The organism is Burkholderia sp. BCC1047, from assembly GCF_902833155.1.
GTDB lineage: Bacteria > Pseudomonadota > Gammaproteobacteria > Burkholderiales > Burkholderiaceae > Burkholderia > Burkholderia sola.
On sequence record NZ_CADFEH010000032.1, the window covers coordinates 1 to 56,586 of the forward strand.

A 56,586-nucleotide genomic window follows, 5' to 3' on the forward strand; every position below is an offset into this window, starting at 1 on the left:
CTTGGCGAGTTGGCAGCATCACTACAACTGGCATCGAGCTCATAGCGCCATCGGCGGCATTGCGCCGATGGCGAGACTTCCTGCGTCGAGAAACAACCTCTTGACGCTTCACAGCTAGCCGTTCCTTTCACTCGGAGCGGCAATAACCCGTCATACCGCCTCTGGCCGTCGAAATGCGCACGGACCCGCGCGGAGCAGGGTTGCAAGAGTCTACGGAGGAGCCGAAAAAGAAAAAGCCCCGCAAGTCCAAGAACTTGCGGGGCTTTGTCACCGCTTTTGGCGGAGACGGAGGGATTCGAACCCTCGATCCAGGTTTTGGCCCAGATGCTCCCTTAGCAGGGGAGTGCCTTCGACCTCTCGGCCACGTCTCCCAAACTTTCGCTCGCACCAGGGAGGCAGTGCGACGAGAACGAAATAATATAGGGTTTCGAACCGCGCGTCAATTTCCGTGACGCATTTTCTTCAATGCATCACGAAAAATTCACGACGCCTGGTCGAGTTCGAACACCTTGTGCAGCGCGCGGACGGCCAGCTCCATGTACTTTTCGTCGATCAGCACCGAAATCTTGATTTCGGACGTCGAGATCATCTGGATGTTGATGCCCTCTTCCGACAGCGTGCGGAACATCTTGCTCGCGACGCCCACGTGCGAACGCATGCCGACGCCGACGACCGACACCTTCGACACCTTCGGGTCGCCCTGCACGCGCTCGGCGCTCACATGGCCCTGCACCTGGTTGGTGAGGATGTCCATCGCCTTCTGGTAGTCGCCGCGACCGACCGTGAACGTGAAGTCGGTTTTGCCTTCGACGCTCTGGTTCTGGATGATCATGTCGACGTCGACGTTCGCATCGGCCACCGGGCCGAGGATCTGATATGCGATGCCCGGCTTGTCGGGCACGCCCATCACCGCAATGCGTGCTTCGTCGCGCTGGAACGCGATGCCGGAAATGACTGCCTTTTCCATGGTCTCGTCTTCTTCAAAAGTAATCAGGGTGCCCGAGCGCATTTCTTCGTCGAGCGCAATCAGCGGATCGGTCAGGCTCGACAGCACACGCGTCTTCACCTGGTATTTGCCGGCGAATTCGACCGAGCGGATCTGCAGGACCTTCGAGCCGAGGCTGGCCATTTCCAGCATCTCCTCGAACGTCACGCGATCGAGGCGGCGCGCCTCTTCGACGACGCGCGGATCGGTCGTGTAGACGCCGTCGACGTCGGTATAGATCAGGCACTCTTCGGCGCCCAGCGCAGCGGCCACCGCCACCGCCGACGTGTCCGAGCCGCCGCGGCCCAGCGTCGTGATGTGACCGTCCGGATCGACGCCCTGGAAGCCCGTGATGATCACGACCTTGCGGGCGTTCAGGTCGGCCTTCACGCGCTCGTCGTCGATCGAGTGAATGCGTGCCTTCGTAAACGCGCTGTCCGTCTTGATCGGCACTTGCCAGCCGGCATAGCTCACGGCCTCGACGCCGATTTCCTGCAGCGCGATCGACAGCAGGCCGACGCTGACCTGCTCGCCGGTCGACGCGATCATGTCGAGCTCACGCGGGCTCGGCTGGCTCGAAATCTCTTTCGCAAGACCGAGCAGACGGTTGGTTTCGCCGGACATCGCCGAAGGCACGACCACCATCTGGTGCCCGGCCTGATGCCATTTTGCGACGCGTTTCGCGACGTTCTTGATGCGCTCGACCGAGCCCATCGAAGTGCCGCCGTATTTGTGTACGATGAGTGCCATTGTCGTTCTGAACTGGAGGAGAAGCCGCACGGGCGCGCTGGGCAGGCCGCGTTGCCGTTCGGTCACGCGGCTTGTGGCTGTGGACGGACGACGAGGGGGACGGCTGGGACGCAACACGCAAGCGTGACGGATTTTGCCCGGAAGGCCGATCAGGCCGCGCAAACCGGGTACGTCACGCGGAAAACCTGCACAAAACGCTCAAAAATCGAGCCGAGCAAACGACCGAGCGTACCCGATAGACGCCCACTTGACAAGCCGCGCGCCGTGTCACCGGCCGTTCCGGCGCTGTTTACCAAATGGTGAAAATGGGCGCGCCATCGCGCCGCCGGCAGCCCGCCGCCGCTATGCGATCAGCAGGTCGGGACGCCATTCGAGCCGGCGCCATGCGGCGGCGCCCAACGTCGCGTCGGCAAGCTCGCCGATGTCGCGATTGACGCCCAGCCGCGGCACGTAGATCAGCCGGTCACCCGAAAACAGCAGCGGCACGTCGCGCTGCCAGGCCGGCACGCCGCGCTCCTGGAACAGGTTCTTCAGCGTCCGGCCGGGCCCGCCCGGCGACGTGCGCATCCGTTCGCCACCGGCCCGCGCGCGCGCCACCAGCCGCGCACCGCGCAGCAGCGCCTCCGGCACCGCATCGGCGCTGCCCGCATCGGCCGGCGCGAACACGAACGTGCCGCGCCATCCCGGCAGGCGCCACACTTCCTGCCCGTCCCACGCGAGTGCCACCTCCGGTTGCGACGTGCCCGTGCCGTGGTCGGCCGACTCGCTGCTGTCGCCCGCTTCCCAGTAGACGACATCGCGATAGAGCCGCAGGCACTGCCCCGCGTGATCGACGCGCAGCGCATGCGCGTCGTGGGCCGCGCGCAGTTGCCGCATCATGTTGGCGAGCCGGGCCGCCGACGCGCCCGGCAAACCGAGCCGGCGCATCCAGAAGCGCAGCAGGTTCGCGCCGCGCGTGTCGTCGAAGCCGATCAGCGCGTCGCGCGACAGCGCCTGACCGTCATCGCGCGCGGCGACGGCAAAATCCAGCTCGGCCAGATCGTCGAGCAGCCGCTGAGCGGCCGCCGCATGCTGGGCCGCGCGACCGAGCGCGTCGCGAAAGCCCGGGAAATGCACGGCCAGCGCCGGCAGCACGTCGACGCGCAGCGCATTGCGCGCATAGCGCGTATCGCCGTTCGATTCGTCGTCGATCCACGCGAGCGCGTGCTGCTCCGCATAGCGCTCAAGTTGTGCGCGCAACAGTCTCAGCAACGGACGCACGCGCTCGATGCTCACGCCGTCGGGACGATAACGCGGGGCCATCGCGGCGAGCCCCGCGATTCCCGCCCCGCGCAACAGTTGCAGCAGCACCGTCTCGGCCTGATCGTCCGCATGTTGCGCGAGCCACAGCGCCGCCACGCCGTGGCGTTCGCCCATCTCGTCGAGCGCCGCGTAGCGACGCTCGCGCGCCGTCGCCTCAATACCGAGCCCGCTGTCGCGCGGCACGTCGACGCGCATCGATTCGAATGCGACACCGAGCCGCGCCGCCTGCCCTTCGGCATGCGCGACCCACGCATCGGCGTTCGCGCTCAGGCCGTGATGCACGTGCAGCGCGACGCAGCGCGACGCGCCCGCGACGCGCACGGCCGCATCGAGCAGCACGGTCGAATCGAGGCCGCCGCTGTACGCGATCGCGATGCGCGCATCCGGCGGCAGGCCGGAAAGCGCAACGCCGACCGCGTCGAGTACGACGCGGTCGGCGGAGAATTCGGTGGGCGGGATCACGAGCGGGACGCGCGCGCAGCGGCGCGCGCATTGAATACACGGCCGGTCATGCGCCCGGCGTGGTTTCCTTGAACTTGCCGTAGGCCATCAGGCGCTCGAAGCGGCGCTCGCGCAGCGCATCGATGCTCATGCCCTGGAACTGGCGCAGCGAATCGGCCAGCGCACGGCGCAGCAGCGCGGCCATGCCCTTCGGATCGCGATGCGCGCCGCCGAGCGGCTCGTTGATGATCTTGTCGATCAGGCCGAGCGCCTTCAGGCGGTGCGCGGTCAGGCCCAGCGCTTCCGCGGCTTCCGGCGCCTTCGCGGCGCTCTTCCACAGGATCGACGCGCAGCCTTCCGGCGAGATCACCGAGTAGGTCGAGAACTGCAGCATCATCACGGTATCGGCCACGGCGATCGCGAGCGCGCCGCCCGAACCGCCCTCGCCGATCACCGTCGTGATGATCGGCGTCTTCAGCTCGGCCATCACGTACAGGTTGCGGCCGATCGCCTCCGACTGGCCGCGCTCTTCCGCGCCGATGCCCGGGTACGCACCCGGCGTGTCGACGAACGTGAAGATCGGCAGCCCGAACTTCTCGGCCAGACGCATCAGGCGTTCGGCCTTCCGATAGCCTTCCGGACGCGGCATCCCGAAGTTGCGCGCGGCGCGCTCCTTCGTGTCGCGACCCTTCTGGTGACCGATCACCATGCACGGATGGCCGCCGAAGCGCGCGAGACCGCCGACGATCGACAGGTCGTCCGCGAACGCGCGATCGCCATGCAGCTCGTGAAAATCGGTAAACAGTTCCGCGACGTAATCGAGCGTGTACGGCCGCTGCGGATGCCGCGCGATCTGCGAAACCTGCCACGGCGACAGGTTCGCGTAGAGGTCTTTCGTCAGTTGCTGGCTTTTCTTCGACAGCCGCTCGATTTCTTCCGAAATATCGACAGCCGAGTCGTCCTGCACGAATCGCAGCTCTTCGATCTTGGCCTCGAGTTCGGCGATCGGCTGTTCGAAATCCAGAAATGTGGTCTTCATGTGTTCGAATCCTTGGGTCTTGCGGCAGCGCGTATTCTACCCGCGCGGGCGATGCTCAAAACCGGCTCTCAACTATTGATGTTTAAAACCCGATAGCCGACACTCAGGCGTCGGCGTCGGGCGCATCGAGGCTGCGCCACATGTACCAGGTCGCGACGGTGCGCCACGGCTCCCAGTTGGCCGCAACCTCGCGCGCCTCGCTGCGCGTGACGGGTTCTCCGCTGAAGTAATTGACGCTGATCGCTCGGATCAGGCCCGGGTCGTCGAGCGGCAGCACGTCCGGCCGCGACAGGTTGAAGATCAGGAACATCTCGGCCGTCCAGCGGCTGATGCCGCGGATCTGCGTGAGTTCCGCGATCACGTCCTCGTCGTCCATCGACATCCATTTGTCGACGTGCAGCGCCCCCGACACGAAATGCTGCGCGAGATCGAGGATGTATTCCGTCTTGCGCTTGGACAACCCGCACGCGATCAGCTTGTCCGCGCCGAGCCGGATCACCGGTTGCGGCGCGAGCTTCGGACAGGCGTCCTCGATGCGCGCCCACAGCGACTGGGCGGACGGCACCGAAATCTGCTGGCCGACGACCGAGCGCGCGAGCGTGACGAACGGGTCGCCGCGCTTCACGAGATGCGCGGGACCGAACTTCGGAATCAGTTTCTTCAGGATCCGGTCACGCTTGACGAGATCCGCGCACGCCTTGTCCCAATAGGCGGGACGCACGACGACCTCCTCGCCGTCCGCTTCGGACGCCCGTGTCTTGCGGGCCGCGTCGGCGGCCGGCAGCGCGGCTGCCGGCTGCGCATGACCGTTCAGCGCGCCGTTCGGCACGGCGCGTGTCGCGTCCGCCTTCGTCGCCGGGACGCGCTTGGCTGCCGGACGCGCGGCGACCGGAGTCGCGCGCCTGACCGGCGCTTTTCTGGCCGTTGCCATCTTGCCTCCTACCTGACGGATCGGTCAGTGGAACGCGCCGCGCTCATACGCGACGCCATTCGGTCGATCCGCCCGGTTTGTCTTCAAGTGCGATGCCGGCTTCGAGCAGTTCCGCCCGGATCCGGTCCGCTTCGGCATAGTCCTTCGCTTGCTTCGCCGCGACGCGCGCGGCGATCTTCGCTTCGATCTCGTCGGCCGCGAGCCCGCCCGCCTGCGCGGCGCCGGACGCCTGCTGCAGGAACGCGCGCGGTTCGCGGCCCAGCAGGCCGAGCAGGCCCGCCAGCTGTTTCAGTTGCCGCGCGAGCGACGCATCGCGCGTGCGGTTGACTTCGCCCGCCAGCTCGAACAGCGTCGCCACCGCGACCGGCGTGTTGAAATCGTCGTTCATCGCGGCCGCGAAACGCTGCGCATGCGGCTCGCTCCAGTCGAGCGGGAGCGTGTCGGGCTCGACATCCTTCAGCGCGGTGTACAGACGCGTGAGCGACGCGCGCGCGTCGTCGAGATGCACGTCGCTGTAATTGAGCGGCGAACGGTAGTGCGTGCGCACGATGAAGAAGCGCATGACTTCCGCGTCGTAACGCTCGAGCACTTCGCGGATCGTGAAGAAGTTGCCGAGCGATTTCGACATCTTCTCGTTGTCGACCTGCACGAAGCCGTTGTGCATCCAGTAATTGACGAACGTCTCGCCGGTCGCGCCTTCGCTCTGCGCGATCTCGTTCTCGTGGTGCGGGAATTGCAGGTCCTGCCCGCCGCCGTGGATGTCGAAATGATTGCCGAGCAGCGAGCAGCCCATCGCCGAGCACTCGATGTGCCAGCCCGGACGCCCCATCCCGTACTTCGACGCCCACGACGCGCCTTCGGGCTCGTCCGCCTTCGCGCGCTTCCACAGCACAAAGTCGAGCGGATCCTGCTTCGCATCGTTCGCGGCGACGCGTTCGCCCGCGCGGAGATCGTCGAGCGACTTGCCCGACAGCTTCCCGTAGTTCGCGAACTTGCGCACCGAGTAATTGACGTCGCCGTCGGTCGCCTGGTACGCGTAGCCGTTCGCCTCGAGCGTCTCGATCATGCCGAGCATCTGCGGGATGAACTGCGTCGCGCGCGGCTCGATGTCGGGCCGCTGGATGCCGAGCGCGGCTTCATCCTCGTGCATCGCGCCGATGAAGCGCTCGGTCAGCGACTTGATCGTCTCGCCGTTCTCGACCGCACGGCGGATGATCTTGTCCTCGATGTCGGTGATGTTGCGCACGTACGTGACCCGATAGCCGATCGCACGCAGCCAGCGCTGGACGAGGTCGAACACGACCAGCATGCGCGCATGGCCCACGTGACAATAGTCGTAGACGGTGATCCCGCATACGTACATCCGCACTTCGCCGGGCTGGCGCGGCACGAAAACTTGCTTGTCACGCGCGAGCGTGTTGTAGATGCGCAGTGATTCCATAGAGATGAACCGTGAGCCGAAGGAAACCGCCCTGGCGAAGCTCGCCCAGCATGTGAAACGGACGGACCATCTGCCGCGGCGCCAGGCCGCGCGTCCTCGATATCACATGGGGCGGTCAGGCTGCAAGCACAGCGGTGACGGCCACGAGAGGCTAAGAAAGACTGTCTGCCGCTCGCCGGAACGCGCAGACGTTTTGTTAGAATGGGTCGGAGTATAACATTCCGATTTACGCCTATGAAACCTCATCGCGGCCGCGCGCCGAGCGCTGCGACCCTCGTTGCGACCACCGTCATGGGCGTCGCGCTGACGCTTTTCGCGGCGCCCGCGGCGCATGCGCAAAAGGCCCCGGCGGTCGCCGACGGCACCCCCGAAGTCGACGCATCGATCGCCGGCAAGCAGTGGAAGCAGGCGCTCGCGCAGCTCGACGCGCGCATCGCGTCGAACCCGCGCGACGTGCAGGCGCAGTTCAAGCGCGGCACCGTGCTGGCCCGCCTGAACCGCGACGACGACGCGATCCAGCAGTTCGTCGCGATCACGCAGGCGTACCCCGAACTGCCCGAGCCGTACAACAATCTCGCGGCGCTCTACGCGAAGCACGGCCGCTACGACGAAGCGCGCACCGCGCTCGTCACCGCGACGCAATCGAACCCGAGCTACTCGCTCGCGTACGAGAACCTCGGCGATCTGTACCTGCGCCTCGCGGCCGAATCGTACAAGCGCGCGCAATCGCTCGGCCGCACGAGCGGCGCGACCGCGCAGCGCCTCGCCGATCTGCAGAAAATCGTGTCGCCGTCGAAAGCCGCGCCGAACGCCCGCGCGACGTCGCCGGCCACGCGCGACTACACCGACCGCGCCGCCGCGAACGTGAGCACCACCACGCTGCCGATGTCGCCGACGTTCCAGTTCAGCGGTCCGTCGGGCGCACTGGCGGCACCGTACGTCGCGCCGTCGAAATAAGCGGCGCGGCCTTCCTTCCCTCCCAACCTGAGGATCGCAATGAAACGTCTGTTGCTGGCGCTTGGCGGCGCCGCCCTTCTCGCGACCGCGCCCGCGTTCGCGCAAACGGCCACCGCGCACCCCGTCGTGCAGCTGAAGACCTCGCAGGGCGACATCCGCGTCGAGCTCTATCCGGAGAAGGCGCCGAAATCCGTCGCCAACTTCCTCGATTACGTGAAGGCCGGCCAGTACAACGGCACGATCTTCCATCGCGTGATCAAGGGCTTCATGATTCAGGGCGGCGGCTACAAGACCAACTTCGAGGAAAAGCCGACCCGCGCGCCGATCCCGCTGGAAAGCCGCAATGGTCTGAAGAACCTGACGGGCACGATCGCGATGGCGCGCACGAGCGATCCGAATTCGGCCACCGCGCAGTTCTTCATCAACACGGTCGACAACGGCGGCCTCGACTACCCGAACCCGGACGGCAACGGCTATGCGGTGTTCGGCAAGGTCGTGTCGGGCCTCGACGTCGTGAAGAAGATCGAAGGCGTGGCGACGACCTCGCGCGGGCCGATGCAGGACGTGCCGGCGCAACCGGTCGTGATCGAATCGGCGAGCATCGTCTCCAAGTAAGCACCTGCCGGCACGTCCGGCGCCACACGCGGCCGCGTCGCACGACCGGCCGCGTGCCATTTAAACCGCCTCACCGAAGGAATTCATCATGGTTGAACTGCATACGAACCACGGCGTGATCAAGCTCGAACTCGACGCCGCGAAGGCACCGAAGACGGTCGAGAACTTCCTGAACTACGTGAAGAAGGGCCATTACGACGGCACCGTGTTCCATCGCGTGATCAACGGCTTCATGATCCAGGGCGGCGGCTTCGAGCCGGGCCTGAAGCAGAAGCCGACCGACGCGCCGATCGACAACGAGGCGAACAACGGCCTGAAGAACGACAACTACACGGTCGCGATGGCGCGCACGAACGATCCGCACTCGGCGACCGCCCAGTTCTTCATCAACGTGAACGACAACGACTTCCTGAACCACTCGTCGCCGACGCCGCAGGGCTGGGGCTACGCTGTGTTCGGCAAGGTCGTCGAAGGCCAGGACGTGGTCGACAAGATCAAGGGCGTCAAGACGGGCAACGCCGGCTTCCATCAGGACGTGCCGACCGACGACGTCGTGATCGAAAAGGCCGTGGTGGTCTGACGCACCAGCCGTTACGGAGGCACTTCGATGTTGCAGGAGAGTCCGCCGCGAAGCGTCTCCGCGGGCGTGCCGGGCGAGCGCGAATACGCGCAAGCCGCACGCCCGTTCCTGTTTCTGTCCGATCTGCACCTGAGCGAGGCGATTCCGAAGACGGTCGCCGCGTTCGAGCATTTCGTGAAATACACCGCCGACAGCGCCGACTCGGTGTTCATCCTCGGCGACCTGTTCGAATACTGGATCGGCGACGACATCCTCGACGACGATCCGTTCGCCGCGCGCATGGCCGCGCTGATGCATACGTTTTCGGAGCGCGGGATCGCGCTCTACGTGATGCACGGCAACCGCGATTTCCTGCTCGGCCGGCGCTTCATGAAGGCCGCCGGCGCGATGCTGTTGCCCGATCCGGCGCTGATCATGGCGTTCGGCCAGCGCATCGTGCTTGCGCACGGCGACGCACAGTGCACGGCCGACCGCGGCTACCAGGTGTTCCGTCGCTTCGCGCGCAACCGCGTCGCGCAATGGCTGTTTCTCGCGTGGCCGTTCCGCTGGCGCCGCGCGCTCGCGCAGCGCATGCGCTCGACCAGCGAAGCGGGCCGGATGCGCCCTGCTTCGGCCGCCTACGACGTCACGCGGGAAGGCGTGGCCGCGCTGTTCCGGAAAAGCCGCGCGAGCGTGATCATTCACGGCCACACGCACCGCCCCGCGCGCCACGCGGAACCGGGCGGGATCCGCTGGGTGCTGCCCGACTGGGATCTCGATCACGGCATGCCGCGCGGCGGCTATCTGCGCGTCGACTCGGAAGGCATCCACGCGATGCCGCTCGACTGACGCCGCCGCTGCCGTCGCACCGACCAGCAGCGATCAGTGCGCGTCGCGTTCGTTACATCTGGCGTTCGACCGTCTTGCCTTCCAGCACCGCCGACAGCCTGCGCAGGTCGAGGCGCGCCGCGTCGGCGCCCTGCAGCGTTTCCAGATGCGTGCCGAGCCGCTCGAGCGCCGCGACGATTTCGTCGACGCGGCGGCTTTCCTTCGCCGCGTGATCGATCAACCCGTGAATCGCGAGCGACATCGGATCGTCCGCGTTCGGCGTGATCCCGTACGCGCAGAACGCCGCGCGCTCGGGCTGCGGCTTCGGCTGCGCCGGCATCACGATGCGCGCCGGATTGCCGACCGCGGTGCCGCCCGCCGGCACCGGCTTGACGACCACCGCGTTCGAGCCGATCTTCGCGCCCGCGCCGACCGTGAAACCGCCGAGCACCTTCGCGCCGGCGCCGACGATCACGCCGGCTTCCAGCGTCGGGTGACGCTTCGCGCCGCGCGTGAGCGACGTGCCGCCCAGCGTCACGCCCTGATAGATCGTGCAGTCGTCGCCGATGATCGCCGTCTCGCCGATCACGACGCCCATGCCGTGATCGATGAACACGCGCCGGCCGATCGTCGCGCCGGGATGGATCTCGATCCCCGTCAGGAACCGGCCGGCCTGCGACGCGAACCGCGCGAGCCAGTAGCGTTTCGCGCGCCAGCAGGCGTGCGCGAAACGGTGCAGCACGAGCGCATGCAGCCCCGGATAACAGGTCAGCACTTCCCACGCACTGCGAGCGGCGGGATCCCGCTCGCGAATCGTTGCAACGTCTTCGCGCAGTCTCGTGAACATGATGTGATCTGGGAAAGGGCCGGCGCGCATCGCCGGCAATGCCGGCCGTTATCGCGCCGGGTCATTTGCTTATGACGTCCGGCGATTGTAGGGCCAGTCGCGCCCGGCCGCACGCGGTCGCGCGTTCACCCCGCCGTCGGCGCGGGTATTCGGCCGGGACGCTTGTTGCGGCGGGGTTTCCGGAGGCGATCGGTCGGGAGAAACAGCCGGTTCGACGTCTCCGGCTGGCCGACGCACGGCCAGCCCGGCCGCATGCGCATCCAGCGGACCGCCCCCGCGCCCGGCAATCGGAGCGCCGGCCGCCTACGCGTCGCCGTCCGGCTTGCCCGACTTCAGCAGGATGTGCTTCGCGACGCCGCGCAGGATGTTGACCTCCTCGCGCTCGAGGCCCGTGCGCGCGAACAGGCGCCGCAGCCGCGGCATCAGCTTCTTCGGATTGCGCGGATCGAGGAAGTCGAGCGCGATCAACGCGTTCTCGAGGTGCACGTACATGCGCTCGATCTCGTCGCTCTGCGCGAGCGTGCCGGCTTCGGCCGGCGGCTGCGCCGACGGCTCGCTCGCCTGCTCGAGAAACGCGACGCGCAACTCGTAAGCGAGCACCTGCACGGCCTGCGCGAGATTCAGCGAACTGTAGGCCGGGTTGGCCGGAATATGCGCGAGCGCGCTGCACTGGTCGACATGCTCGTTCGCGAGACCGGTGCGCTCGTTGCCGAACACGAGCGCGATGTCACCCACGCCGACCTGCGCGCTCGCCTGCGCGGCGGCCGCGCGCGGCGCGAGGCGCGGCGGTCCGTATTCGCGCGTGCGCGCGGTCAGCGCGATCGACCAGTGCACGCCGGACAGCGCTTCGCCGAGCGTCGGCACGACGTGCGCGGACGCGAGGACGTCGTCCGCGCCGCTGGCCATCGCGATCGCCTCGGGATCGCTCTGCACGTGCGGCACGCGCGGCGCGACCAGCACGAGACGCGAGAAGCCCATCGTCTTCAGCGCGCGGGCCGCCGCCCCGACGTTGCCGGGATGGCTCGGCTCGACGAGCACGAAGCGGGTGGACGTGAAGCCGCCGGACGGCGGCGCGGACGAGGCCGCGCCCGATTCGGACGGCGCGGCGGTGTTCTGCGGGGTTTCCACTACGATACGACTCGGTTCATCAGAATGGCCGTATGGTATCGCCATCGCCCGCGCAAACCCACTCGTCCGGACGGCCAGTGGGGGTTTCCCCGCATGCCGGCCGCCTGAAACCGCCGAAAATCGGGTAAAATCATGCCCTTACGCGTTGCGCTCGGCGCAGCGCGGGTCGTACCCCGCTCTTTGTCAATTCGCGTCTCACCTCGCCCCGGCACGCTTGCGCCGTTCCGGGCGGTTGTCCCACTTCGTGGCGGCCCGTGCCGCCGGCTACAGGATCCAGGCTCATGCATCCCATGCTCAACATTGCTGTCAAGGCTGCGCGCCGCGCCGGACAGATCATCAATCGCGCGTCCCTCGATCTCGACCTGATCGAGATCCGCAAGAAGCAGCAGAACGACTTCGTCACCGAAGTGGACAAGGCCGCCGAAGACGCGATCATCGAGACGCTGAAGACCGCCTACCCCGACCACGCGATCCTCGCGGAGGAATCGGGCGAATCGGAGAACGAATCCGAATTCAAGTGGATCATCGATCCGCTCGACGGCACGACCAACTTCATCCACGGCTTCCCGTACTACTGCGTATCGATCGCGCTCGAGCACAAGGGCGTCGTCACGCAGGCCGTCGTCTACGATCCGAACAAGAACGACCTGTTCACGGCCACCCGCGGCCGCGGCGCGTACCTGAACGATCGCCGCATCCGCGTGGGCCGCCGCGACCGCCTGTCGGACGCGCTGGTCGGCACGGGCTTCCCGTTCCGCGAGAAGGACGGCCTCGACGCGTACGCGCGCCTCTTCACCGAAATGACGCAGGCCTGCACGGGCCTGCGCCGCCCGGGCGCAGCGGCACTCGATCTCGCGAACGTCGCGGCCGGCCGCCTCGACGCGTTCTTCGAGCAAGGCATCAACGTGTGGGACATGGCGGCGGGCAGCCTGCTGATCACCGAGGCCGGCGGCCTCGTCGGCAACTACACGGGCGACGCCGATTTCCTGCATCGCCATGAAATCGTCGCCGCGAACCCGAAGATCTACGCACAGATGATTCCGATCCTGAACCGCTACAGCCGCATGCATCCGGCAGCGGAGTAAGCCCGGGCCGCGCCCGCGTGGCGCGGCTTTCGCGCAAGCCGCTCGCGCGACATCGTCGTGATGACGCGCCGAGCGCCCGACACGCGGGACAATCTTCCGTGCACGCGGGCTGCTTCGTGCGCCTATCCTGAAGTTGCTCGAGTGGCGCGTTCGAGCCGGCGTACTGCCGCTCGCACCGCGTGTCCCGCAACGACGGCGTAGGGTTTGCGTCCGGCATGCCCGCGCGGCGAACGACGCCGCCGGCGTGCCGGCCCCGCCTGTATCAACATCGCCACGGCGCCGTGGCAATCGCATCCGAGTCATCATGTTACGGCTAAGCGAAATTAAACTCCCCCTCGACCATCCCGAGAGCGCGCTCGAGGCCGCAATTCGCGCGCGCCTCGCGGAGCTTGGCGTGGCGCCAGACGGGCTGCTCCGTTATACCGTGTTCCGCCGCGCGCACGACGCGCGCAAGCGCGCGGACATCAAGCTCACGTATATCGTCGATATCGAAGTCAGCGACGAAGCGGCCGCGCTCGAGCGCATCGCCGGCAAGCCGCATTGCGGCGTGACGCCCGACATGGCGTACCACTTCGTCACGAAGGCGCCCGAACACGCCGATTTCCTGCGCCCGGTCGTCATCGGCATGGGGCCGTGCGGGCTGTTCGCGGGGCTGATCCTCGCGCAGATGGGGTTCCGTCCGATCATCCTCGAACGCGGCAAGGCCGTGCGCGAGCGCACCAAGGACACCTTCGGCCTGTGGCGCAAGAGCGTGCTCAATCCCGAATCCAACGTGCAGTTCGGCGAAGGCGGCGCGGGCACGTTTTCCGACGGCAAGCTGTACAGCCAGATCAAGGATCCGAACCACTATGGCCGCAAGGTGCTGGACGAATTCGTCAAGGCCGGCGCACCGGAGGACATCCTGTATCTGAGCCGCCCGCACATCGGCACGTTCCGCCTCGTCAGCATGGTGGAAAAAATGCGCGCGTCGATCCACGAGCTCGGCGGCGAAGTGCGTTTCGAAACCCGCGTCGACGACATCGAAATCGACCAGGGCAAGGTGCGCGCGCTCAAGCTGTCGAACGGGGAAACGCTGCGGTGCGACCGCGTGGTGCTGGCCGTGGGCCACAGCGCGCGCGACACGTTCCAGATGCTGCACGACCGCGGCGTCTACATCGAAGCCAAGCCGTTCTCGCTGGGTTTCCGTATCGAGCATCCGCAGGGGCTGATCGATCGCAGCCGCTTCGGCAAGTTCGCGGGCCACAAGCAGCTCGGCGCGGCCGACTACAAGGTGGTTCACCACGCAAGCAACGGGCGCGCGGTCTACAGCTTCTGCATGTGTCCGGGCGGCACGGTGGTCGCCGCGACGTCGGAGCCCGGCCGCGTGGTCACCAACGGGATGAGCCAGTATTCGCGCGCCGAGCGCAATGCAAACGCGGGCATCGTCGTCGGCATCACGCCGGACGACTATCCGGGCGGCCCGCTCGCCGGCATCGCGTTCCAGCGCAAATGGGAAGAACGCGCGTTCGAACTCGGCGGCGGCGATTACCGCGCGCCGGGCCAGCTGGTCGGCGATTTCATCGCGGGCCGGCCGTCGACGTCGCTGGGCTCCGTGGAGCCGTCGTACAAACCGGGCGTGAATCCGACCGATCTCAGCACCGCGCTGCCCGATTACGTGATCGAAGCGATCCGCGAAGCGCTGCCGGAGATCGACAAGAAGATCGCCGGCTTCGCGATGCACGACGCCGTGCTCACCGGCGTGGAGACGCGCACGTCGTCGCCGATCCGGATTCGACGCAAGGACGACTACCAGAGCATGAACGTCGAAGGCCTGTATCCGGCCGGCGAGGGCGCCGGGTATGCGGGCGGCATCTATTCGGCCGCGATCGACGGCATCGAGGTCGCGCAAGCGGTGGCGCTCAGCCTGACGTCGGGGCACGCGTCCTGATCCGCGGCGCGGGGCCGGTACGCGCAGACTCGCAAGCCGGGTGCCGCCGGCCCCGCACCGCTCGTGGCAACGCTTGCGATCGGGAATGACGAAAGGCGCGCGCGGCTGCCGGCCATGCGCCCTTTCTTCGGCGCCTCACGGCAGGCGATCGTGAGCCGGCGCTCGAGGTCGGTTGCCGCTGCACGGCGCCGCCGGCAATCGACCAAACGGCCAACTTCGCACGTTCGCGTCGAAGCCACTGGTAAACTCGGGCAACCCAAGCAACAACTTCATGCCTGACCTATGACCACGCTGTCGCCCGAAGCCTTCGCAGGCCATACTCCGATGATGCAGCAGTATCTGCGCATCAAGGCCGATCATCCGGACACGCTCGTCTTCTACCGGATGGGCGACTTCTACGAGCTGTTCTTCGAGGATGCGGAAAAAGCGGCACGCCTGCTCGACCTGACCCTCACGCAGCGCGGTGCGTCGGCCGGCACGCCGATCAAGATGGCCGGCGTCCCGCATCACGCGGTCGAGCAATATCTGGCGAAGCTCGTGAAGATGGGCGAATCGGTCGCGATCTGCGAGCAGATCGGCGATCCGGCCACGTCGAAGGGCCCGGTCGAGCGCAAGGTCGTGCGCGTCGTCACGCCCGGCACGCTGACCGATGCCGCGCTGCTGTCCGACAAGAACGACGTCTACCTGCTCGCGATGTGCACCGGCCACAACAAGCGCGGCGTCGCGGTCAATATCGGCCTCGCGTGGCTGAACCTCGCGAGCGGCGCGTTGCGGCTCGCCGAGATCGAGCCCGAGCAGCTCGCCGCCGCGCTCGAACGCATCCGGCCAGCCGAAATCCTGACGCCGGACGGCGCGACCGACGCCCTTCCCGCCGGCGCGGGCGCAAGCAAGCGCGTGCCGGCCTGGCACTTCGACATCGCCTCGGGCACGCAGCGTCTGTGCGACCAGCTCGACGTCGCGAGCCTCGACGGTTTCGGCGCGCATTCGCTGACGAGCGCGTGCGGCGCGGCCGGCGCGCTGCTGCTCTACGCAGCGGCCACGCAAGGCCAGCAACTGCGGCACGTGCGCAGCCTGAAGGTCGAGAACGAAACCGAATACATCGGGCTCGATCCGGCCACGCGCCGCAATCTCGAACTGACCGAGACGCTGCGCGGCACCGAGTCGCCCACGCTGTATTCGCTGCTCGACACCTGCTGCACGACGATGGGCAGCCGTCTGCTGCGTCACTGGCTGCATCACCCGCCGCGCGCGTCGGTCGCCGCGCAGTCGCGCCAGCAGGCGATCGGCGCGCTGCTCGATGCACCGGCCAACGCAAGCCTCGATGCGCTGCGCAGCGCGCTGCGCCAGATCGCCGACGTCGAGCGGATCACCGGGCGGCTCGCGCTGCTGTCCGCGCGCCCGCGCGACCTGTCGAGCCTGCGCGACACGTTCGCCGCGCTGCCGGCGCTGCGCGAGCGCATCGGCGCGATCGTCGCGAACGCGGATGCGCTCGCGCGCGTCGACGCGGCGCTCGCGCCGCCGGCCGAATGCCTCGACCTGCTGACGAGCGCGATCGCCACCGAGCCGGCCGCGATGGTGCGCGACGGCGGCGTGATCGCGCGCGGCTACGATGCCGAGCTCGACGAGCTGCGCGACATTTCGGAGAACTGCGGGCAGTTCCTGATCGATCTGGAAGCGCGCGAGCGCGCACGCACGGGCATCGCGAACCTGCGCGTCGAATACAACAAGGTGCACGGCTTCTACATCGAGGTCACGCGCGGCCAGACCGACAAGGTGCCCGACGATTACCGCCGCCGCCAGACGCTGAAGAACGCCGAGCGCTACATCACGCCGGAACTGAAGACCTTCGAGGACAAGGCGCTGTCCGCGCAGGAACGCGCATTGGCGCGCGAGCGCGCGCTGTACGACTCGGTGCTGCAGGCGCTGCTGCCGTTCATCCCCGAATGCCAGCGCGTCGCGTCGGCCCTCGCCGAGCTCGACCTGCTGGCGGCCTTCGCCGAACGCGCACGCGCGCTCGACTGGGTCGCGCCGACCTTCACCGACGAGATCGGCATCGAAATCGAGCAGGGTCGCCATCCGGTCGTCGAAGCGCAGGTCGAGCAGTTCATCGCGAACGACTGCCGGTTCGGCGCCGAGCGCAAGCTGCTGCTGATCACCGGCCCGAACATGGGCGGTAAGTCGACGTTCATGCGACAGACTGCGCTGATTGCGCTGATGGCGTACGTCGGCAGCTACGTGCCGGCGAAGTCGGCGTGCTTCGGCCCGATCGACCGGATCTTCACGCGCATCGGCGCGGCCGACGATCTCGCGGGCGGCCGCTCGACCTTCATGGTCGAGATGACCGAAGCCGCGGCGATCCTCAACGACGCGACGCCGCAAAGCCTCGTGCTGATGGACGAGATTGGCCGCGGCACGTCGACCTTCGACGGCCTCGCGCTCGCGTGGGCCATCGCGCGCCACCTGCTCGCGCACAACGCGTGCTACACGCTGTTCGCGACGCACTACTTCGAGCTGACGCAACTGCCGGCCGAATTCCCGCAAGCGGCCAACGTCCACCTGTCGGCCGTCGAGCACGGCCACGGCATCGTGTTCCTGCACGCGGTCAACGAAGGCCCGGCGAACCAGAGCTACGGCCTTCAGGTCGCGCAGCTCGCGGGCGTCCCGGCGCCGGTGATCCGCGCCGCGCGCAAGCACCTCGCGTATCTCGAACAGCAGTCGGCATCCCAGCACACGCCGCAACTCGATCTTTTCAGCGCGCCGCCGGCGGCCGTCGACGATCTCGAATGCGCGGACGCGCCGGCGCTGCCCAACACGCCGCATCCGGCGCTCGAAAAACTGCGCGACATCGATCCGGACGATCTCAAGCCGCGCGAGGCGCTCGACCTGCTGTACGAACTGCGTACGCTGGTCCGGTCGCACGATGCCGACGGGCACGCGTAAGCGCATCGCGCGCGGCCTGCCGGCCCGCGCCGCCGCCGCGCTGGTCGCGGCGGTCCTTGCGCTGGCGCAGGCCGCTGCGCTGGCCGCGCCGCCCAAGCGCAGCGCGGCGCCCTACTCGTTCGCGGTCGTGTCGGGCGTCATCAACGTCCCGGCGGACGAACCGGCCGCACAGCGGCTGCTCGATGCGATCGCACGCGAGCGCAACCTCGCGTTCGTCGTCTACGCGGGCGATCTCAAAGGCTCGAAGGAAGCATGCCGCGACACGCTGTATGCGCAGCGCGGCGCGATCCTGGATTCGGCGCGCGTGCCGCTCGTGTTCATTCCCGGCCACGACGACTGGATCGCGTGCAGCACCGCGCCCGGCGGCGGCTACGACCCGGTCGAGCGGCTCGATTTCCTGCGGCAGACGCTGCTCGCCGACGCGGCGCTGCCCGATCCCGGCGCGCTGCAGATTACGCGGGAGAGCGAAGTCGCACGGTTCCGGCCGTATCGCGAAAACGCACGCTGGATGCGCGACGACATCGTCTACGTCGCACTCAATGCGCCGGCGCCGAACAACCATTATTTGACGGCGGGCGGGCGCAACGGCGAATTCGAGGATCGCATCGTCGCGAACGGCTTCTGGATCGACCACGCGGCCGAATATGCGAAGCGGCGCGAAGCGCGCGCGATGGTCGTGATTTTCGAAGGCGATCCGCAGTTCGAACGCTATGAACGCTCGGAGCGCTTCGCGTGGCTGCGTTTCAACCGGCCGCGCGTGCGCGACGGCTTCCGTGAGCTGAAACGAACGCTGGTGAAGGCGGCGGCGACGTTCCGCGGCCCGATCCTGGTGATGCACGCGAGCGGCGAACCGCTGGCGAACGGCTTTCTGATCGACCGTCCGCTGCATGGCGACGACGGTGAGCTGGTAGGAAACGTGACGCGCGTCGCGATCGGACCGCGCCATCCGGCGAATCAGTGGGTGAAGGTGAGCGTCTCGCCGGCGCGGCAGACGATCTTCAACGTGAGCCTGCAGGAGGTGCCGAAGAACCTGCCGGTGCCGCCCACGCTGCCGCTCGCGCCGCGCGACGACGTGCCGCTGCCGCAGATGCCGGAAATTCCCGCGCTGCCGGCGCTGCCCGACGCGTCGTCGGTCGCGCCGCCGCTGCAGGGCGACGGCGCCGCACCGGGCGGCGCGTCGTGGCCGGCACCATCCCCCGCATCGGGGCCGGCGCCGGGCCTGCCGGCAAGCTCAGTGCAGCGTACGCCCTGACGGCGCTTCGCCGTCTTCGTCGTCATCCTCGTCGACGATCTCGAGCCCTTCCGCGCCATGCGCGTGCTCGTGCTCGATTTCGTCTTCGGTGGCTTCGCGAACGTCCTTCACGGTCAGCGCGAAACGCAGCGCCATGCCCGCCAGCGGGTGATTGCCGTCGAGCACGACCTTGTCTTCGGCGATATCGGTGACCGTATAGATCAGCGAGTCGGCTTCCTCGTCACCGTCTTCCGGCGTGCCTTCGAACTGCATGCCCACTTCGAGCGGCTCGGGAAAACGGTCGCGCGGCTCGATCTTCACGAGCTCGGGATCGTAGTCGCCGAACGCGTCTTCCGGCTCGAGCTGGATCTGCGCCTGATAGCCCGCCTCGTGGCCGTCGAGCTGTTCCTCGATCTTGGGGAACGTGCCATCATAGCCGCCGTGCAGATAGACCATCGGCTCGTCGCTTTCCTCGATCAGATTGCCCTGTGCGTCAGACAGCTTGTAAGTGACCGACACGACGGTGTTTTTTGCGATTTTCATCCAATTCTCCCAAATACAAAACTCATTATACGATGCGCAACCGGTCTCAAGCCGAACCGCGGGATGCCGCTGCCGCCGCGCTCGGCGCGCCGCCTTCCGATCTTCCCACGCCGCTGCTCGGCGGCCTGACGCCGGCGCAATTCATGCGCGGCTATTGGCAAAAGAAGCCGCTGCTGATCCGCCAGGCGATCCCCGGCGTCGCGTCGCCGGTCACGCGCGATGCGTTGTTCGAGCTCGCCGCCGACTATGACGCCGAATCGCGATTGATCACCCATTTTCGTAACAAGTGGCAACTGTCGCACGGTCCGTTCGAACCCGACTCGCTGCCTGCCGTCACGCGCAAATCCTGGACCTTGCTCGTGCAGGGGCTCGACCTGCACGTCGACGCGGCCCGTGCTCTGCTTGACCGCTTCCGCTTCATCCCCGACGCGCGGCTGGACGACCTGATGATCTCGTATGCGACGGACGGCGGCGGTGTCGGCCCGCACTTCGATTCGTACGACGTCTTCCTGCTGCAGGTCGAAGGCCGGCGCCGCTGGCGGGTCGGCGCGCAGAAGGACCTGTCGCTGCAGCCGGACGTGCCGCTGAAGATCCTCGAGAACTTCGAGCCGAGCGACGAATGGGTGCTCGAGCCCGGCGACATGCTGTACCTGCCGCCGCACATCGCGCACGACGGCGTCGCCGAAGGCGAGTGCATGACCTGCTCGATCGGTTTTCGGGCCCCGTCCGCCGGCGAGCTGGGCGCGCAGTTCCTGTATTACCTCGCGGAGCGCGGCGGCCTGCGCGACGCGGGCGGCGACGACCTCTACCGCGATCCGAAGCAGCCGGCCGTCGATGCGCCCGCGCAACTGCCGCCGGCGATGGTCGACCGTGTGGCCGAGATCGTCGACGCGATCCGCTGGCGCAAGCGCGACGTCGCCGAATTCCTCGGCTGCTACCTGAGCGAGCCCAAATCGAACGTCGTTTTCGACCCGCCCGAGCGTCCGCTGTCCGAGGCCGCGTTCGTTACGCAGGCATCACGCCGTGGCGTGCGTCTCGACAGAAGGGCCGCATTGATGTATAACGCGCGCTCGTACTTCATTAATGGCGAGGAAGGTCCGCTCGAGCAAGCCGAGGAATGGCTGCCCGAACTGGCCAATCAACGCCAGATGGAGGCGAAACGGTTTGTAACACTATCCCGGGGTCCCTCGATGACAGCCTTGTTGCACGAGTGGTATCGTGCGGGCTGGATACGGGTCGGAAGCCGGAATTAGTGTGAGTCGCCCCGTATGCCCATGCAGATCAAATTCTGTATGGGAAAGACAACGTATTGACCCCGCATTTGTCGACGGTCGATAGGAAAGTGCATATAATTTCCGCCCAAGCCGTAGGGAAGATTCACGCTCTAAGAAGTGCATCTCCACCAGCGGCCCAGGTCGGTGTTGGAGCACATTACCGGTATTGTTTCGCGCTGTTGCTTACCTTTAACCATAAAAGGACGTGATCATGAAGAAATCCCTCCTCGTAGCTTCCCTGTTGGCTGCTGTTGCACTGGCTGCTTGCAACAAGAGCGCTGATCAAGCTGCATCGTCGGCTGCTAGCGACGCATCGGCTGCTGCTTCGTCGGCTGCTTCGGCAGTTGCTGGTGCTGCGAGCGACGCTTCGGCTGCTGCTTCGTCGGCTTCGGCTGCTGCGAGCGACGCTGCTGCTGCAGTGGCGTCGGCTGCTTCGGCAGCGACGGCTGCTCCGGCTTCGGGCGCAAGCCAGTAAGCCTTCAGCATCAGCTGAAAAAAAACCGGCCCGAGGGCCGGTTTTTTTACGTCTGCCGCTTTCGAATCGAGCGCCCGGCAGCCGCTTCGGGCCGCCGCAGCGGCCCTGCCCCGCTCATCCGAGCATCAGCCAGTCGAAGCCCGCGTCCTGCGAGGCCACGACCACGTCCTCCCCGTCCGTCCCGAGTACGCCGCCAAACGCCTGGCGGGCCAGTTCCGGCAGGTTGTTCTGCTGGCTCAGATGGGCCGCGACCAGATGCTGGAGACGGCTGCGCTCGAGCGACGCGAGGATGTCGGCCGCCGCGTCGTTGCTCAGGTGGCCGTGGTTGCCGCCGATCCGCGCCTTCAGCGACTGCGGATAGCGGCTCGCGGCCAGCATCGCGGTATCGTGGTTGGATTCGAGCACCAGCGCGTCACAGCCGCTCAGGACGGCCGTGATGTGCGGCGTAGCCCTCCCGACGTCCGTCAGCACGCCGAGCCGGCGGTTTCCGTCCATGAACACGAACTGGAGCGGTTCCCGCGCATCGTGCGGGACCGTATAGGGCATCACGGCCAGATCGCGTATCGCGGCCGTCTCGTCGCCCCACAGCACGTGGAGATCGACATCGGCCTCGTCCGCACCGACCGCGCGCGCGGTGCCCCAGCTCATGTAGAGCGGCAGCGACGCGCGGCGCGCGAGCGTCAGCGCGCTGCCGACGTGGTCGCTGTGTTCGTGGGTAATGAGGATCGCATCGAGATCGGCGATGCAGAGATTCAGTCGGCCGAGCCGGCGCTCGACCTCCTTGGCGGAAAAGCCGCAGTCGAGCAGCACGCGGGTGGTCGTCGTGCCGCTCGAGGCCTCGACGACCAGCGCATTGCCTTCGCTGCCGCTTCCGAGGCTGGCGAATCGCACGCGCTCAGTTCAGCTGCGCGTGCAGCAGCGAAATGATCCGCTGCGCGTCCGACGAGTTGTCGACCTGGCCGTTCGCGCCGATCACCGCCACCTGCGTGCCGCTGGCGCCTGCCGCGCGCACGTTGATCAGGTATTCCTTGCCGGGCTTGGCTGCCGACGGGCCGCCGTAGAACAGCTTGCCGAACAGGCCGTCACGCTTGAGCTCTTCCATCGAATTTGCATAGCGCACGGTGTAGACGCCCTTCTCGCGGTCGCGATTGTCGACCGTGAAGTTGGTCCGGTCGAGCGCCAGGCCCACGCGCAGCCACGCGCGATCGAACGACTCGGCCAGTTGCAGCGTCGCCGCGCCGCCGCTCGTGTCGCTGACCTGCGCCGGCGCCGTCGCCGGGCGCGCATCGGTCAGCAACTGCTTCGCCTGCGCGTCGGTCAGGCCGAACTTCTGCATCAGCTTCGACAGGAACACGGCTTCGAGCACCGGGTTGCGCGGACGCTCCTCCCAGCGCGACGACGTGCCGCCCTGCGGGCCGACCATCATTTCTTCCATCGCGCTATGCGTGATCGAGATGTCGGTGTTGCCGTCGGACGTGCGGTTCACGAGCGTGCGGAAGCGGTCGCGCGTGCCCGACGAGTACGCGAAATCGATGACCCGGCCGATCGTGCGGCGGAACCAGTCGTCCGGAATGTTCGCGCGGTTCTCGGCCCAGTCGGTAGCCATGATGCCCGTCGACGGCGCATCGGTCTTCAGCGAGAAGCCGTTCTCCTGCCAGAACTCCTTCAGGATCGGCCACAGCTGCTCGGGCGTGCGGCCGTCGACGACGAGCCAGCGGCGATCGCCGTCGCGCTCGATGTGCATGCCAAGCGGATCCTGCGCGCTCGGGATGCCGTCGGTCGCGTTGCCCGCTTGCGTCGTGGCCCGCGGCGGCAGCGTGCCGAGCCCTGCGTTGGTCGGCGGCGCGACGAACTGCTGCGTCGTCTGCACCGGCTTCAGGTCGCTCGGCACCGCGAGCGGCGGCGCCGAGCCGGTGTTCTTGTAGTTGACCCGGTCGGGGGCCAGGTAGTCGTTCAGCGTATCGCAGCCAGCGAGCGCGCCCAGCGCCAGCGCCACCACCGACAACTGGATGGCGCGAGAGGAAATGGCGAAACGTTTCATGAAATCCTTCGTCTTGCTAGAACGCTCGTCAGGAGCGGCGCCGGACGGAGCCGGCCGGTGCGGGTTGATCAGGGGTCGAGCCGGCGGCCGCAGGACGCGGCCGCGTCGGCATCAGGCGAGAACGCCGGCCTCGACGAGGGCCGAACGCACGGCATCGTGGCAGCGCTCGTCGAGCGCCGTGAGCGGCAGCCGGATGCCGCCCTGCATCTTGCCCATCGCCTGCAGCGCCCACTTCACCGGGATCGGGTTCGCTTCGATGAACAGATTCTTGTGCAGCGACAGCAGCTTCATGTGCAGTTCGCGCGCCGTTGCGACGTCGCCGGCCAGCGCCGCGCGGCACAGCTCGCTCATCGCGCGCGGCGCGACGTTCGCGGTCACCGAGATGTTGCCGTGGCCGCCGAGCAGCATCAGCGCGATCGCGGTCGGATCGTCGCCGCTGTAGATCGCGAAATGCTTCGGCGCGGCCTTGATCAGGTGCGCGGCGCGATCGATGTTGCCGGTCGCTTCCTTCACGCCGATGATGCCCGGCACCTGCGCGAGGCGCAGCGTCGTCTCGTGCGTCATGTCCGCGACCGTGCGGCCCGGCACGTTGTACAGGATCACCGGCAGATCGACCGCTTCGGCGATCGTCCGGAAGTGGCGGTACATGCCTTCCTGCGTCGGCTTGTTGTAGTACGGCACGACCTGCAGCGTCGCGTCCGCGCCGACGGCCTTCGCGTGCTTCGTCAGCTCGATCGCCTCGGCGGTCGAATTGCCGCCCGCGCCCGCGATGATCGGGATGCGTTTCGCCGCATGCTCGACCGCCGTGCGGATCATCAGGATGTGCTCTTCGACGCTGAGCGTTGCCGACTCGCCGCTCGTACCGACGACGACGAGCGCATCGGTGCCTTCCGCGATGTGCCAGTCGACCAGTTTGCGAAACGCCGGCAGGTCGAGACTGCCGTCTTCGAGCATCGGGGTGACGATCGCGGGGATGCTGCCGCGGATTTGAATGCCGTCTTGGGTGCCGTTAGCCATGAAACGCGATTGATTATGTACCGGTAAACATTGAGATTGTAGCGGATTAGCCGGGCAGTTCGTAACGTGGAATTCCCGCCCCCGCCTTCGGGGTCGCGCCCTCGCGCACTGCGCTAAGACGCTGGACGAATGCCTCGCGCGGCGCGGCGATGAAACCGTCCTCGTACGCGACCACCCGCAGGCGGCCCTGCACGGCGTCCAGCAACTCGCCCGGGGCGAGCAGGAACGCGGGGTTGGACGGTTTTCCGACCGTTTCGTTTCCTTGCGCGAAGGTTTCGTAGATCAGCACGCCGCCCGGCGCCACCGCGTCGAGCAGATGGGGCCAGAGCGGACGATGCAGATAGTTCGTGACGATCACGGCCGCGTACTGCTCGCCGGCCGGCAGCGGCCATGGCGCGCCCTCGAGATCGGCCTCTCGGGCATCGACACCCGGAATCGCGCGCAACGCGGCCAGCGCGGCCGGATCGCGGTCGAGCGCGACGACCGGATGCCCGCGCGACGCGAACCCGCGCGCATGGCGGCCACCGCCCGCGGCGACGTCGAGCACCGCGCCGCCGGCCGGCACGAGCCGCGCCCATTGCGCGACCCAGCGCGACGGCTCGGCCTGGCCGACGTGGCCGCCCGCGGCGGCGATGACGGATTCGCTCATGCGCCGGATCAGTTGTACGACAGGCCCATCGCGTCGCGCACGTCGCGCATCGTTTCCGTCGCGTACTTGCGCGCCTTGTCGCAACCGTCCGCGACGATCGCGCGCAGCAGCGACGGATCGTCCATGTACTTCTGCGCGCGCTCGAGCATCGGCTGCTGTTCGCGCAGGATGCCTTCGACGACCGGCTGCTTGCAGTCGAGGCAACCGATACCCGCCGAACGGCAGCCCTTCTGCACCCAATCGTGCGTCGCTTCGTCCGTGTAGACCTGGTGAAGCTGCCACACCGGGCACTTGTCGGGATCGCCCGGATCGGTGCGGCGCACGCGGGCGGGATCGGTCGGCATCGTGCGGACCTTCTTCGTGATCGTGTCGGCGTCTTCGCGCAGGCCGATCGTGTTGCCGTACGACTTGGACATCTTCTGCCCGTCGAGGCCCGGCATCCGCGACGCTTCGGTCAGCAGCGCCTGCGGCTCGACCAGGATGATCTTGCGCGCGCCTTCGAGATAGCCGAACAGACGCTCGCGGTCGCTCATCGACAGGCTTTGCGATTCCTGCAGCATCGCGCGCGCCTGTTCGAGCGCCTCGTCGTCGCCTTCCTGCTGATACGCGTTGCGCAACTCGTGGTAGAGCTTCGCGCGCTTGCCGCCGAGCTTCTTCGCGGCGTCGAGCGCCTTCTCCTCGAAACCGGGCTCGCGGCCGTACAGGTAGTTGAAGCGGCGCGCGATCTCGCGCGTCATCTCGACGTGCGGCACCTGGTCCTCGCCGACCGGCACGAGGGAGCCGCGATACAGCAGGATGTCGGCCGCCATCAGCACCGGGTAGCCGAGGAAGCCGTAGGTGGACAGATCCTTGTCCTTCAGCTTCTCCATCTGCTCCTTGTAGGTCGGCACGCGTTCGAGCCAGCCGAGCGGCGTGCTCATGCCGAGCAGCAGCGCGAGTTCCGCATGCTCGGGCACCTTGCTCTGGATGAACAGCGTCGCCTGCGCGGGATCGATGCCGGACGCGAGCCAGTCGATCAGCACGTCCCACACGTTCTTCTCGATGACCTCGGGCGTCTCGTAGTGCGTCGTCAGCGCATGCCAGTCGACGACGCAGAAGAAGCACGGGTACTCGGACTGCAGCTTCACCCAGTTTTTCAGCACGCCGTGGTAATGGCCGAGGTGCAGCGACCCGGTGGGTCGCATGCCGGAGAAAATACGTTCTGGGAACATGATTGTCGTTAGAAAAGCGAGGCGAAGGGAGACAGGACGGCGCTCAGGACGGCGTAGCCGACATTGACGAGCGGACGCAGCCAGAAGTTCGTCAGCACGCCCGTCGTGACGAGCACGAGGACGATGATGAAACCGTACGGCTCGATGCGCGACAGCGCGATCGATTGCCTGGTCGGCAACAGCGCCGCCAGGATGCGGCCGCCGTCGAGCGGCGGCAACGGAAACAGGTTGAGCACGCCGAGCACGAGGTTCGCGCTGACGCCGGCGAACGCCATCCGCGTGAAGAACGGCTCGTCGACGCCGACGGCCGGCAGCACGAGGGTCAGCAGGCCCCAGACGAGCGCCTGCACGAAGTTGCAGGCCGGGCCCGCGAGCGCGACCCATAGGCTGCCCCAGCGCGGATTGCGCAGGTTGCCGAACGATACCGGCACCGGCTTCGCATAGCCGAACAGGAACGCGCCGCCGGTCAGGAAGTACATCGCCAGCGGAATGGCAATCGTGCCGAGCGGGTCGATGTGGCGCATCGGATTGAACGACACGCGCCCCATCGCGTACGCGGTGTTGTCGCCGAGCAGGCGTGCGGCGTAGCCATGCGCGGCCTCGTGCAGCGTGATCGCGAAGATCACGGGCAGCGCATAGACGGCGATGGTCTGTATCAGGGAAGCATCCATATCGCGTTATTGTAACAAGCGCACTCGCGCAAAAATGAACGGCGCGCTCATGCGGCCGAGAGGCCGAACGGTTCGAGCGCGCCGCGCCCCGCGCGGATGAGTTCGGGCGCGTCGCCGGTCAGGTCGATCACCGTCGACGGTTCGCGCGGGCACGCGCCGCCGTCGATCACGAGGTCGACCTGTTTCTCGAGGCGCGTGCGGATTTCCTCCGGATCGTTCAGCGGTTCGTCGTCCGGCGGCAGGATCAGCGTCGTGCCGAGCAGCGGCTGGCCGAGCGACTCCAGCAGCGCGAGCGTGATCGCATGATCGGGCACGCGCAGCCCGATCGTCTTGCGCGACGGGTGCGACAGCCGGCGCGGCACTTCCTTCGTCGCCTGCAGGATGAACACGTACGGGCCCGGCGTCACCGACTTGATCTGCCGGTACTGGCGGTTGTCGACCATCGCGAAGTTGGCGAGCTCCGACAGGTCGCGCACGAGCAGCGACAGATGCTGCTTCTCGTCGAGGCCGCGAATCCGGCGCACGCGCTCGACCGCATCCTTGTCGTCGAGATGGCACGCGAGCGCATAGCTCGAATCGGTCGGCATCGCGATCACGCCGCCCTTGTTGACGATCTCCACCGCCTGCTTGATCAGGCGCGGCTGCGGATTATCCGGATGAATCCTGAAGAACTGGGACATGGGGACACGTAAAGAGGGAGAAGTCGGATGCGCGCATCGGCGGCAACGCGGGCGGCCCGAAGCCGCCCGGCGTCAGAGCCAGCGCTCCCAGACCGGTGTCAGGTCGGGCGGCAACGGCGGCAGGCTGCCGAGCTCGATGCGGCCCTCGCCCGGCGCATGGAAATCCGAGCCGCGCGACACTTCGAAGCCGAAGCGGCGTGCAACGTCCGCATATTCGCGGTACTGGTCGGGCGTGTGGCTGCCCGTGATGACCTCGATCGCGCGGCCGCCGAGATCGATGAACTCGCCGAAGAACGCGTCGAATTCGACCGGCGTATAGCGATAGCGGCCCGGATGCGCGACCACCGCTTCGCCGCCCGCCGCGCGGATCCAGCCGACCGCGTCGGACAGCGACGCCCAGCGATGCGGGACGAAGCCGGGCTTGCCGTCGCCGAGCAGGCGATCGAACACGTCCGACGTCGATTCGGCGTGGCCGTTTTCGACGAGAAAGCGCGCGAAGTGCGTGCGCGAGATCAGGTCCGGGTTCGACACGTATTTCAGCGCGCCTTCGTACGCGCCGGGAATGCCGAGCGTCGCGAGCTGCTCGGCGATCGCCAGCGCGCGCGCCGCGCGGCCGTGGCGCGTGCGGTACAGGCCGTCGACCAGCGCCGGATGGGCGGGATCGATGTGCAGACCGACGATGTGCACGGTGCGCGATGCCCACGTGACCGAAATCTCGACGCCGCTCAGGTAGCGCATGCCGAGCGCTTCCGCCTCGCTGCGCGCCGCCGCCTGGCCGCCGATCTCGTCGTGATCGGTCAGTGCCCACAGGGTCACGCCGCCCGCATGCGCGCGGCGCGCGACGTCGGCAGGCGACAGCAACCCGTCGGAAACATTGGAATGGCAGTGGAGATCGGCGTTCATTATCGGCATCGCAGGTAAGGCCTCATTCTACTGCAACGCCGCAATTGCGCCGCCCGGCCGCCGTGCCACCGGCGCCACGCGCCTATGCGCAGAACGCCTCGATCAGCGCCGCGATCTGCTCGGGCTGGTCGTGATGCACCATGTGGCCGGCATCCTCGATGAGCTTCTCGCGCCAGTCGGGGAACGCGTTGAAACGCGCCTTGAATTCGGGCAGCGGGATGTCGCCGGCGATGTAAGCGAGCGTCGGCGAATTGACGGCCTCGACGTGCAGCACCTTCGCGCGCACCTGCTTCCAGGTCGCCATCACTTCGTCGAGCCGGTATAGCAGCGGACCGGGCATCTTGTGCGCCGGGTCGGCCAGCAGGTGGTAGAGGCCGTCGTCGCCGCGTTTCGACCAGTGCGCGGCGAGAAACGCGGCGCGGCGCGGGTCGAGCCGCGGATTGGTCTTGATCAGGCGCGCCGCCACGTCGTCGAGGGATGCGTACGGCCGCAGCGCGGGCGGCTGGCGCAACTCGTCGAGCCAGCCGCGCAGCCGGCGCGGCGCCTGTTCGGCGCGGGCCGGCGCGAGCCCGAACCCTTCGAGATCGACCACCCGCCGCACGCGCTCCGGCCGCGCGCCGGCATACAGGCACACGACGTTCGCGCCCATGCTGTGTCCGACCAGATTCACCTCGCCGGTCGGCGCATAGCGGTCGACGAGCGCATCGAGATCGGCCAGGTATTCGTGGAACCAGTAGTGGCCGCCGCCCTGCCGCGCGACCGGCCAGTCGGACAGCCCGAAGCCGCGCGCATCGGGCGCGATCACCTGCCAGTCGCCCGCGAGCGCATCGACGACGAACTGGAACGACGCCGCGACGTCCATCCAGCCGTGCAGCATGAACAGCGTCGGCGCATCGGGCCGGCCCCAGCGCCGCACATGCAGCTGGACGCCGCGCACCGTGACGAAATCGGAAACAGAACTCGAGGCAGTCATTGCAGCCGCTCAAAAAAGAATGGTCGTTCGATTATAGCGGCGCCCCGGCTCCGGCGGCCCGCGATCGAGGTACCGCTCTAGCGGCGAGGTCGTTCCGGCGCCGGCCGGCAGATGGCATCGATCCGGTGCGCGAGCCTGCCGGCGGCCGTCCGGACGCGACCGACCGCGATCCGGCTAATGCGCGGGACGCCCGTCCGCCGCGTCCTGCGCAGCCAGTTCGTCGAGTTCGGCCTGATCGAAGCCGGCATCGCGCCGCGCATCGAAATTGAACGGGCCGCGCAGTCGCGGCGCGTGGTACTGCTCGGCGAGCTGCCGATAGGTCGGCACGGGATCGCGCCCGGCCGCGTCGCACAGATGACGGAACCAGCGGTTGCCGATCGCGACATGGCCGATTTCGTCGCGCAGGATCACGTCGAGGATCGCGGCCGACGCATCGTCGCCCGCCTGCACGAGCCGCGCGCGGATCGGCGGCGACGCGTCGAGCCCGCGCGCCTCGAGCGTCCGCGGCACGAGCGCCATGCGCGCGAGCACGTCGTCCCTGGTCCGCTCGCACATCTCCCACAACCCGTTGTGCGCGGGAAAATCGCCGTACGCATGCCCGAATCCGTCGGCGAGCCGGTCGGACAGCAGCGTGAAGTGATACGCCTCCTCGGCCGCGACCTTCAGCCAGTCCGCGTAGAACGCGTCCGGCAGGCCCGCGAAGCGCCAGACTGCGTCGAGCGCCAGGTTGATCGCATTGAATTCGATATGGGCAAGCGCGTGCAGCAGCACGGCACGCCCTTCCGGCGACCGCATGCTGCGCCGCTGCAGTTCGCGCGGCTCGACGAGCGGCGGCCGCGCCGGGCGCCCGGGCAGACCGGCCGGTTCGCGCAATTGAAGCGCCGGCGCGATCGCGGCCTGCCCGGCCCGCAGCGCATCGTGCAGCGCGCGCACCTGCGCGGCCTTGGCCGCCGGCTCGGCAATACGCAGCGCGTCGAGCGCCACGCTGCGCACACAGGCGGGCGCCGGGCCGAAAGAAGAAGACACGATGCTCATAAACGGGGACACCTTGCGTACGCGTCGCGGGAGCACAGGCACGCGACGGTTTACAATATGCGTTTGTTCCGCGGCGCCAGGCGCCGGGCAAACCGGACGCGCCATTCTACCGGCGCCCATCATCGAAGAGACAAGGAGACCCCGTGACGATCTACAAGCTGGGCGATACGGCCCCGACGATCCACGAAAGCGTATTCGTCGCCGATACGGCAGCCATCATCGGCAAGGTCGTGCTCGAGGAAAACGCGAGCGTGTGGTTCGGCGCGACGATTCGCGGCGACAACGAGACGATTACGGTTGGCGCCGGCAGCAACGTCCAGGAAGGCGCGGTCCTGCATACCGACCCGGGCTTTCCGCTGACGGTCGCCGACAACGTGACGATCGGGCACCAGGCGATGCTGCACGGCTGCACGATCGGCGAAGGTTCGCTGATCGGGATTCAGGCGGTGGTCTTGAATGGAGCGGTCATCGGCCGCAACTGTCTGGTCGGTGCCGGCGCGGTCGTGACGGAAGGCAAGACGTTCCCGGACAACTCGCTGATTCTCGGCGCACCGGCGAAAGTCGTGCGCGAGCTGTCGGCCGAAGACGTCGCGCGGCTGCGCGCGAACGCGAAGACGTATGTCGAGCGACGCGCGCATTTCAAGGAGCAACTCGTGCGGATCGGGTGATCCGCACGGATTTCAAGGAAGAAGAGTGAGCGACCAGTTACAGAAATTCATGTTCAATGCGGCGCCCGTGCGCGGCGAGATCGTTTCGCTGCGCAACACGTGGCAGGAAGTACTCGCCCGCCGCGACTACCCTGCCCCCGTGCGCACGGTGCTCGGCGAGATGATGGCCGCGTGCGCGCTGCTGTCCGCGAACCTGAAATTTCACGGCACCCTGATCATGCAGATCTTCGGCGACGGGCCGGTCCAGATGCTGGTCGTCCAGTGCGGGTCCGACCTGTCGATGCGGGCCACCGCGAAGTTCGCCGGCGACGCCGCGCAGACGATCGGCGACGACACGCGCTTCGCGTCGCTCGTCAACGCGAGCGGCCACGGTCGCTGCGTGATCACGCTCGACCCGGCCGACAAGCTGCCGGGCCAGCAGCCGTACCAGGGCATCGTGCCGCTGAACGGCGTCGACGGCCCGCTCGAATCGGTGTCGCAGGTGCTCGAGCACTACATGCATCATTCCGAGCAGCTCGACACCCGGTTGTGGCTCGCGGCCGATCGCGACCGCGCGGTCGGGATGCTGCTGCAGAAGCTGCCGGGAGACGGCGGCATCGTGCCGCGCAACGCCGAAACCGATATCGACACGTGGGAGCGCGTGTGCACGCTCGGCGCCACGCTGTCCGCGAAGGAGCTGCTCGAGGTCGAACCGGAAGTGGTGTTCCGCCGGCTGTTCTGGCAGGAAAACGTGCAGCACTTCGAACCGGCCGGCACGCGCTTCCAGTGTTCGTGCTCGCGCGAGAAGGTCGGTGCGATGCTGCGCATGCTCGGTCGCGAGGAAGTCGACAGCGTGATCGTCGAGCGTGGTCATGTCGAGATCCACTGCGAGTTCTGCAACCAGCGCTACGAATTCGATCCGGTCGACGTCGCGCAACTGTTCGCGGCGCCCGGTGTCGAAACCGGCATCGCACCCGCGACCGACCAGCGTCACTGAGTCGCGCGTGAGCCGCATGCCCGTGCCCACCAGCGGCACGGCGCGGGCGCATAATGACGCACGAGCGCCGCACGCGCGGTTCGAGCGCCGGAGGCACGGCCTTCGGCGCCAGCCGCTTTCCGCGGTCGGCGCGCCGCAGGAGAAACACATGAATCGCCGCCCCTTTTGCACCGTCCGCACCGTCGTCCTGACGAGCATGGCCGCCGGCACGCTCGCGCTTGCCGGCTGCGCGATGCCACCGCCGACTGCCACGATCCTGAGCCGCCTGCCGGAACCGGGTGCGTCGGGCGGCCAGCCGCCCGTGCTGTCGAGCGCCGAACGCAAGCGCTACGACGAGATCGACCGGCAGGTGCTGCGCGAGCAGAACAGCGCGATGGCGGCCGAAGCGGCCGCGCGCGCGTGGGCCTATTACTCGCCGCCGCCGGTGACGGTCTACGGCGGCTACTACGGCGGATGGGGCAATCGCTGGGGCACGGGCGTCGGTTACGGCTACCCGGGCTGGTGGTGGTGAACGGGCGTCGCCCGAGCGATTGACGACTGGCAGGAAATAAAAAAGCGCGGCATTTCCCGCGCTTTTTCAATGGATTCGACGTACCGCGCTCAGTGATGCGCCGGCTTGCCCTTGTCGCCGCCGTGATGCCGCGACGGCTTCGCGATCGACTGCGGATTCGGCACGACCCGCACCGGCGCCGCGGACACGGCGCCGCGCGTCGACGTATTCGACGGCGTGGTGTTCACCGGTCCTGCAGGTGCATTCGGCGACACGAACTGCACGAATACTTCGCCGTCCTTCACCATGCCCATCTCGTAGCGCGCACGCTCCTCGATCGCCGCGGTGCCGCTCTGCAGATCCTGCACTTCGCCGGCGGTGCGCTCGTTGCGCAGCTTCTCGTCCGCGTTCTTCTGCAGCTGGTCGTCGAGCTGCTGACGCAATTCATGCACCCGCAGCCAGCCGCCGTGTCCCCACCATAGGGGGTACTGAATGAGCGCCAGCAAGGCAATCAGGACGACAGTGACAAGCCGCATGTAAGAGACGCAGATATAAGAAGCGCCGCTCCGCGCACAGGCACAGAGCGGCGTCGAGATGACGAACCCGATAGTAGCGCGTTAGCGCAGGTTATAGAAAGCCGATTTGCCCGGGTAGCTCGCGATGTCGCCGAGATCTTCCTCGATACGCAGTAGCTGGTTGTACTTCGAGATGCGGTCGCTGCGCGACAGCGAACCCGTCTTGATCTGACCGGCGTTCAGGCCGACCGCGATGTCCGCGATCGTCGAATCTTCCGTTTCGCCCGAGCGGTGCGAGATCACGGCCGTGTAGCCCGCGCGCTTCGCCATTTCGATCGCCGCGAACGTTTCGGTCAGCGTACCAATCTGGTTGATCTTGATGAGAATCGAGTTCGCGATGCCCTTCTCGATGCCTTCCTTCAGGATGCGCGTGTTCGTGACGAACAGGTCGTCGCCGACCAGCTGCACCTTCTTGCCGAGGCGATCGGTCAGCAGCTTCCAGCCGTCCCAGTCGCTTTCGTGCATGCCGTCCTCGATCGACACGATCGGGAACTTGTCGGCGAGCGTCGCGAGGTAGTCGGCGAATTCGGCCGACGACAGTTGCAGGCCTTCGCCCGCGAGCTGGTACTTGCCGTCGTGGTAAAACTCGGATGCCGCGCAGTCGAGCGCGAGCAGCACGTCTTCGCCCGCACGGTAGCCGGCCTTCTCGATCGCCTGCAGGATCGTCGACAGACACTCGTCGTTGCTGCCGAAGTTCGGTGCGAAGCCGCCTTCGTCGCCGACCGCCGTGCTCATGCCGCGGTCGCTCAGGATTTTCTTCAGCGCGTGGAACACTTCCGCGCCGCAACGCAGCGCTTCACGGAACGTCGGCTGGCTGACCGGGACGATCATGAATTCCTGGATGTCCAGGCTGTTGTTCGCGTGCGCGCCGCCGTTGACGATGTTCATCATCGGCACCGGCAGTTGCATCGCGCCCGACCCGCCGAAGTAGCGGTACAGCGGCAGGCCGGCCTCTTCGGCGGCAGCCTTCGCAACGGCCATCGACACGGCCAGCATCGCGTTCGCGCCGAGGCGCGACTTGTTGTCGGTGCCGTCCAGCTCGAGCAGCGTCTTGTCGAGGAACGCCTGTTCCGACGCGTCGAGGCCCATGATGGCTTCGGAGATTTCGGTGTTGATGTGCTCGACCGCCTTCAGCACGCCCTTGCCGTTGTAGCGGCCGGCTTCGCCGTCGCGCAGCTCGATCGCTTCACGCGAGCCGGTGGACGCGCCCGACGGCACCGCCGCGCGGCCCATCGTGCCCGATTCGAGCAGCACGTCGCATTCGACGGTGGGGTTGCCGCGCGAATCCAGAATCTCGCGGCCGATGATATCTACGATTGCACTCATGGGTTTCCTCTGAGAATGACGATGGATTCTTCAAACTGCGACGGCGTGCGTGCCGGAACCGCTTTCGCTACAGACGCGCGAAGCCGTCGCAAGGTTCATTCGATCTTTAATTGAAATCGTTTTCCAGGAACGGATTGCGCTTCACCGCCTGGTCGAGCGTGACGAGCGTCTCCAGCAGCGCGCCCATCCGGTTCAGCGGCACCGCATTCGGGCCGTCCGACTTCGCCTCGGCCGGATTCGGATGCGTTTCCATGAAGAGGCCCGCGACGCCCGTCGCGACCGCCGCACGTGCGAGCACCGGCACGAATTCGCGCTGGCCGCCCGAGCTGGTGCCCTGCCCGCCCGGCAACTGCACCGAGTGGGTCGCGTCGAACACGACCGGCGCGTTCGTCTCGCGCATGATCGCGAGCGAACGCATGTCCGACACGAGATTGTTGTAGCCGAACGAGACGCCGCGCTCGCACGCCATGAAGCGGTCTTCCGACAGGCCGGCTTCACGCGCCGCGTCGCGCGCCTTGTCGATCACGTTCTTCATGTCGTGCGGCGCGAGGAACTGGCCCTTCTTGATGTTGACGGGCTTGCCCGAGCGTGCGCATGCATGGATGAAATCGGTCTGACGGCACAGGAACGCCGGCGTCTGCAGCACGTCGACGACCGACGCCACCTGCTCGATCTCGTCGATCGAATGCACGTCGGTCAGCACCGGCAGGCCGAGCTGACGTTTCACCTCGCCGAGGATCCGCAGCCCCTCGTCCATTCCGAGGCCGCGAAACGACTTGCCCGAACTGCGGTTCGCCTTGTCGTAGGACGACTTGTAGATGAACGGGACGTTCAGCTTCTCGCAGATCTCCTTCAGGCGGCCGGCCGTATCGATCGTCATTTGCTCCGATTCGACGACGCAGGTACCCGCGATCAGGAAGAAAGGCTGGTCGAGACCGACCTCGAAATCGCACAGCTTCATGCTTGCACTCCGCGCGCTTGCTTGTTGGCGAGCGCGGCTTCGACGAACGACTTGAACAGCGGATGACCGTCACGCGGCGTGGACGTGAATTCCGGGTGGAACTGGACGCCGACGAACCACGGGTGCATCGAACGCGGCAGCTCCATCATTTCCGGCAGATCCTCGCTCGGGGTACGGGCGCTGATGATAAGGCCGCCGGCTTCGAGCTGGGGCACGAAGCGGTTATTGACTTCATAACGGTGGCGATGGCGCTCGTTCACGTCCTTGCCGTAGATTTCTTCCGCCATCGTGCCCGGCTTGATCGGGCAGCGCTGCGAACCCAGGCGCATCGTGCCGCCGAGGTCGGATTCCTCGGTGCGCGTCTCGACCTTGCCTTCGCGGTCGTACCATTCGGTGATCAGCGCGACCACGCGCTCCGGCGTGTCCGCGTCGAATTCCGTGCTGTTCGCCTGCTTCAGGCCGACGACGTCGCGCGCGAATTCGATCACCGCGAGCTGCATGCCGAGGCAGATGCCGAGGTACGGCACCTTCGACTCGCGTGCGTAGCGAACCGCGGCGATCTTGCCTTCCGTGCCGCGACGGCCGAAACCGCCCGGCACCAGCACGGCGTCGAGATGCTTCAGGCTGTCGACGCCGTTCGTCTCGAGCTCTTCCGAGTCGATGTATTCGATGTTGACCTTGGTCGACGTGTGGATCGACGCATGGCGCAGCGCCTCGATCAGCGACTTGTACGACTCGGTCAGGTCGACGTACTTGCCGACCATGCCGATCGTCACTTCGTGCTGCGGGTTCTCGAGCTTCTCGACGAGCGCCGACCACATGCTCAGGTCGGCATCCTTCGGCGACAGCTTCAGCTCTTCGCAGATGATCCGGTCGAGGCCCTGGTCGTGCAGCATCTGCGGAATCTTGTAGATGCTGTCGGCGTCCCACACCGAGATCACCGCGTCTTCCGGCACGTTCGAGAACATCGAGATCTTCTTCGATTCGTCGTCCGGAATGCGGCGATCCGCGCGGCACAGCAGCACGTGCGGCAGGATGCCGATCTCGCGCAGCTTCTGCACGCTGTGCTGGGTCGGCTTCGTCTTCAGCTCGCCGGCCGTCGCGACGTACGGCACGAGCGTCAGGTGCACGAAGCACGCGCTGTTACGGCCGAGGCGCAGGCTCATCTGGCGTGCTGCCTCGAGGAACGGCAGCGACTCGATGTCGCCGACCGTGCCGCCGATCTCGACGATCGCGACGTCCGGCTCGCCGCAGGTGGCCGATGCCGCCCCGCGCTCGATGAACGCCTGGATTTCGTTCGTGATGTGCGGAATGACCTGCACGGTCTTGCCGAGATAGTCGCCGCGGCGTTCCTTGCGGATCACCGATTCGTAGATCTGGCCGGTCGTGAAGTTGTTGGCCTTGCGCATCTTCGTGCTGATGAAGCGCTCATAGTGGCCGAGGTCGAGGTCGGTCTCCGCTCCGTCTTCCGTCACGAACACTTCGCCGTGCTGGAACGGGCTCATCGTGCCGGGGTCGACGTTGATGTAGGGATCGAGTTTGAGGAGGGTGACTTTCAGACCGCGCGATTCGAGGATCGCGGCGAGAGAGGCGGCGGCAATACCCTTGCCGAGGGAAGAAACTACGCCGCCGGTGACGAAAACATATTTGGTCATCGCTGGATGCTCGCGGGAAAAACGGATTATACCGTAAAGCCCGCCCTTCTCTCAGCAATTGGCGTGATGATCGCGCCCTTTCGTGCCGGCCCGCGCGGACCCGCGCCGATCGCGCGCGCCGGCGCGAACCTGCCGGCCGGTCGGCGCGCCGCGCATGCGCCGGCGGGCGTTCCGGCCGCCCGGCGAAACGTCAGGCACGCTTCGCGAGCGGCGCACCGGCCCGCGAAACGCCGCCCTCCTCCGCCTTCAGCGAATTCAGCATCCGCTGCAATGCGCGGGCGGTCTCGATCGGCCGTTCCATCGGGAACAGGTGGCTCCCCTCGAGCCATTCGATGCGCCCGCGCGTCGCGCGGCGCGTCGCATCGAGCCCGACCTGCCGCACCTCACGCGAGCGCGTGCCGGCGAGGAAGCCGAGCGGCACCGGCGCGCCGTGCGCGAGCCGCGGGCCGAGCGTGTGCGGCAGCGTCCGGTAGATCAGGTATTCGACCTGCCGGTCGAACGCCAGCGCGCGCTCGCCGTCGGCGCCGGCCTGCGGGATGCCGTGGTCGATATAGTCGGCGAGCATCCGCTCGTCCCAGCGCGCGAACGCGGGCTTCTCGCGAAAGTGCCGCCACACTTCGTCGCGGCTCATCCAGCGCGTGCGCCGGTTGCGCGTCGCGGCGGCCGGCGACAGCCGCTCGTCGAGCCCCGCCCACTGGCTCGCGCGCAGCGCGCCGGCGCGCCAGCCCGCGATGATCGGCGAATCGATCATCACGACGCCGCGCACCCACTGCGGCTTCTTCAACGCGGCCATCAGCGACAGGTAGCCGCCGAGCGAATGGCCGACGAGCCAGACGGGGCGCTCGTAGCGGCTGCCGATATCGTCGAGCAGTTGTTCGACGAGATGCGGCCAGTCGCGCGTCACCGGGTAGCGGCGGTCGTGGCCGATCCGTTCGATGTAGCGCAGCTCGTAGTCGTCGGCCAGTTCGGCGAAGATCGTCCGGTACGTCGACGCCGGGAAGCCGTTCGCATGCGAGAAGTGGAGGATGTCCTTCAAACGACGATGTCTCCTTTGTCGACGAGAGTTAGCGCTTTAGCGCTTACTCTCGTCCCATGCTTCGCGGTCGGTGGGAGTTAACGCTTCGGCGCTTACGCCAGCCCCATCCTTCATATTTATGTATGTCGGAACCGTGCTGCGGCACGGTACGCCGGCCTTCGCCGCGCTCACCGGTCCATCCAGTACCGGCGCTGTTCGTCGCGATAGCGCGCGAATGCGAACCCGCCGGCCGGCGCGACGTCGAACCGCACGGCGCCGTCGCGATCGGTGCGCGGCAGCGGAATCCCGCGCGCCTCGTAGCGGGCGAGGACCGTCCGGTGCGGATGCCCGAAGCGATTGCGATAGCCTACAGGAAAAGCCGCGACGCGCGGCCCGACCGAATCGAGGAAAGGCTCGATCGACGACGTACGGCTGCCGTGGTGCGGAACGACAAGGATCTGCGCGGCCAGCGCGTCGCGCGCATCGGCCACCAGCCGGCGCTCGGCGGCGGCCTCGATGTCGCCCGTCAGCAGTGCCGACGTGCCGCCCGCGTCGATGCGCAGCACGCACGATTGTCCGTTCGACGAACCCGTACCCACCCCGCCGGGTGGCCACAGCATCGTGAAGACGACGCCGTCCCAGGTCCACCGCTGCCCGGCCGCGCATGACAGCCGATCAGCCACGCCGGCCGCCTGCGCATCGCGCCACAGCCGGTGGCGCGGCGCGATGCCGGCCAGCAGCTGGCGCACGTCGGCGGCCGCATAGACGGCCGGCGCGCCGCCCGCATGATCGGCATCCGCATGACTGAGCACGAGCGAGTCGATCGTCGCGATGCCGCGCGCCCGCAACGCCGGCGCGACGATCCGCGCACCGGCGTGGGACGACTCCGCGCCCGGCCCCGCATCGAACAGCAACGTCCGCCGCGCGGTTTCGACCAGCACCGCCGCGCCTTGCCCGACGTCGAGCACGGTCAGCCGAAAGCCGCCCGGCGGCGGCGCATCGGGCGCCGGCGCGACGAGCGGCAGCCACGTCAGCGGCGCCGCCCAGCGCAACGGCCAGCCGCGCGGCATCAGCGCCCACGCGACGCCCACGCAGGCGAGCGCCAGCACCGGCCAGTCGGGCATGCGCAGCCAGAACACGCCGGCCGGCCAGTCGGCCAGGTGACCGAGCAGCGTCATCATCGGCGCGAGCGCCGCATGCGCAAGCCGAAAGGCCGCCGCATCGAGCGGCGACGGCAACGCGATGCCGGCCAGCACGACCGGCGTCACGACCGAGCTGACCCACGGAATCGCGAACGCATTGCCGAACGGACCCGACAGGGAGACCTGCGCGAACCAGGCGGCGGTGAGCGGCGCGAGACCGATCGTCACCGCGTACTGCACGCGCGTCGCCTCGGCGATGCGGCGCCGGCCACGCGCCGCCCACCCGCGCACCCTCCTCCGCAAGCCGGCCGTGCGGCTTTCCGCGCCCGCTTCATCCACATCGTCGAGCTCGCGCACCGCGCGCCAGCCGGCGACGGCCAGCAGGATCACGGCGACCGCGCCGAACGACAGCCAGAATCCGGCCGACAGTACGGCCCACGGATCGGCGAGCAGCACGCCGCCGAGCGCCGCGCACAATACCGCGGACGTCGGCACGCTGCGGCCGGCCAGATACGCGACGCCGCCGCCCGCGATCATCCACCACGCGCGCTGTGCCGGCACGTTGAAGCCGGCGAGCGCGGCGTAGCCCGCAGCAGCAACCAGCGCGGCAAGCGCGGCCGCGTACGGCGCCGGCAACACGAGCGTCGCGGCCCGCGCGCGCCAGCGCACGCGGCGCCACACCATCGACACGAGCCAGCCGGCGATCGCGCCGACCAGCCCGACATGGAGACCCGAAATCGCGACCAGGTGGCTCGTGCCCGTGTTGCGCAGGACGCGCCAGTCGTCGTCGCCGATGCCCGACTGATCGCCGATCGCCAGCGCCGCGACGATGCCGCGGTGCGCCGCATCGGCACCGAGCACCGCGCCGATGCGTGCGCGCAGCGTGTCGCGCACCCGGTCGATCGATGCGCGCCATCCCGATGCGCGCGCATCGAGCAATACCGCCCGACGCGGCGCACTGACATAGCCGATCGCACGAATGCCGGCGGCCAGCCACGCCGCCTCGCTGTCGCGCACGCCGGGATTGGCCTCGGCGTGCGGACGCTTGAGACGCACGACGAAACGCCAGCGCTGGGCCGCACGCAAATCGGGCAGCGCTTCGCGTGTCGCGGATGCGCCATACGCGCGCCACGACAATCGGATCAATGGCGGAAAACGGGCGAGGCCCGCATCGTTCGACTCGACCGCCAACAGCAGCCGCGCGCCTGTTTCGTCGACGACGGGCAGCCCGCGGATCACACCCGTGACGACGATGTCGCGCCCTTCCCATTCGACAGGCAGGCTGTCGCGCAGCCGCCATTCGGCGCGCGCGGCCGCATAGCCGAACCCCGCGACGCAGGTCGCGACCGCGCACAGCATCCATCCGCATACCACGACCGCGCGCGTGCGCCGTCGACGCACGCACCATGCGCCCAGCGCCGCGCAGCCCGCGAGCACGGCTGCTCCGATCGTCCATGCGATCGCCCCGGGCAACGCCGCCTGCCGCTGCAGCACGACGACGCCGAGTGCGAACGCGATCCACCCCACGCGCATTCCGCCTCCTCGTCGACCCGGCGCCGCCCCTGCGATGCGGCGCCTTCCGGCAACGATTATGCGGACGAAAGGGCGAGTCGCGGCAGCGCGGCGAGCGCGTTAGCCGAAGTGCATACGGCCAGTTCGCCAGTATCGAGCCCGCGCAATTCGGCGAGCACGCCGCCGATGCGCGGCACCTGGTCGGGCGTGTTGCGGGATTTGTATGCCCATTCGGGCGCGATGTCGGGCGCGTCGGTTTCGACGACGAGCGCGTCGAGCGGCAACTCGGTGGCGAGCCGGCGGATCTGTCGCGCGCGCGTGAAGGTCACGTTGCCGCCGAAGCCGAGATGCAGCCCCTGCGCCAGATACGCTTCGGCCTGCTGAAAACTGCCGTTGAACGCATGCGCGATGCCGCGCCGCACGCCGAAACGGCGCAGCCCGGCGAGCACGCGGTCCTGCGACTTGCGCACGTGGCACAGCACCGGCAGGTCGAATTCCCGCGCGAGCCTGAGCTGGCCCTGGTAGAAGAACTGCTGCAGGTCTTCGTCGAGCCCCGGCACGAAATAGTCGAGCCCGATCTCGCCGATCGCGACGAAACGCGGATCGTCGAGGCTCGCCTCGATCTCCATGCGCAGCCGGTCGAGATCGGCGTCGCGCGCCTGCGGCGTAAACATCGGGTGGATGCCGAGCGCATAGACCGCGCCCGGCGTGCGCTGCGCAAGTTCGCGCACCGTCGTGAAGTTGTCGCGCCCGATGCTCGGGATCACGATGCGCGACACGCCGGCCGCGTGCGCAGCCTGCGCGACCGCGTCGCGGTCGGCGTCGAACTCGGCGGCATCGAGATGGCAGTGCGTGTCGATCCACATGTCAGCGGTCCTCCGTCGTTGCGCCGTGCCGCGACGAACCGGCGGCCGGCCAACGGCGTGGCTTTTTTACACCGGCAGCGCCGGCTCCTCGTGCAGCACTCCGTCGCGCAGCCGCATGATGCGGTCGCAGCGCGCGGCGAGATCGGGGTCGTGCGTGACGATCACGAAACTCGTTTCGAGCGTCTCGGACAGTTCTAGCATCAGGTTGAACACCGTGTCGGCCGTCGTGCCGTCGAGGTTGCCGGTCGGCTCGTCGGCGAGCACGCACGCGGGCTTCGTGACCAGCGCGCGCGCGATCGCGACGCGCTGCCGTTCGCCGCCCGACAGCTCGCCCGGCCGGTGCTTCGCACGCGGGCCGAGACCGACGCGTTCGAGCATCGCCTGTGCCTGCGCGCGCGCGTCCTCGGTCGTCATCCGGCGGATGCGCAGCGGCATCGCGACGTTGTCGAGCGCCGTGAACTCGGGCAGCAGGTGATGGAACTGGTAGACGAAGCCGAGCGCGCGGTTGCGCAGTTCGTTGCGCTCGCGCTCGGCGAGTTGCGTAAACGGCTTGCCGAGCAGCGACACTTCGCCGGCGCTCGGCTCGTCGAGGCCGCCGAGCACATGCAGCAGCGTGCTCTTGCCGGAGCCCGACGCGCCGACGACCGCGAGCTTCTCGCCGCGCCGCACCGTCAGCTCGGTGTTGTTGAGCACCTGCACGTTGAAGCCGCCCTGCACGAACGCCTTCGTGATCCCGCGCGCCTGAAGCACGTATTCCTGCATACCTGCCGAATCCTGTCTGTTGTGTTGTTGTCGTGAATCCGCGAATGCGGCCGCGCGGTCATTCATAGCGGAGCGCCTCCGCCGGCTTCACCTTCGCGCCGCGCCAGCTCGGATAGAGCGTCGCGACGGCCGACAGCGCGAACGCGATCAGCCCGATCCGGATCACGTCGCTCGCGACCAGTTCGGACGGCAGCTCGCTGATGAAGTACACCGACGGCGGCAGGAACTGCACGCCGAACAGATGCTCGATCATCGGGATCAGCCACGGGATGCTCCACGCGATCAGGCAGCCGAGCGCGACGCCGGACGCGGTGCCGACGAAGCCGATCGTCACGCCCTGCACGACGAAGATCTTCATGATCGACCCCGGCTGCGCGCCGAGCGTGCGCAGGATCGCGATGTCGGCCTGCTTGTTGGTCACCGTCATCACGAGCGACGACACGAGGTTGAACGCGGCCACCGCGATGATCAGCGTGAGGATGATGAACATCATCCGCTTCTCGATCTGCACGGCCGAGAACCACGTCTTGTTCTGCTGGGTCCAGTCGCGGATGTACAGGCTGCCCGACAGCGTATGCGACAGCTCGACCGCGACCTGCGGCGCCTTCTGCATGTCGGTGAGCCGCAGCCGCACGCCGGTCGGCGCGCTCATTCGGAACAGCGCCTCGGCGTCGCGGATGTTGATCATCGCGAGCGTGCTGTCGTATTCGTAGTGGCCCGATTCGAACACGCCGACGACCGTGAACTGCTTCAGGCGCGGCATCATGCCGGCCGGCGTGATCGAGCCTTCGGGCGCGACGAGCGTGACCTTGTCGCCGACCGTCACGCCGAGATTGCCGGCGAGCGCGTCGCCGAGCACGATGCCGAACTGGCCCGGCACGAGCGCGCCGAGCTGCCCGGCCTTCATGTCCTTGCCGATGTCGGACACCTGCGGCTCGAGCGACGGCTCGACGCCGCGCAGCATCACGCCGCTCACCGCGTCCTGGCGCGTGAGCAGCGCCTGCGCGTCGACGTACGGCGCGGCGCCGATCACCGACGGATTGCGGCGCGCTTCCTGCGCGGTCAGTTGCCAGTCGGGCATCGAACCCGTCGGCGAGAACACCTCGACGTGCGCGAGCACCGACAGCATGCGGTCGCGCACTTCCTTCTGGAAGCCGTTCATCACCGACAGCACGACGATCAGCGCCGCGACGCCGAGCGCGATCCCGAGCATCGATACGAGCGCGATGAAGGAAATGAAGCCGTTGCCGGTCGTGCGTTTGCCGGCGCGCGTATAGCGCCAGCCGATCTGCCATTCGTACGGAAGTTTCAAGCGAATCCTTTCTGCTGGTTACGGCGGGAGGCGCGCCGCGGCCGGACCGCCGCCGGGTGGCGGCCGGCAGCCCGGGCACGGTCGAAAAAACGGCCGCCGGACGCGAACGGGCCGTCAGCCGGCCCGATCACGCGCGCAGTTTGCCATACAATGCGCACCATCATGCACGACCGACGCCTCCATTTTCTCGTTCCGTTCGCGCTGCCGTCGGCGGCCGACGCGGCCTCGTCCCTGCACACGCTGGACAGCCCCGCGCTCCAAAAGTTGCTCGCCCGCGCGAGTCTCGTCGAGCGCGTGGCCGGCGAGGACTTCCAGCGCACGCTGCCGCACGAGCGCTGGCTGGCAAGCCGCTTCGGCGCCACGCAGGGCAACGCCGCGGACGAGGCGCCGCTCGCGCCCTACATGCTGCTGGCCGACGGCGGCGATCCCGGCACCCAGGCATGGGCGTGCGTCGAGCCCGTGCACGTCGAAATCGCGCACGATCACCTGGTGCTCGTCGATCCGGCCGCGCTGGCGCTCGACGACGGCGACGCGGCTGCGCTGCTCGCGGTCGCGCGGCCGCTGATCGAGGAGCTCGGCGTGCGGCTCGAAGCGCCGAACCCGGCGCGCTGGTACCTGTCGAGCGACCAGCTCGCGCGCCTTGCCGGCGCCGCGCCGCTGCGCGCCAGCGGCCGCAACATCGAGATCTGGCTGCCGCACGAGGCGCATACGGGCGAGCGCTCGCGGATGTGGATGAAACTGCAGAACGAAGTGCAGATGGCGTGGTTCCAGCACCCGGTGAACGAAGCCCGCGAGGCGCGTGGGCTGCCCGCCGTCAATTCGGTCTGGTTCCATGCGCAGGGCACGCTGAAGCCGGTCGGCAAGCCGTTCGCGCGCGTGCTGTCCGCGTCGCCGGCCGCGCTCGGCCTCGCGCGCGCCGCGCAAGCCGAAGCCGGCGGCCTGCCCGCGACGTTCGGCGCGCTGCCCGCCGCCGATGGCGCGACGCTCGTCGAGCTGCCGACGCTGACCACGCCGTTCATCGAGCAGGACTGGGCGCGCTGGCACGACGGTCTCGCCGCGCTCGAGCGCGACTGGTTCGCGCCCGCGCTCGCCGCGCTGCGGAACGGCGAGCTGGCGAGCGTCGACGTCACGCTGTGCGGCGACACGAGCTCCGTGACGCTGCACGCGACGCGCGGCGACCTGCGCAAGTTCTGGCGCCGCCGCGCGCTTGCCTCCCTGTTCGAATAACAAGCCAACCCGAATGACCCGGATCGTTACCCGCCCCGTCGCGCCCGCCGACGCCGAAGCGCTCGCGCGCCACGGCCTGCACCCCGTCCTCGCGCGCCTGTATGCGTCGCGCGGCGTGCAGTCGCCCGTCGACATCGAGACCGCGCTCGCGCGCCTCGTTCCGCCCACCGAGCTGAAAGGCTGTGCCGATGCGGCGGTGCTGCTCGCCGACGCGATCGCCGACCAGCGGCGCCTGCTCGTCGTCGCCGACTACGACTGCGACGGCGCGACCGCCTGCGCGGTCGCGGTGCGCGGCCTGCGGATGTTCGGCGCGCAGATCGACTACCTGGTGCCGAACCGCTTCGAATACGGCTACGGCCTCACGCCCGAGATCGTCGAGCTCGCGGCTGCGCGCAAGCCCGACCTGCTGATCACCGTCGACAACGGGATCGCGAGCGTCGCCGGCGTCGAAACCGCGAACGCGCGCGGCATCGACGTGCTCGTGACCGACCACCACCTGCCCGGCGACGCGCTGCCCGCCGCGCGCGCGATCGTCAACCCGAACCAGCCCGGCTGCGCGTTCCCGAGCAAGCACCTCGCCGGCGTCGGCGTGATGTTCTACGTGTTGCTCGCGCTGCGCGCCGAGCTGCGTCGCCGCGGCGCGTTCGCGAGCAAGGAAGCCGAGCCGCGGCTCGACGGCCTGCTCGACCTCGTCGCGCTCGGCACCGTCGCCGACGTCGTACGGCTCGACGGCAACAACCGCGTGCTCGTCGCGCAGGGGCTGCAGCGCATCCGCAACGGCCGCATGCAGCCGGGCATCGCCGCGCTGTTCCGCGCCGCCGCGCGCGAAGCGCGCACCGCGTCGGGCTTCGACCTCGGCTTCGGCCTCGGCCCGCGCCTGAACGCGGCCGGGCGGCTATCCGACATGTCGCTCGGCATCGAATGCCTGATCACCGACGACATCGGCCGCGCGTGGGATCTCGCGCAGCAACTCGACGTGATGAACCGCGAACGCCGCGAAATCGAAGCCGGCATGCAGCAGCAGGCGCTCGCCGATCTCGCCCACGTCGATCCGGCCGACGCGTGCACGATCACGCTGTTCAATCCCGAGTGGCACCAGGGCGTGATCGGCATCGTCGCCGGCCGCCTCAAGGAAAAGTTCCACCGCCCGTCGTTCACGTTCGCGCACGCCGACGACGAAGGCAAACGGGTCAAGGGATCGGGCCGGTCGATCGCCGGCTTCCATCTGCGCGATGCGCTCGACCTCGTGTCGAAACGCGAACCGGACCTGATCGTCGCGTTCGGCGGCCACGCGATGGCGGCCGGCCTCACGCTCGACACCGACAACGTGCCGCGCTTCGCGGCCGCGTTCGAGGCCGTCGCGCGCGAATGGCTGTCCGACGACGCGCTCGCCCGCGTGATCGAGACCGACGGCGAGCTCGAGGACGCGTACTTCACGCCGCAGTTCGTCGGCCTGCTCGACGAGGCCGTGTGGGGGCAAGGGTTTCCGGCCCCGCTTTTCTCGGGCGAATTCGACGTCGTGTCGCAGTCGCTCGTGAAGGAAAAGCACCTGAAGCTGCAGCTGGCGCGCGGCCGCCAGCGCTTCAACGCGATCTGGTTCAACCACACCGAGCCGCTGCCGGCGAGCGCGCTGGTCGCGTACCGGCTCGTCGCCGATACGTGGAACGGTGTCACGCGCGTCCAGCTGATCGTCGAACACGCGGCCGGCTGAGCGGGCCGAGCGTCCCGCAACGCCCGCCCTTGCACGTGCGCGCCGCGCCGGACGAGGCCTCGACACACGTGCGAGCACCGTTTGCGTCACCGGGCAAGCCCGCCGATCGGCTATAATTTCGCTTTTTTACGAAGCAAGAATAGCGAACGATCATGGAAGCGGAACGTCTCAACGCGATCGAAAGCTCCCTGCTCGACCTGCGCAACCGCGCGGGCGAGCTTCGGGGGTATCTTTGACTACGACGCCAAAGCTGCGCGTCTGACCGAAGTCAACAAGGAACTCGAAGACCCGAACGTCTGGAACGATTCGAAGAACGCCCAGGCGCTCGGTCGCGAGAAAAAGCTGCTCGAAGGCGTCGTCACGACGCTCACCGCGCTCGATAGCGACCTGCGCGATGCGCTCGACCTGTTCGAGCTGGCGCGCGAGGAAGGCGACGAAGACACCCTTCTTGCATCCGAAGACGACGCCGCGAAGCTCGAGGCGCGCGTCGGCGACATCGAGTTCCGCCGGATGTTCTCGAACCCGGCCGATCCGAACAACTGCTTCATCGACATCCAGGCCGGCGCCGGCGGCACCGAGGCCTGCGACTGGGCGTCGATGCTGCTGCGCCAGTACCTGCGCTACTGCGAACGCAAGGGCTTCAAGGCCGAGGTGCTCGAAGAGTCCGACGGCGACGTCGCCGGCATCAAGAACGCGACGGTCAAGGTCACGGGCGAATACGCATACGGCTTCCTGCGCACCGAAACGGGCATCCACCGCCTCGTGCGCAAGTCGCCGTTCGACTCGTCGGGCGGTCGCCATACGTCGTTCTCGTCGGTGTTCGTCTATCCGGAAATCGACGACTCGATCGAAGTCGAGATCAACCCGGCCGATCTGCGCATCGACACGTACCGCGCGTCGGGCGCGGGCGGTCAGCACATCAACAAGACCGACTCGGCGGTACGGATCACGCACATGCCGACCGGCATCGTCGTGCAGTGCCAGAACGACCGCTCGCAGCACCGCAACCGCGCCGAAGCGATGGCGATGCTGAAGTCGCGCCTGTACGAAGTCGAGATGCGCAAGCGCCAGGCCGAGCAGGACAAGCTCGAATCGAGCAAGACCGATGTGGGCTGGGGCCACCAGATCCGCTCGTACGTGCTCGACCAGAGCCGCGTGAAGGACCTGCGCACGAACGTCGAAATGAGCAACACGCGGGCGGTGCTCGACGGCGACCTCGACGACTTCATCAGCGCGAGCCTCAAACAGGGCGTGTAAGCGCCGCGGCGCGGCCGGCCCGCGCCGCCCTTCCCGTTTGCGTTGCCGCACCCCACTCCGAATTCCGACCATCATGACCGAACCGACCCAAACGCAGCCCGCCGTCACGGCGGACGACAACCAGATCATCGCCGAGCGCCGCGAGAAGCTGCGCGCGTTGCGCGAGCAAGGCGTCGCCTATCCGAACGATTTCCGGCCCGAGCACCACGCAGCCGACCTGCAGGCCAAATTCGCCGATTCGGACAAGGCCGCGCTCGAAGCGAACCCGGTCGAGGTGTCGGTAGCCGGCCGCATGATGCTCAAGCGCGTGATGGGCAAGGCTAGCTTCGCGACGGTGCAGGACGGATCGGGCCAGATCCAGTTCTTCGTGACGCCGAACGACGTCGGCGCCGACACTTACGACGCGTTCAAGAAGTGGGACCTCGGCGACATCGTCGCCGCGCGCGGCGTGCTGTTCCGCACCAACAAGGGCGAGCTGTCGGTCCAGTGCAAGGAGCTGCGCCTGCTGTCGAAGGCGCTGCGTCCGCTGCCGGACAAGTTCCACGGCCTGTCCGACCAGGAAATGCGCTACCGCCAGCGCTACGTCGACCTGATCGTCACGCCGGAAACGCGCGACACGTTCCGCGCCCGCACGAAGACGATCGCGTCGATCCGCAAGTTCATGGACAACGCCGAGTTCATGGAAGTCGAGACGCCGATGCTGCACCCGATCCCGGGCGGCGCGGCCGCGAAGCCGTTCGTCACGCATCACAATGCGCTCGACATGCAGATGTTCCTGCGCATCGCGCCGGAGCTGTACCTGAAGCGCCTGATCGTCGGCGGCTTCGAGCGCGTGTTCGAGATTAACCGCAATTTCCGGAACGAAGGCGTGTCGCCGCGTCACAACCCGGAATTCACGATGATGGAGTTCTACGCCGCGTACACCGACTACCGCTGGCTGATGGACTTCACCGAGCAACTGATCCGCCAGGCGGCGATCGATGCGCTCGGCACCGCGACGATCCAGTACCAGGGCCGCGAGCTCGACCTCGCGAAGCCGTTCCATCGCCTGACGATCACGCAGGCGATCCAGAAGTACGCACCCGACTACACCGACGGCCAGCTGTCGGACGACGCGTTCCTGCGCACCGAACTGAAGCGCCTCGGCGTCGACGTGTCGCAACCGGCCTTCCTGAACGCAGGCATCGGCGCGCTGCAGCTCGCGCTGTTCGAGGAAACCGCGGAATCGCAGCTCTGGGAGCCGACCTACATCATCGACTACCCGGTCGAGGTGTCGCCGCTCGCACGCGCATCGGATACGGTGCCGGGCATCACCGAGCGTTTCGAGCTGTTCATGACCGGCCGCGAAATCGCGAACGGCTTCTCGGAGCTGAACGATCCGGAAGACCAGGCCGCGCGCTTCAAGAAGCAGGTCGAGCAGAAGGATGCGGGCGACGAGGAAGCGATGTTCTTCGACGCCGACTACATCCGCGCGCTCGAATACGGGATGCCGCCGACCGGCGGTTGCGGGATCGGCATCGACCGTCTGGTGATGCTGCTGACCGACAGTCCGACGATCCGCGACGTGCTGCTGTTCCCGCATCTGCGCCGCGAAGACTGACGCCCGCCCCCGCGTGTGCGCCGCGCCCCGTGGCGCGCACGCGTCGGCTTTGTAACGACGCGTAAATCCCGCCAGCCGGCGTCCGCCGGCCTTCGATCCTCCCCCGTTTTATTCCCTCGTCGCGACGCGCTTCTCCGGGTTTTCCCGGAAACGGCCGTGAATGCCCCGCTGCAATTCGTTACACCTTGATACGGCGCGCCGCTGGGCCGTGGACGACACTCCTGTTGCGTCACCACGCATGACCACGGGACCAGAACGAGGCGCCGGAACGCCGAGTCTGCTCGCTCCCGAGCGTGGGATCCTGCTCCGGCGCAGTGCGCCGATCCGGATCGACCTTGGAGAAAAAAATGGACAACCAGAATCAGACCACGCCGCAAAAACAACGCCTCCACCCGCTGATCGCCACCGCAGCGGGGGCCGTCATCATCGCCAGCCTCGCGGCGACGGCAGCGATCACGGGCGTCTTCCCGAAAGCCACCAGCAGCAACGAACAGAACGGCCAGACCCAGGCTGCGCTGATCGCGTCGCAGCCGGCCGTCGATACGGCGGCGGCCGCCAGCGCCGCGCTGGCTGCGCAAGCGCAGCGGCAGGCAGCGGAACAGGCGGCCGCGCAGCAGAAGGCTGCCGTCGCGCAGGCCGAGCCGAAGCCGGCGCCGCGTCCGGCTGCGCCGCACCGCCGTCACACGACCGCCCCGCAGCCGCCGCAATACGCGCAGCAGCCGTCGGCGCCCGCGCAAACCTACTGCCAGAGCTGCGGCACGGTCGTCGCGATCACGCAGACGCGCACGCCGGGCCAGAGTTCGGGGATCGGCGCCGTGGGCGGCGCAGCGGCAGGCGGCCTGCTCGGCAACCAGTTCGGCCACGGCAACGGCCGTACCGCGATGACGATCATCGGCGCGCTGGGCGGCGGGCTCGCCGGCAACCAGGTCGAGAAGCAGGTTCGCGCGGAAACCGACTATCAGGTGCAAGTGCAGATGGAAAGCGGCGCGACGCGCACGTTCACGTACCACAACCCGCCGCCGTTCGGCCAGGGCCAGCGCGTGCGGATCGAGAACGGTACGCTGGTCGGCGCTTAAAGCCGATGATGTAATCGCCGGCGTCCGCTGCCCGCGCAAGTTGCGCGGCAGCGCGCCCAAAACGAAAACGGCTCGCGAGCAAATGCTCACGAGCCGTTTTTCATTGGCGCGGCGTGCACCGTTGCAGCGCACGCCGGGACTGGTCGGGTCCGTCAGTCCTCGTCGTCGAAATCCGATTCGTCGATCCAGTGTGCCTGGATCGCCTCGAGGATCTTCTCGCCCGAGTGCGTCGGATCGTCGTCGAAGCCATCGAGCTCGAGCACCCACTGGCGCAGGTCGACGAAGTTGATCCGCTGCGGGTCGATGTCCGGGTGCTTGTCCGCCAGCGCAATCGCTATTTCACGCGAATCGGTCCATTTCATCGCCTGCCTCCGGTTCCTGTCAGTGATTTTCCTTCGCGTGGTTGATCGAGTACTTCGGGATCTCGACCACCAGGTCCGAATCTTCCTTCACGATCGCCTGGCACGACAGGCGCGACGTCGGCTCGAGGCCCCACGCCTTGTCCAGCAGATCGTCCTCGTCCTCCTCGGACGGCGTCAGATCGTTGAAGCCTTCGCGGATCACCACGTGGCACGTCGTGCATGCGCACGACTTCTCGCATGCATGCTCGATCTCGATCCCGTTGTCGAGCAGGTTGTCGCAGATACTCTTGCCGGGCGTCGCGTCGATCACCGCGCCGTCCGGGCACAGTTCGACGTGAGGCAGCACCACCAGTTGAGGCATGTTCGTTCCGTCAGTCAGGGTGCGGCGCCACGCGCCGCACGTTCATCGTCGCGCGGGCCGTTGCCGGCCGATGCGCGGTTCGTGGGTTCAGATCTCGTCGAGCCGGCGGCCCGACAGCGCGCGCTTGATGCTCTTGTCCATCCGGCGCGCCGCGAATTCGTCGGTACCGTCGGCCAGCGCCTTGGTCGCCGCTTCGATCGCGTTCGTATCGTCGCCCTGCGCGACCGCGCGCAACGCCGCGGTCAGCGCGTCGACCTGCGCGCGCTCGTCGGCCTCGAGCAATTCGCCGTCGGCCGCCAGCGCGGCCTGCGTCGCCTCGAGCATCCGCTCGGCCTCGACCTGCGCTTCGCGCAGCGCACGGGCGCGCATGTCGATTTCGGCGGTCTTGAAGCTGTCTTCCAGCATCTTCGCGATGTCGTCGTCGGCGAGGCCGTACGACGGCTTCACGACGACCGACGCCTCGACGCCCGACAACTGCTCGCGGGCGAACACCGACAGCAGGCCGTCCGCGTCGACCTGATAGGTCACGCGAATGCGGGCTGCGCCCGCCGTCATCGGCGGAATGCCGCGCAACTCGAAGCGCGCGAGCGACCGGCAGTCGGCGACGAGCTCGCGCTCGCCCTGCACGACGTGGATCGCCATCGCGGTCTGGCCGTCCTTGAAGGTCGTGAATTCCTGCGCACGCGCAATCGGAATCGTCGAGTTGCGCGGAATGATCTTCTCGACGAGGCCGCCCATCGTCTCGACACCGAGCGACAGCGGAATCACGTCGAGCAGCAGCCAGTCGTCGCCGGTGCCGCGGTTGCCCGCGAGCAGATCGGCCTGGATCGCCGCGCCGAGCGCGACGACCTGGTCCGGATCGAGGTTCACGAGCGGCGGCTGGCCGAAATACTTCTCGACCGCGTCGCGGATCACCGGCATGCGCGTCGCGCCGCCGACGAGCACGACGCCCTTGATGTCGGCCGGCGTGACCTGCGCATCGCGCAGCGCCTTGCGGGTCGGCGTGAGCGTGCGCTGCACGAGCGGCTCGACGAGCGACGCGAACGTGTCGTGCGAAATCGTCTGCACGAGGTGCGCGCCGCTCGACAGCGTCACGTCGAGCGCCGCTTCGGGCGCCGACGACAGCGCTTCCTTCAGCACGCGCACGCGATCGAGCAGCAGGCGCACGTCCTCGGGCGCGAGCGTCTTCGCGTCGATACCGGCCTGCGCGAGCACGTGACCGAACAGCGCGTGGTCGAAATCGTCGCCGCCGAGCGCGGAATCGCCGCCCGCGGCCAGCACCTCGAACACGCCCTTCGTCAGCTTCAGGATCGACAGGTCGAACGTGCCGCCGCCGAGGTCGTACACCGCATAAAGGCCTTCGGCCGCGTTGTCGAGACCATAGGCGATCGCCGCGGCGGTCGGTTCGTTCAGCAGGCGCAGCACGTTGAGGCCGGCGAGGCGCGCGGCATCCTTGGTCGCCTGGCGCTGTGCATCGTCGAAGTACGCGGGCACCGTGATCACCGCGCCGACCAGATCGTCGCCGAGCGAATCTTCCGCGCGATAACGCAGCATCGCGAGAATCTCGGCCGACACTTCGACCGGGCTCTTCACGCCGTCGATCGTGCGGATCTGCACCATGCCCGGCGCGTCGACGAATTCGTACGGCGCGTTCGCCGCGCCTTCGACCTCGGCCTTGCCGCGGCCCATGAAGCGCTTGACCGACACGATCGTGTTGCGCGGATCGGTCGCGGCCTGCGCCTTCGCTTCGTGGCCGATGCGGCGGCCGCCCTTCTCGAGGTAACGGACCACCGACGGCAGCAGCACGCGGCCCGCTTCGTCCGGCAGGACTTCGGGCACGCTGTTGCGCACGGCGGCGACGAGCGAGTTCGTCGTGCCGAGATCGATCCCGACGGCGAGTCGCCGCTGGTGCGGCGCCGGCGCCATGCCCGGTTCGGAAATTTGCAGTAAAGCCATCTTGGTTCGTTCGGGCGCTCGGCCCGTTTGCTGCGCGTGCCGCCAGGCACGCGGTTAAGTTTCGAGGCGCTCGATCTGCGCGCCCACTTCCGACGCGACCCGTTCGATGAACATCAGCTGACGCACGGCTTCCGCGGCGGCCTGGTCGGCACCGCTGTCGAGCAGCGTGCCGAGGCGCTCGACGCGCACGCGCTTCTCGTCGCGCAACTCGGCGAGCAATGCATCGAGCGCGTCGACGTTGCGGGCGGCCGCGGCATCCTCGATGCCCTCGCGCCACTCCATCTGCTGCATCAGGAAGGCGGGCTCCATCGCCGTGTTGTTTTCCGCGCCGATGTCGACGCCGCGCAGCGACAGCAGATAGGACGCGCGCTTCAGCGGATCGCGCAGCGTGCGGTACGCCTCATTCGCGCGGGTGGCCCATTGCATCGCGATGCGCCTTTGCGCGTCCCCGGCCGCCGCGAAGCGGTCCGGATGCACCTGCGTCTGCACCGTCCGATAGGCGGCGTCGAGCGCCGTCTCGTCGAGCGCGAATTGCGCCGGCAGGTGAAACAGGTCGAAATGGCTGTCTTTCAGCGAAACCATCGTCGCGTTCAATTCCGGTTCGTCGCGCGGCAAACGCCGCACATTAAAAAGGCGGCCCGTGCCGCCTGTTGCCCGCGTCGCGCGGAGGGAGCCGCGTCACACGCGGAACGATTCCCCGCACCCGCACTCGTCCTTCACGTTCGGGTTGTTGAACTTGAACCCTTCGTTCAGGCCTTCGCGGGCGAAGTCGAGCTCGGTGCCGTCGATATAGGCGAGGCTCTTCGGATCGACGACGACCTTCACGCCATGGCTCTCGAACACCTGATCCTCGGGAGCCAGCTCGTCGACATACTCGAGCTTGTACGCGAGCCCCGAGCACCCGGTCGTGCGAACGCCAAGCCGCAGGCCCACACCCTTGCCGCGACGGACGAGGTACTTCTGCACGTGCTGTGCTGCTTTTTCGGTCAGTGTAATTGCCATGATGTCCTTGCCGCGGCGCGCCGCCGGGGCCCGCCGCGTTCCCTTCCCTAGCCGCTCGATGCCGTTCAGGCTGCTGCCTGATCGCTTTCCTTGGTGTCGTGGCGCTTCTTGTAGTCGGCCACGGCTGCCTTGATCGCGTCTTCCGCGAGGATCGAGCAGTGAATCTTCACCGGCGGCAGCGCGAGTTCCTCGGCGATCTGCGTGTTCTTGATCGACAGTGCCTCGTCGAGCGTCTTGCCCTTCACCCATTCGGTGACGAGCGAGCTCGATGCGATCGCCGAACCGCAACCGTAGGTCTTGAACTTCGCGTCTTCGATCACGCCGTCCGCGCCGACGCGGATCTGCAGCTTCATCACGTCGCCGCATGCCGGCGCGCCGACCATGCCCGTGCCGACCGTGTCGTCGTCCTTCGCGAACGAACCGACGTTGCGCGGGTTTTCGTAGTGATCCAGAACCTTGTTGCTGTAAGACATGACTCAGACTCCTTGACTCGTAACGTCTGCGTGCGTCAATCCGCCCGCGGTTGCATTCAATGCGGTATCAGTGCGCGGCCCATTCGATCGTCGACAGATCGATGCCTTCCTGGTGCATTTCCCAGAGCGGCGACAGTTCGCGCAGCTTCGCGATCTTGCTGTTCAGCAGATCGACCACGAAGTCGACTTCCTGCTCCGTCGTGAAGCGGCCGACCGTGAAGCGGATCGAGCTGTGCGCGAGTTCGTCGTTGCGGCCGAGCGCACGCAGCACGTACGACGGCTCCAGCGACGCGGACGTGCATGCGGAGCCCGACGACACCGCAACGTCCTTGATCGCCATGATCAGCGACTCGCCTTCGACGAAGTTGAAGCTGATGTTCAGGTTGTGCGGGACACGGCGATCCATGTCGCCGTTCACGTAGGTTTCCTCGATCTGCGACAGGCCGCGCAGCAGCTTGTCGCGCAGCATGCGGATGCGCTCGTTCTCGGTCGCCATTTCCTCGCGCGCGATGCGGAACGCCTCGCCCATGCCGACGATCTGGTGCGTCGCCAGCGTGCCCGACCGCATCCCGCGCTCGTGACCGCCGCCGTGCATCTGCGCTTCGATGCGCACGCGCGGCTTGCGACGCACGTACAGCGCGCCGATGCCCTTCGGGCCGTAGGTCTTGTGCGCCGAGAACGACATCAGGTCGACCTTCAGCTTCGCGAGGTCGATCGCGACCTTGCCGGTCGACTGCGCGGCATCGACGTGGAACACGATGCCCTTCTCGCGGCAGATTTCACCGATCGTCTCGATGTCCTGGATCACGCCGATCTCGTTGTTCACGTGCATCACCGACACGAGGATCGTGTCCGGGCGCAGTGCGGCCTTGAACACGTCGAGGTCGATCAGGCCGTCGTCCTTCACGTCGAGGTAGGTGACGTCGAAACCGTCGCGCTCGAGCTCGCGGCACGTGTCGAGCACGGCCTTGTGCTCGGTCTTCACCGTGATGATGTGCTTGCCCTTGCCCTTGTAGAAGTTCGCGGCGCCCTTGATCGCGAGGTTGTCCGACTCGGTGGCGCCCGACGTCCAGATGATCTCGCGCGGATCGGCGTTCACGAGTGCGGCCACCTGTTCGCGCGCTTCCTCGACCGCACGCTCCGCGTCCCAGCCGTAAGCGTGGCTGCGCGACGCCGGGTTGCCGAACTGCTCGCGCAGGTACGGCACCATCTTGTCGACCACGCGCGGATCGACGGGCGTCGTCGCGCTGTAATCCATATAGATGGGCAGGTAGAGAGTCTCTTGGGTCATCTGTCGCTCCGGGTATTCTGTGCAGGGACTATGTGCGTTATGGGGGTTGGCGGGCGCCTTCGCGCTCACGAACTCGCGATGTTGAACACCGAATTGGGGCCGAGCGGCATCGTGCGCACGGGCTCGGCCGGTGCGGCGACGGGCTCCGGCGTGCGACGGTCGCGCAGCACCGCAGGGGCGCCCTCGCGTGCGCGCTGCTGATCGACGAGATCCTGCAGCGACACCGAATCGAGGTATTCGACCATCTTCTGGTTCAGCGTCGACCACAGCTCGTGCGTCATGCAATGGCCGTCGGGCTGCTTCGAGCCGTCGCACGTGCCCTTGCCGCCGCACTGCGTGGCGTCGAGCGGTTCATCGACCGCGATGATGATGTCGGCGACGGTGACGTCCTGCGCGCGACGCGCGAGGTTGTAGCCGCCGCCCGGGCCGCGCACGGATTCGACGATTTCATGCCTGCGCAGCTTGCCGAACAGCTGTTCGAGATACGAGAGCGAAATCCGCTGGCGCTGGCTGATGCCTGCAAGCGTCACCG

General features: G+C 67.5%; 53 protein-coding genes, 1 tRNA gene and 2 pseudogenes (1 of these 56 only partly in view). 19 read left to right on the forward strand and 37 right to left on the reverse strand.

Features of this window, described 5'->3' with window-relative positions:
• A pseudogene (locus HWX55_RS27395) lies at positions 1 to 118 on the forward strand (IS481 family transposase); the annotation flags it as partial.
• Positions 119 to 277: 159 nt separating this feature from the next.
• On the opposite strand, the gene HWX55_RS27400 reads toward HWX55_RS27395, so the two are convergent.
• From HWX55_RS27400 to cysS, 6 genes are all read right to left on the reverse strand, one after another.
• A tRNA-Ser gene (locus HWX55_RS27400) sits at positions 278 to 371 on the reverse strand.
• A gap of 110 nt (positions 372 to 481) precedes the next feature.
• Positions 482 to 1,735: an aspartate kinase gene (locus tag HWX55_RS27405; protein ID WP_050012969.1), complete on the reverse strand. Its 1,254-nt coding sequence runs from the start codon at positions 1,733 to 1,735 to the stop codon at positions 482 to 484.
• A gap of 342 nt (positions 1,736 to 2,077) precedes the next feature.
• Positions 2,078 to 3,499, reverse strand: a complete 1,422-nt coding sequence (tilS, locus tag HWX55_RS27410; RefSeq protein ID WP_175977989.1) for a tRNA lysidine(34) synthetase TilS — start codon at positions 3,497 to 3,499, stop codon at positions 2,078 to 2,080.
• Positions 3,500 to 3,545: 46 nt separating this feature from the next.
• A complete protein-coding gene (locus HWX55_RS27415; protein WP_006478433.1) occupies positions 3,546 to 4,517 on the reverse strand; it encodes an acetyl-CoA carboxylase carboxyltransferase subunit alpha in 972 nt (323 codons plus the stop codon).
• Between the two features lie 103 nt (positions 4,518 to 4,620).
• Positions 4,621 to 5,448: a DNA-3-methyladenine glycosylase gene (locus HWX55_RS27420; RefSeq protein WP_050012971.1), complete on the reverse strand. Its 828-nt coding sequence runs from the start codon at positions 5,446 to 5,448 to the stop codon at positions 4,621 to 4,623.
• Between the two features lie 43 nt (positions 5,449 to 5,491).
• Positions 5,492 to 6,889: a cysteine--tRNA ligase gene (gene cysS / locus HWX55_RS27425; RefSeq protein WP_175977990.1), complete on the reverse strand. Its 1,398-nt coding sequence runs from the start codon at positions 6,887 to 6,889 to the stop codon at positions 5,492 to 5,494.
• Positions 6,890 to 7,123: 234 nt separating this feature from the next.
• Between cysS and HWX55_RS27430 the strand changes: the two genes are divergently transcribed.
• From HWX55_RS27430 to HWX55_RS27445, 4 genes are all read left to right on the forward strand, one after another.
• Complete coding sequence (locus HWX55_RS27430; protein WP_175977991.1) at positions 7,124 to 7,846, forward strand: tetratricopeptide repeat protein; 723 nt, start codon at positions 7,124 to 7,126, stop codon at positions 7,844 to 7,846.
• 39 nt (positions 7,847 to 7,885) lie between these two features.
• Complete coding sequence (locus HWX55_RS27435; RefSeq protein ID WP_006478429.1) at positions 7,886 to 8,461, forward strand: peptidylprolyl isomerase; 576 nt, start codon at positions 7,886 to 7,888, stop codon at positions 8,459 to 8,461.
• Positions 8,462 to 8,549: 88 nt separating this feature from the next.
• Positions 8,550 to 9,041 (forward strand): peptidylprolyl isomerase, encoded by a 492-nt coding sequence (locus HWX55_RS27440; RefSeq protein WP_006478428.1) that lies wholly within the window; start codon positions 8,550 to 8,552, stop codon positions 9,039 to 9,041.
• Positions 9,042 to 9,068: 27 nt separating this feature from the next.
• Positions 9,069 to 9,869, forward strand: a complete 801-nt coding sequence (locus HWX55_RS27445; RefSeq protein WP_175977992.1) for a UDP-2,3-diacylglucosamine diphosphatase — start codon at positions 9,069 to 9,071, stop codon at positions 9,867 to 9,869.
• A 52-nt stretch (positions 9,870 to 9,921) separates the two neighbouring features.
• On the opposite strand, the gene cysE is transcribed toward HWX55_RS27445, so the two are convergent.
• Both cysE and HWX55_RS27455 read right to left on the reverse strand, forming a co-directional pair.
• Positions 9,922 to 10,695, reverse strand: coding sequence for a serine O-acetyltransferase (gene cysE / locus HWX55_RS27450; protein ID WP_027784824.1), 774 nt, complete (start codon positions 10,693 to 10,695; stop codon positions 9,922 to 9,924).
• 303 nt (positions 10,696 to 10,998) lie between these two features.
• Positions 10,999 to 11,823 carry an RNA methyltransferase gene (locus tag HWX55_RS27455; protein ID WP_050012976.1) on the reverse strand — a complete coding sequence of 275 codons (825 nt, stop codon included), beginning with the start codon at positions 11,821 to 11,823 and terminating at the stop codon, positions 10,999 to 11,001.
• A gap of 281 nt (positions 11,824 to 12,104) precedes the next feature.
• On the opposite strand from HWX55_RS27455, the gene HWX55_RS27460 reads away from it, so the two are divergent.
• From HWX55_RS27460 to HWX55_RS27475, 4 genes are all read left to right on the forward strand, one after another.
• On the forward strand, positions 12,105 to 12,908 hold the full coding sequence (locus HWX55_RS27460; RefSeq protein WP_050012977.1) for an inositol monophosphatase family protein: 804 nt from the start codon (positions 12,105 to 12,107) through the stop codon (positions 12,906 to 12,908).
• A 304-nt stretch (positions 12,909 to 13,212) separates the two neighbouring features.
• Positions 13,213 to 14,835, forward strand: a complete 1,623-nt coding sequence (locus HWX55_RS27465) for an NAD(P)/FAD-dependent oxidoreductase (protein WP_175977994.1) — start codon at positions 13,213 to 13,215, stop codon at positions 14,833 to 14,835.
• A gap of 282 nt (positions 14,836 to 15,117) precedes the next feature.
• Positions 15,118 to 17,775: a DNA mismatch repair protein MutS gene (gene mutS, locus HWX55_RS27470; RefSeq protein WP_175977995.1), complete on the forward strand. Its 2,658-nt coding sequence runs from the start codon at positions 15,118 to 15,120 to the stop codon at positions 17,773 to 17,775.
• Positions 17,756 to 19,027, forward strand: a complete 1,272-nt coding sequence (locus HWX55_RS27475; protein ID WP_175977996.1) for a hypothetical protein — start codon at positions 17,756 to 17,758, stop codon at positions 19,025 to 19,027. Before mutS ends, HWX55_RS27475 begins: the two co-directional genes overlap by 20 nt.
• Here HWX55_RS27475 and HWX55_RS27480 read toward each other — a convergent pair.
• Positions 19,007 to 19,549 carry a peptidylprolyl isomerase gene (locus HWX55_RS27480; protein WP_011694320.1) on the reverse strand — a complete coding sequence of 181 codons (543 nt, stop codon included), beginning with the start codon at positions 19,547 to 19,549 and terminating at the stop codon, positions 19,007 to 19,009. The genes HWX55_RS27475 and HWX55_RS27480 overlap by 21 nt on opposite strands.
• 32 nt (positions 19,550 to 19,581) lie before the next feature.
• Here HWX55_RS27480 and HWX55_RS27485 point away from each other — a divergent pair, with 32 nt between their 5' ends.
• Both HWX55_RS27485 and HWX55_RS36420 read left to right on the forward strand, forming a co-directional pair.
• Complete coding sequence (locus HWX55_RS27485) at positions 19,582 to 20,802, forward strand: cupin domain-containing protein (protein WP_175977997.1); 1,221 nt, start codon at positions 19,582 to 19,584, stop codon at positions 20,800 to 20,802.
• A 56-nt stretch (positions 20,803 to 20,858) separates the two neighbouring features.
• A pseudogene (locus HWX55_RS36420) lies at positions 20,859 to 21,105 on the forward strand (hypothetical protein).
• 20 nt (positions 21,106 to 21,125) lie between these two features.
• On the opposite strand, the gene HWX55_RS27490 reads toward HWX55_RS36420, so the two are convergent.
• From HWX55_RS27490 to HWX55_RS27540, 11 genes are all read right to left on the reverse strand, one after another.
• Complete coding sequence (locus HWX55_RS27490; protein WP_162838119.1) at positions 21,126 to 21,290, reverse strand: hypothetical protein; 165 nt, start codon at positions 21,288 to 21,290, stop codon at positions 21,126 to 21,128.
• Between the two features lie 122 nt (positions 21,291 to 21,412).
• Positions 21,413 to 22,189, reverse strand: a complete 777-nt coding sequence (locus tag HWX55_RS27495) for an MBL fold metallo-hydrolase (protein WP_175977998.1) — start codon at positions 22,187 to 22,189, stop codon at positions 21,413 to 21,415.
• Positions 22,190 to 22,193: 4 nt separating this feature from the next.
• The gene (bamC, locus tag HWX55_RS27500; protein ID WP_050012983.1) at positions 22,194 to 23,339 is read right to left on the reverse strand and encodes an outer membrane protein assembly factor BamC; all 1,146 of its coding nucleotides are present in this window, start codon (positions 23,337 to 23,339) and stop codon (positions 22,194 to 22,196) included.
• Positions 23,340 to 23,450: 111 nt separating this feature from the next.
• Positions 23,451 to 24,356: a 4-hydroxy-tetrahydrodipicolinate synthase gene (dapA, locus tag HWX55_RS27505; protein ID WP_175977999.1), complete on the reverse strand. Its 906-nt coding sequence runs from the start codon at positions 24,354 to 24,356 to the stop codon at positions 23,451 to 23,453.
• A gap of 46 nt (positions 24,357 to 24,402) precedes the next feature.
• Positions 24,403 to 25,005, reverse strand: coding sequence for a class I SAM-dependent methyltransferase (locus tag HWX55_RS27510; protein ID WP_175978000.1), 603 nt, complete (start codon positions 25,003 to 25,005; stop codon positions 24,403 to 24,405).
• An 8-nt stretch (positions 25,006 to 25,013) separates the two neighbouring features.
• Entirely contained in the window at positions 25,014 to 26,216 is a 1,203-nt protein-coding gene (locus HWX55_RS27515) for a tryptophan--tRNA ligase (RefSeq protein ID WP_089484235.1), read from the reverse strand.
• Between the two features lie 8 nt (positions 26,217 to 26,224).
• Positions 26,225 to 26,887: a site-2 protease family protein gene (locus HWX55_RS27520; RefSeq protein ID WP_175978001.1), complete on the reverse strand. Its 663-nt coding sequence runs from the start codon at positions 26,885 to 26,887 to the stop codon at positions 26,225 to 26,227.
• A gap of 47 nt (positions 26,888 to 26,934) precedes the next feature.
• Entirely contained in the window at positions 26,935 to 27,567 is a 633-nt protein-coding gene (locus tag HWX55_RS27525; RefSeq protein ID WP_050012987.1) for an L-threonylcarbamoyladenylate synthase, read from the reverse strand.
• A 72-nt stretch (positions 27,568 to 27,639) separates the two neighbouring features.
• Positions 27,640 to 28,470 carry a 3',5'-nucleoside bisphosphate phosphatase gene (locus tag HWX55_RS27530; RefSeq protein ID WP_034178618.1) on the reverse strand — a complete coding sequence of 277 codons (831 nt, stop codon included), beginning with the start codon at positions 28,468 to 28,470 and terminating at the stop codon, positions 27,640 to 27,642.
• An 82-nt stretch (positions 28,471 to 28,552) separates the two neighbouring features.
• Positions 28,553 to 29,443, reverse strand: a complete 891-nt coding sequence (locus HWX55_RS27535) for an alpha/beta fold hydrolase (protein ID WP_175978002.1) — start codon at positions 29,441 to 29,443, stop codon at positions 28,553 to 28,555.
• Between the two features lie 174 nt (positions 29,444 to 29,617).
• Complete coding sequence (locus HWX55_RS27540) at positions 29,618 to 30,478, reverse strand: ferritin-like domain-containing protein (RefSeq protein WP_175978003.1); 861 nt, start codon at positions 30,476 to 30,478, stop codon at positions 29,618 to 29,620.
• Between the two features lie 143 nt (positions 30,479 to 30,621).
• Between HWX55_RS27540 and HWX55_RS27545 the strand changes: the two genes are divergently transcribed.
• The 3 genes from HWX55_RS27545 (at position 30,622) to HWX55_RS27555 (ending at position 32,633) form a co-directional block, all read left to right on the forward strand.
• Positions 30,622 to 31,146, forward strand: coding sequence for a gamma carbonic anhydrase family protein (locus HWX55_RS27545; protein WP_175978004.1), 525 nt, complete (start codon positions 30,622 to 30,624; stop codon positions 31,144 to 31,146).
• Between the two features lie 25 nt (positions 31,147 to 31,171).
• Positions 31,172 to 32,122: an Hsp33 family molecular chaperone HslO gene (gene hslO / locus HWX55_RS27550; RefSeq protein WP_050012991.1), complete on the forward strand. Its 951-nt coding sequence runs from the start codon at positions 31,172 to 31,174 to the stop codon at positions 32,120 to 32,122.
• A 148-nt stretch (positions 32,123 to 32,270) separates the two neighbouring features.
• Positions 32,271 to 32,633, forward strand: coding sequence for a hypothetical protein (locus tag HWX55_RS27555; RefSeq protein ID WP_089488589.1), 363 nt, complete (start codon positions 32,271 to 32,273; stop codon positions 32,631 to 32,633).
• 89 nt (positions 32,634 to 32,722) lie between these two features.
• On the opposite strand, the gene ftsB is transcribed toward HWX55_RS27555, so the two are convergent.
• The 9 genes from ftsB to HWX55_RS27600 form a co-directional block, all read right to left on the reverse strand.
• Entirely contained in the window at positions 32,723 to 33,148 is a 426-nt protein-coding gene (ftsB, locus tag HWX55_RS27560) for a cell division protein FtsB (RefSeq protein WP_011549473.1), read from the reverse strand.
• An 81-nt stretch (positions 33,149 to 33,229) separates the two neighbouring features.
• On the reverse strand, positions 33,230 to 34,513 hold the full coding sequence (gene eno, locus HWX55_RS27565) for a phosphopyruvate hydratase (protein WP_175978005.1): 1,284 nt from the start codon (positions 34,511 to 34,513) through the stop codon (positions 33,230 to 33,232).
• Positions 34,514 to 34,619: 106 nt separating this feature from the next.
• Positions 34,620 to 35,474, reverse strand: coding sequence for a 3-deoxy-8-phosphooctulonate synthase (gene kdsA, locus HWX55_RS27570; RefSeq protein ID WP_006478405.1), 855 nt, complete (start codon positions 35,472 to 35,474; stop codon positions 34,620 to 34,622).
• Entirely contained in the window at positions 35,471 to 37,129 is a 1,659-nt protein-coding gene (locus HWX55_RS27575; protein WP_175978006.1) for a CTP synthase, read from the reverse strand. The genes kdsA and HWX55_RS27575 overlap by 4 nt, the downstream gene beginning before the upstream one ends.
• Positions 37,130 to 37,319: 190 nt before the next feature.
• Complete coding sequence (locus HWX55_RS27580) at positions 37,320 to 38,165, reverse strand: alpha/beta hydrolase (RefSeq protein ID WP_175978007.1); 846 nt, start codon at positions 38,163 to 38,165, stop codon at positions 37,320 to 37,322.
• Positions 38,166 to 38,332: 167 nt separating this feature from the next.
• Positions 38,333 to 40,819 (reverse strand): DNA internalization-related competence protein ComEC/Rec2, encoded by a 2,487-nt coding sequence (locus HWX55_RS27585; protein WP_175978008.1) that lies wholly within the window; start codon positions 40,817 to 40,819, stop codon positions 38,333 to 38,335.
• A 56-nt stretch (positions 40,820 to 40,875) separates the two neighbouring features.
• Positions 40,876 to 41,664, reverse strand: coding sequence for a TatD family hydrolase (locus HWX55_RS27590; RefSeq protein WP_175978009.1), 789 nt, complete (start codon positions 41,662 to 41,664; stop codon positions 40,876 to 40,878).
• Positions 41,665 to 41,730: 66 nt separating this feature from the next.
• Positions 41,731 to 42,492 (reverse strand): lipoprotein-releasing ABC transporter ATP-binding protein LolD, encoded by a 762-nt coding sequence (lolD, locus tag HWX55_RS27595; RefSeq protein WP_175806125.1) that lies wholly within the window; start codon positions 42,490 to 42,492, stop codon positions 41,731 to 41,733.
• Positions 42,485 to 43,738, reverse strand: coding sequence for a lipoprotein-releasing ABC transporter permease subunit (locus HWX55_RS27600; RefSeq protein ID WP_006483000.1), 1,254 nt, complete (start codon positions 43,736 to 43,738; stop codon positions 42,485 to 42,487). Before HWX55_RS27600 ends, lolD begins: the two co-directional genes overlap by 8 nt.
• Before the next feature lie 150 nt (positions 43,739 to 43,888).
• Between HWX55_RS27600 and HWX55_RS27605 the strand changes: the two genes are divergently transcribed.
• From HWX55_RS27605 to HWX55_RS27625, 5 genes are all read left to right on the forward strand, one after another.
• Positions 43,889 to 44,965 carry a regulator gene (locus tag HWX55_RS27605; protein ID WP_175978010.1) on the forward strand — a complete coding sequence of 359 codons (1,077 nt, stop codon included), beginning with the start codon at positions 43,889 to 43,891 and terminating at the stop codon, positions 44,963 to 44,965.
• A gap of 13 nt (positions 44,966 to 44,978) precedes the next feature.
• Positions 44,979 to 46,676, forward strand: a complete 1,698-nt coding sequence (gene recJ / locus HWX55_RS27610; RefSeq protein WP_175978011.1) for a single-stranded-DNA-specific exonuclease RecJ — start codon at positions 44,979 to 44,981, stop codon at positions 46,674 to 46,676.
• A 152-nt stretch (positions 46,677 to 46,828) separates the two neighbouring features.
• A protein-coding gene (gene prfB, locus HWX55_RS27615) for a peptide chain release factor 2 (protein ID WP_102961735.1) occupies positions 46,829 to 47,933 on the forward strand; the annotation gives its coding sequence in 2 pieces (ribosomal slippage) (positions 46,829 to 46,909 and positions 46,911 to 47,933; 1,104 coding nt in all).
• A gap of 73 nt (positions 47,934 to 48,006) precedes the next feature.
• On the forward strand, positions 48,007 to 49,533 hold the full coding sequence (lysS, locus tag HWX55_RS27620) for a lysine--tRNA ligase (RefSeq protein ID WP_050013000.1): 1,527 nt from the start codon (positions 48,007 to 48,009) through the stop codon (positions 49,531 to 49,533).
• A gap of 347 nt (positions 49,534 to 49,880) precedes the next feature.
• Positions 49,881 to 50,609, forward strand: coding sequence for a glycine zipper 2TM domain-containing protein (locus HWX55_RS27625; protein WP_175978012.1), 729 nt, complete (start codon positions 49,881 to 49,883; stop codon positions 50,607 to 50,609).
• A gap of 152 nt (positions 50,610 to 50,761) precedes the next feature.
• On the opposite strand, the gene iscX is transcribed toward HWX55_RS27625, so the two are convergent.
• The 8 genes from iscX to iscR all read right to left on the reverse strand — a co-directional run.
• Positions 50,762 to 50,971, reverse strand: a complete 210-nt coding sequence (gene iscX / locus HWX55_RS27630) for a Fe-S cluster assembly protein IscX (protein ID WP_006478393.1) — start codon at positions 50,969 to 50,971, stop codon at positions 50,762 to 50,764.
• Positions 50,972 to 50,990: 19 nt separating this feature from the next.
• Entirely contained in the window at positions 50,991 to 51,332 is a 342-nt protein-coding gene (gene fdx / locus HWX55_RS27635) for an ISC system 2Fe-2S type ferredoxin (RefSeq protein ID WP_175978013.1), read from the reverse strand.
• A gap of 87 nt (positions 51,333 to 51,419) precedes the next feature.
• The gene (gene hscA / locus HWX55_RS27640; RefSeq protein ID WP_175978014.1) at positions 51,420 to 53,288 is read right to left on the reverse strand and encodes a Fe-S protein assembly chaperone HscA; all 1,869 of its coding nucleotides are present in this window, start codon (positions 53,286 to 53,288) and stop codon (positions 51,420 to 51,422) included.
• A gap of 54 nt (positions 53,289 to 53,342) precedes the next feature.
• Positions 53,343 to 53,870: a Fe-S protein assembly co-chaperone HscB gene (hscB, locus tag HWX55_RS27645; protein ID WP_175978015.1), complete on the reverse strand. Its 528-nt coding sequence runs from the start codon at positions 53,868 to 53,870 to the stop codon at positions 53,343 to 53,345.
• 96 nt (positions 53,871 to 53,966) lie between these two features.
• Complete coding sequence (iscA, locus tag HWX55_RS27650) at positions 53,967 to 54,290, reverse strand: iron-sulfur cluster assembly protein IscA (RefSeq protein ID WP_011885413.1); 324 nt, start codon at positions 54,288 to 54,290, stop codon at positions 53,967 to 53,969.
• Positions 54,291 to 54,355: 65 nt separating this feature from the next.
• Positions 54,356 to 54,763: a Fe-S cluster assembly scaffold IscU gene (gene iscU, locus HWX55_RS27655; RefSeq protein WP_006478389.1), complete on the reverse strand. Its 408-nt coding sequence runs from the start codon at positions 54,761 to 54,763 to the stop codon at positions 54,356 to 54,358.
• A 67-nt stretch (positions 54,764 to 54,830) separates the two neighbouring features.
• Positions 54,831 to 56,054 (reverse strand): IscS subfamily cysteine desulfurase, encoded by a 1,224-nt coding sequence (locus tag HWX55_RS27660; protein ID WP_175978016.1) that lies wholly within the window; start codon positions 56,052 to 56,054, stop codon positions 54,831 to 54,833.
• Positions 56,055 to 56,119: 65 nt separating this feature from the next.
• A protein-coding gene (gene iscR, locus HWX55_RS27665; RefSeq protein ID WP_009691731.1) for a Fe-S cluster assembly transcriptional regulator IscR crosses the window boundary here: on the reverse strand, positions 56,120 to 56,586 show its 3' portion. Its footprint extends 73 nt past the window's final position; 467 of the gene's 540 nt are visible here — the last part of the coding sequence; its start codon lies beyond the right edge, outside the window — the gene reads right to left on this strand; the stop codon is at positions 56,120 to 56,122.

Bases quoted from the DNA above. Each gene is read 5' to 3' on its own strand.
- HWX55_RS27405 (WP_050012969.1), bottom strand. From the start codon at position 1,735: ATGGCACTCATCGTACACAAATACGGCGGCACTTCGATGGGCTCGGTC.
- HWX55_RS27415 (WP_006478433.1), bottom strand. From the start codon at position 4,517: ATGAAGACCACATTTCTGGATTTCGAACAGCCGATCGCCGAACTCGAG.
- HWX55_RS27420 (WP_050012971.1), bottom strand. From the start codon at position 5,448: ATGGCAACGGCCAGAAAAGCGCCGGTCAGGCGCGCGACTCCGGTCGCC.
- cysS (WP_175977990.1), bottom strand. From the start codon at position 6,889: ATGGAATCACTGCGCATCTACAACACGCTCGCGCGTGACAAGCAAGTT.
- HWX55_RS27430 (WP_175977991.1), top strand. From the start codon at position 7,124: ATGAAACCTCATCGCGGCCGCGCGCCGAGCGCTGCGACCCTCGTTGCG.
- HWX55_RS27435 (WP_006478429.1), top strand. From the start codon at position 7,886: ATGAAACGTCTGTTGCTGGCGCTTGGCGGCGCCGCCCTTCTCGCGACC.
- HWX55_RS27440 (WP_006478428.1), top strand. From the start codon at position 8,550: ATGGTTGAACTGCATACGAACCACGGCGTGATCAAGCTCGAACTCGAC.
- HWX55_RS27445 (WP_175977992.1), top strand. From the start codon at position 9,069: ATGTTGCAGGAGAGTCCGCCGCGAAGCGTCTCCGCGGGCGTGCCGGGC.
- cysE (WP_027784824.1), bottom strand. From the start codon at position 10,695: ATGTTCACGAGACTGCGCGAAGACGTTGCAACGATTCGCGAGCGGGAT.
- HWX55_RS27460 (WP_050012977.1), top strand. From the start codon at position 12,105: ATGCATCCCATGCTCAACATTGCTGTCAAGGCTGCGCGCCGCGCCGGA.
- HWX55_RS27465 (WP_175977994.1), top strand. From the start codon at position 13,213: ATGTTACGGCTAAGCGAAATTAAACTCCCCCTCGACCATCCCGAGAGC.
- mutS (WP_175977995.1), top strand. From the start codon at position 15,118: ATGACCACGCTGTCGCCCGAAGCCTTCGCAGGCCATACTCCGATGATG.
- HWX55_RS27475 (WP_175977996.1), top strand. From the start codon at position 17,756: ATGCCGACGGGCACGCGTAAGCGCATCGCGCGCGGCCTGCCGGCCCGC.
- HWX55_RS27480 (WP_011694320.1), bottom strand. From the start codon at position 19,549: ATGAAAATCGCAAAAAACACCGTCGTGTCGGTCACTTACAAGCTGTCT.
- HWX55_RS27485 (WP_175977997.1), top strand. From the start codon at position 19,582: ATGCGCAACCGGTCTCAAGCCGAACCGCGGGATGCCGCTGCCGCCGCG.
- bamC (WP_050012983.1), bottom strand. From the start codon at position 23,339: ATGAAACGTTTCGCCATTTCCTCTCGCGCCATCCAGTTGTCGGTGGTG.
- dapA (WP_175977999.1), bottom strand. From the start codon at position 24,356: ATGGCTAACGGCACCCAAGACGGCATTCAAATCCGCGGCAGCATCCCC.
- HWX55_RS27510 (WP_175978000.1), bottom strand. From the start codon at position 25,005: ATGAGCGAATCCGTCATCGCCGCCGCGGGCGGCCACGTCGGCCAGGCC.
- HWX55_RS27515 (WP_089484235.1), bottom strand. From the start codon at position 26,216: ATGTTCCCAGAACGTATTTTCTCCGGCATGCGACCCACCGGGTCGCTG.
- HWX55_RS27520 (WP_175978001.1), bottom strand. From the start codon at position 26,887: ATGGATGCTTCCCTGATACAGACCATCGCCGTCTATGCGCTGCCCGTG.
- HWX55_RS27525 (WP_050012987.1), bottom strand. From the start codon at position 27,567: ATGTCCCAGTTCTTCAGGATTCATCCGGATAATCCGCAGCCGCGCCTG.
- HWX55_RS27530 (WP_034178618.1), bottom strand. From the start codon at position 28,470: ATGAACGCCGATCTCCACTGCCATTCCAATGTTTCCGACGGGTTGCTG.
- HWX55_RS27535 (WP_175978002.1), bottom strand. From the start codon at position 29,443: ATGACTGCCTCGAGTTCTGTTTCCGATTTCGTCACGGTGCGCGGCGTC.
- HWX55_RS27540 (WP_175978003.1), bottom strand. From the start codon at position 30,478: ATGAGCATCGTGTCTTCTTCTTTCGGCCCGGCGCCCGCCTGTGTGCGC.
- HWX55_RS27555 (WP_089488589.1), top strand. From the start codon at position 32,271: ATGAATCGCCGCCCCTTTTGCACCGTCCGCACCGTCGTCCTGACGAGC.
- ftsB (WP_011549473.1), bottom strand. From the start codon at position 33,148: ATGCGGCTTGTCACTGTCGTCCTGATTGCCTTGCTGGCGCTCATTCAG.
- eno (WP_175978005.1), bottom strand. From the start codon at position 34,513: ATGAGTGCAATCGTAGATATCATCGGCCGCGAGATTCTGGATTCGCGC.
- kdsA (WP_006478405.1), bottom strand. From the start codon at position 35,474: ATGAAGCTGTGCGATTTCGAGGTCGGTCTCGACCAGCCTTTCTTCCTG.
- HWX55_RS27575 (WP_175978006.1), bottom strand. From the start codon at position 37,129: ATGACCAAATATGTTTTCGTCACCGGCGGCGTAGTTTCTTCCCTCGGC.
- HWX55_RS27585 (WP_175978008.1), bottom strand. From the start codon at position 40,819: ATGCGCGTGGGGTGGATCGCGTTCGCACTCGGCGTCGTCGTGCTGCAG.
- HWX55_RS27590 (WP_175978009.1), bottom strand. From the start codon at position 41,664: ATGTGGATCGACACGCACTGCCATCTCGATGCCGCCGAGTTCGACGCC.
- lolD (WP_175806125.1), bottom strand. From the start codon at position 42,492: ATGAATGACCGCGCGGCCGCATTCGCGGATTCACGACAACAACACAAC.
- HWX55_RS27605 (WP_175978010.1), top strand. From the start codon at position 43,889: ATGCGCACCATCATGCACGACCGACGCCTCCATTTTCTCGTTCCGTTC.
- recJ (WP_175978011.1), top strand. From the start codon at position 44,979: ATGACCCGGATCGTTACCCGCCCCGTCGCGCCCGCCGACGCCGAAGCG.
- lysS (WP_050013000.1), top strand. From the start codon at position 48,007: ATGACCGAACCGACCCAAACGCAGCCCGCCGTCACGGCGGACGACAAC.
- HWX55_RS27625 (WP_175978012.1), top strand. From the start codon at position 49,881: ATGGACAACCAGAATCAGACCACGCCGCAAAAACAACGCCTCCACCCG.
- iscX (WP_006478393.1), bottom strand. From the start codon at position 50,971: ATGAAATGGACCGATTCGCGTGAAATAGCGATTGCGCTGGCGGACAAG.
- fdx (WP_175978013.1), bottom strand. From the start codon at position 51,332: ATGCCTCAACTGGTGGTGCTGCCTCACGTCGAACTGTGCCCGGACGGC.
- hscA (WP_175978014.1), bottom strand. From the start codon at position 53,288: ATGGCTTTACTGCAAATTTCCGAACCGGGCATGGCGCCGGCGCCGCAC.
- hscB (WP_175978015.1), bottom strand. From the start codon at position 53,870: ATGGTTTCGCTGAAAGACAGCCATTTCGACCTGTTTCACCTGCCGGCG.
- iscA (WP_011885413.1), bottom strand. From the start codon at position 54,290: ATGGCAATTACACTGACCGAAAAAGCAGCACAGCACGTGCAGAAGTAC.
- iscU (WP_006478389.1), bottom strand. From the start codon at position 54,763: ATGTCTTACAGCAACAAGGTTCTGGATCACTACGAAAACCCGCGCAAC.
- HWX55_RS27660 (WP_175978016.1), bottom strand. From the start codon at position 56,054: ATGACCCAAGAGACTCTCTACCTGCCCATCTATATGGATTACAGCGCG.